This window comes from Commensalibacter melissae, from assembly GCF_009734185.1.
GTDB classification, from domain to species: Bacteria; Pseudomonadota; Alphaproteobacteria; order Acetobacterales; family Acetobacteraceae; genus Commensalibacter; species Commensalibacter melissae.
The window spans coordinates 1-57,671 of the sequence record NZ_CP046393.1; the positions used below are offsets into that span (position 1 = coordinate 1).

Consider the following 57,671-nt stretch of genomic DNA (forward strand, 5'->3'; position numbering starts at 1 on the left):
ATGACAAAAGAAGAAAATTTACACGCCAATACAGAAAATAGCTCTGTTCCTGATCAGGAACAAGATTCACGGGGTCATGAAACTATTTTCCCACAAGAGGAAAACGGCACGGAATCTTCAGATTCCTCTTCCAGCCAGAATAGTGAAGTTGACAAGTTGAAAAATGAACTGCAAGTCATGAAAGATCAGTGGATGCGTTCAGAAGCCGAAAATCAGAATCTGCGCAATCGCCATAAAAAAGAGCTTGAAGATACACGCCTGTATACTGTACAGAAATTTGCTCGTGACATCGTAGAGGCAGCCGAAAACCTGCGTCGCGGTATTGATAGCTTGCCAAAACCAGCTGAGAATGAAGATCCAATGATTACAAAAATGCGTGAAGGTTTTGAAAGTACTGAACGTTCATTTTTAAAAATTCTGGAAAAAAATGGTATCAAATGTGAAGATCCGACAGGCAGTCCATTTGATGCAAATAAACATCAAGCAATGGCAGAACAACCATCTGATGAACACCCTCAGGGAACCATTATTCAAAGCTGGACCCCAACATGGACCCTAAATGACCGTCTGTTAAAACCAGCCATGGTTGTCGTGGCCAAATCTCCTGAAAACACATAATGCAGATATTAAATAACTAAATTAATTAGCTGACTTCCATTAATTAAATGTGTATAATGGAGCTGTTCAAAAGGTTTCTTGAAGATTTCACTAAAGAAACTTATATAATGGTAACAAGTCATAACTGTAACCTCGCCATTATTGGGGGTTAATGTTTAATGACCATGATTTTTAAAAAAGGACTTTTAGAAGGCGCTTCGGGTCTTGTGAAAGTTGCTATTAGGAGATGAATTAATGAGTAAAGTTATTGGTATTGACCTTGGTACAACAAACTCCTGTGTTGCTATCCGTGAAGGTAATGAAACCAAAGTAATAGAAAATAGTGAGGGGGCCCGTACTACCCCTTCAATGGTTGCTTTCACTGAAAACAATGAAATGCTTGTTGGTCAGTCAGCAAAAAGACAGGCTGTCACTAATCCAACAAATACATTTTACGCCGTAAAACGGTTAATTGGTCGTCGGTTTGACGATCCGACTGTAAACCGTGACAAGGGGTTGGTTCCCTATTCTATTGTCAAAGGTGAAAATGGCGATGCATGGGTTGAAGCCAGAGATAAAAAATACGCTCCTTCACAAATCTCTGCATTCATTTTAGGTAAAATGAAAGAAACAGCAGAAGCATATCTGGGCGAAAAAGTAACACAGGCTGTCATTACTGTTCCAGCTTATTTTAATGACGCGCAACGTCAGGCAACCAAGGATGCCGGTAAAATTGCTGGACTTGATGTTCTTCGCATTATCAACGAACCAACAGCCGCCGCGCTGGCCTACGGTTTGGAAAAGAAAAATAGCGGCACCATTGCTGTATATGACCTAGGTGGTGGTACTTTTGATATTTCTGTTCTAGAAATATCTGATGGTGTAATTGAAGTTAAATCAACCAACGGTGACACTTTCCTTGGTGGTGAGGATTTTGATGCTCGAATCATTGATTTCTTGGCTGATGAATTCAAAAAAGAACAAGGAATTGACCTTCGCAGTGATAAACTTGCCTTACAACGTTTGAAAGAGGCAGCTGAAAAAGCAAAAATCGAACTTTCCTCTTCAAAAGAAACGGAAATTAACCTTCCATTTATAACCGCTGATGCTTCCGGTCCAAAACACTTGGTCATTAAACTAAGCCGTGCAAAACTAGAAAGCTTGGTTGATGATCTAATCACCAAAACTCTAGAACCTTGTAAGGCAGCGATCAAGGATGCCGGATTATCAGCAAATAATATTGATGAAGTTATTTTGGTAGGTGGAATGACCCGTATGCCAAAAGTCATCGAGGTCGTCAAAAGCTTCTTTGGCAAGGAACCCGCCCGTAACGTTAACCCTGATGAAGTCGTTGCAATTGGTGCTGCCATTCAAGGTGCTGTTCTTAAGGGGGATGTTAAAGATGTACTGTTGCTTGACGTTACTCCTTTATCCCTTGGAATTGAAACACTCGGGGGTGTTTTCACACGTTTAATCGATAGAAACACAACCATTCCTACAAAGAAAAGCCAAACGTTCTCTACAGCAGAAGACAACCAAAGTGCTGTTACCATCAAGGTTTACCAAGGTGAACGTGAAATGGCGGCAGACAACAAGTTGCTTGGCAACTTTGACCTGACAGGAATCGCACCTGCACCACGTGGAGTTCCACAAATTGAAGTAACATTCGATATTGATGCAAACGGTATCGTTTCTGTATCCGCCAAGGATAAAGCAACCGGTAAAGAGCAGCAAATTCGTATTCAAGCTTCTGGTGGTCTGTCAGATGCCGATATCGAAAAAATGGTTAAAGATGCTGAAGCGAATGCTGAGGCAGACAAGCAGAAGAAAGAAATGGTTGAAAGCAGAAATCAGGCAGATATGATGGTCGCCCAGGTAGAGAAAAACCTGCAAGAGCATGGTGACAAGATTGATGCTTCAACAAAATCAGATATTGAAGCTGCCGTAGCCGATGTTAAAAGCAAAAAAGAAGGTGATGATTTGGAGGCCCTAAAATCATCAACTGAAAAACTTTCCCAGCTTTTAATGAAAATCGGTGAAACCATTTACAAAGCAACCAATGATGCAAATGCAGCCGCAGGGGCTGCTGGAGCAGAAACTGCAGATCAAGCAGGTTCCTCTGCAAAACCAGAAGAAGACATTGTTGATGCTGATTTTGAAGATGTCAATCATAATGACAAAAAATCTAGCTAATGGGTCAATGCCTATTAAATAAGATATATTAACCAATTTGATATGTCGTAAGAAGTCAAGCCCGTCCTTTCAACAAAGGCGGGCTGCTTTTTGTTACGATATCTATTTGAAGATAATTTGAGGACATCAATGTCTAAACGAGATTATTATGAAATTCTAGAGATTAGTCGCACGTCAAGTAGCGAAGAAATTAAAAAAGCCTATCGCAAGAAAGCAATGCAATATCATCCTGATCGCAATCCTGGCGATCAGGAGGCGGAAGCCAAATTTAAAGAAATAAATGAGGCCTATGATGTTCTAAAAGATGAACAGAAAAAAGCCGCTTATGACCGTTTTGGTCACGATGCTTTCCAAAATGGCGGGGCCGGTAATGGTTTCGGCGGTGGTTTTGGAGCTGGTGGCTTCAGCGATATCTTTGACATGTTCGGCGATATGATGGGTATGAATCGTGGCGGTAACAGTCGCAAACGTTCTGGTGCTGATATCCAAATTCAAACCGAAATCCAGTTAACTGAAGCTTTTACAGGCATTAAGAAAAAGGTAAAATATAAAACAAAAAAACCTTGCCAAAGCTGTGATGGATCAGGATCAACAGACAAAACCAATGGAAATAAGACCTGTCCGACCTGTCATGGTTCTGGAAAAATCCGTGCTCAACAGGGATTTTTTCTGGTAGAACGCCCTTGTAATACCTGTCATGGAACAGGCCAGGTCATCAGTAACCCATGTAAAAAATGTCATGGAACCGGGCTTGAAAATCAAGATAAAGAGTTGGAAATCGATATACCTGCCGGAATTGAAGATGGAACCCGTATAAGGATTTCGGGGGAAGGGGAGGCCGGCAGCAATGGAAATCCACCTGGGGATTTATACGTATATGTTTCTGTTTTACCCCATGATCTATTTCACAGAGAAGGGGCAAATATATTCTGTCGTATCCCCATTCGAATCACGCAAGCTGCTTTAGGAACAGAACTTGAAGTACCTATCATAGATGGTGGCAGATCAAAAGTGAAAATTCCTGCCGGTACCCAAACAGGTAAACAATTCCGTTTACGGGGTAAGGGTTTTTCTGTTCTACGCTCTTCATCACGTGGTGATATGTATATTGAAGTCAAAGTCGAGATTCCTCAACATTTGACAAAACGCCAGAAAGAGCTGCTTGAAGAATTCGAGGCAGAAGCACAAAATAAAGAAAATGAGGGAAATCCGGAAACAACAAGTTTTTTTAAGAAAGTTAAAGATTTCTTTGAAGGAAAATCCTGATTAATCTATTCTTTGATAAATGAAAGTGTTTAGAATGAATACATCTGTTTTACGTATTGGTATTGCTGGCATAACCGGACGTGTTGGACGTCTTTTAATGGAAGAAATTACCTCTAGAGATAATGCTGTTTTATCTGGGGGTACATCACTTTCAAAAGACATTCATGATATACCAGATTCTGTTCAAATCTTCTCTGACATTGCAAGTCTGGTCGAAAAAAGTGATGTAATTATCGATTTTACAAATGCTACAGCAACGGAAACACATGCAAAAGCATTAAACAATAGTAAAACAGCATGGATTTTAGGAACAACAGGCATATCTGAATCCGTCCAAAAACTTATCAAAGAAACCGCAAAAACCATTCCCATTGTTCAGGCGGCTAATTTTTCACCTGGTGTAACCTTGATAACCCGACTGGCTTTTGAACTGGCGAAAGCTTTGCCCGCCGATCAGTATGATGCTGAAATTGTGGAAACACACCATCGTCAAAAAGTTGACGCTCCATCTGGAACAGCCCTGGCAATCGGGGAATCCATTGCAAAAGCAAGAAAGGTGGATTTAGGATCTGTTGCAGAAATTGGCAGAAAAGGATTTACAGGGGCGCGGAAAAAAGATGCCATCGGATTTTCTTCCTTAAGGGGCGGGCAAATTGTTGGTGAACATAGTGCCATATTTCTCTCCGATGTCGAGGAAATTGTTCTTACACATAAAGCTTTTGATCGTCGCATTTTTGCAAAAGGTGCCGTTCGATCAGCTTTTTGGTGTATCAATAAACCCGCAGGTTTATATGACATGAACCATGTTTTGGGACTGGATCCGGTCAAATAATAATTTTTTTTTAAATTAATACTTGACGGATAGACCACAAAAGGGTCTGTTTACAATACTTATGTTTTTTTATTTATTAGTGAGATAGCAGAAAAATTATGCGAAACAATAGCGATTTTCTGTTCGCTTCGGAATCGGTATCAGAGGGTCATCCAGATAAAGTTGCCGATCGTATCAGCGACACCATTTTGGATACCTACCTTGCCGCAGATCCAGAAGCGCGCGTAGCTTGTGAGACTCTTGTTACAACCAATCAGGTAATTTTGGCTGGAGAACTGCGTGGCCCGAAAAGCATTACCAAAGAAATGCTCAATGAAAAAGCCCGTGAAACCATACGTGAAATTGGATACGACCAGGACGGTTTTTCTTGGAAAACCGCAAATATATTAAACCTGTTACATGCACAGTCTCCCCATATCGCAGTCGGGGTTGACAGTAATGAAAGTAAAGATGAAGGCGCTGGCGATCAGGGAATCATGTTCGGTTTTGCAACGTCTGAAACCGAAACCTTAATGCCTGCCCCAATTTATTATGCTCATAAGATCCTAAAAAATCTCAATGACCTACGTAAATCAAGTGATCATAAGGGTAAAGGATTTCTTCCGGACGCAAAAAGTCAGGTAACCTTGCGTTATGTTCACGGTAAACCTGTTGGCGCAACATCTGTTGTTTTATCAACCCAACATGAGGAATCCATGCCACAGGAAAACATTCGTGACGTTTTAAAAGAACTGATTACGAATACATTGCCAGAAGGCTGGATGTGTCCAGACAAAGAATTTTATGTCAATCCTACAGGAATTTTTGTTATTGGAGGTCCTGATGGCGATTGTGGCCTGACAGGTCGTAAAATCATCGTCGATACTTATGGTGGGGCTGCCCCTCATGGTGGGGGAGCTTTCTCGGGTAAGGATCCAACCAAAGTTGATCGCTCAGCAGCATATGCCTGTCGTTATCTTGCCAAAAATATTGTAGCTTCCGGTCTTGCTGATCTTTGTACCCTGCAAATTTCATATGCGATTGGAATTTCCCATCCTCTCTCTGTTTATGTTGATTTACATGGAACAGGCAAAGACATTGATGAAACAAAACTTGAAAAAGTTTTACGTGAATTAATGGATCTTTCTCCAAGAGGCATCCGTAAACATTTACGATTAAATCGTCCCATATACAAACAAACTTCAGCCTACGGTCATTTTGGACGCCATCCAGACCCGGTAAAAGATGATTTTACATGGGAAAAAACTGATCTTGTTGATGCTTTGCAAAATGCTTTTAATCGTTAAAACTTAAGTATATGACCATAATTCAAAAAGGTTCTTGTGGAGAAAGTGCTCAAGAGCCTTTTTCCAAAACAGATTCATCCCTACCCAAAGACCGTTTGTACGGGCGTCGTCGTGGTCATCCTTTACGCGACAGACAAAAACGGCTTCTTTCAGACTATCTTCCCCGAATCAAATTCCCAACCAGAAATATCAAACACCCCTTTGAGGCTTTTGCAAGTCAGCCTAGGGCATTATGGTTGGAAATTGGGTTTGGGGGAGGTGAGCACAGTCTTGCCCAGCACCAAATACATTCTGATATTGGTTATATTGCATGTGAGGTATTCGAAAACGGAATTTGTTCCCTATTATCCAATCTTGTTCAGGAAGATGTTAAGGAAACAGAAGCAACTGTTCCAAATATGCTTCGGATATGGAATGAAGATGCACGTATCTTGATCCGTGCATTACCGGAAAATTCAATTGAAAAGGTTTTTCTGCTTTTTCCTGACCCTTGGCCAAAAACGAGACATGCAAAAAGACGGTTTGTCCATCCAGAACGTCTGCCTTTGCTTCATCGTATTCTAACCCCCAAAGGACAATGGCATATTGCAAGTGATGATCCAACCTATCAGGCATGGGTTGAAGAAACCATGGAGAATCAACCCTATTTCAAGAAAATCATGCAAACGAACAAACGTCCTGAAAGCTGGCCATCAACCCGTTACGAACAAAAAGCCTACAAGGCTGGAAGATCACCAATTTTCTGGATATTTGAAAAATCATGATTTTTTATTATTATCAACTTTTAGTTCCTGTTCTGCACGTTTGACAAGCCTATGCTCGTTATTACGTAAAAATATAAACACCAGAACAGCAACTACAACAAAGATAATCCCTATAACAAGGCCTATAGTCCCTTTTAGTCTAAGAAATTCCTGACCCAGGAAATATGCGGTATATGTAAAGGTACCTGCCCAACACATACCCCCCAAAGCGTTATAGATTAAAAAATCCTTCCAATGCATATGTGTTGCACCCGCCAATAAAGCCGTAAAAAACCTTAAAATGGCAACAAAACGTCCAAAAAAAACAGCTTTACCCCCATGATGCTTAAACAAATATTGTCCTAATAATAGACGATCTGGGGTCAATTTGAATTTAGGACCATATTTTTTCAATACTGGATATCCAACAATACGACCAATAAGATATCCAAAATTATCCCCCATAATCGCACCGACAATCGCGGATAAGGCAATATAATTAATATTGAGGCTACTGTAATGAGAGGCACAGTAAATGGATATGGTAATCAGCAAGCTTTCAGCTGGTAGGATTAATCCCATACTTTCCAACATAATGATAAGACCAACAATATAATAGGCATGGGATTCATAATGATGAACAAATTGTAAAATATAATCTAACAGTGTTTAAAATCCATATTGTTTCATTTCTAAAAATCTTACTATCTTTATGACCGATTCTAACCAATTAAGAAAGATTTAATTTTTATCGAGTTTGTTATGAATATGTTCAAAAAAAATGGCCCTTGTGGAAGTTGGCCCTCCCCTTTCACAACGGAAACTGTTGCAGGAAAGAACGTTATTTTTTCCGAATTACAAATAGATGAGGAAAACATATATTGGCTTGAAAGACGTCCACAGGAACAAAACAGAACCGTTCTTGTCCAATGGAATGAAAACAAGGGTATAAAGGATATAACCACACCATCATTTTCTGTTGGAAATAAGGTACATGAATATGGTGGAGGATCCTATAGCGTTCATAAAAACAGTATTGTTTTTAGCGATCTTTATACAGGTGGGATTTGGACTGTTTCACAAAATCGGCAGGCTACTTGTCTGTATCAGGACAAAGCCTTGCGTTTTGCCAGCTTTAACTTGATTGATAAACATGTTTTCTGTGTTTGTGAAGATCATTCAACAAATAATGTTAAAAACAGTCTTGTTCTATTTTCATTGGATAATCCAAATATAATGATAACACTGGATGAAAAGGCTGATTTTTATAGCACACCAACATTATCAAAGGATCAAGCGAAGCTCGCCTGGATTGAATGGTATCATCCTTTCATGCCATGGGAATCAACGTATTTATGCTGTGCCGATTTTGATATTAATGATAAAGCGATTAAAAATAAAAGGATCTTGGCTGGTAATAAACAAATTGAATCTCTGATTGAACCAGGCTGGACAGAAAATAATCAGCTCTATGTTTGCAGTGACCGTGAAAATTGGTGGAATCTTTACCATGTAAATTTACACACTAACGAAGCTGATAACTTAAGAGCCATTACCCAGATGAATGCCGAAATTGGTAAACCACATTGGATTTTTGGCCAAAAAAACTGGTATCCGGTTTCAAATAATAATTTTGTTGTCCAGGCTATTCATCAGGGATTTCCTGAAACATTTGTCATAAGTCATAATAAAATCAAAAAAATCTCCCTAGATCAACCTGAATATTGTCCTGTTCCCATAAAAAATAATGAATTTGCCTGGATAAATTGCTCAACTTCCCGACCAACGGAAATCATTTACCAGGATAATCATCACAATAGACAGGTTATTCAAATATCAAGTCTAGTTCATATACACAAGGAAGACATTTCCATTGGACATACTATATGTTTCCCAACACATGACCATCAACATGCTTATGGTTTTTTCTATCCACCAACCAATCGGCATTTTCAACCAAATAAAAATGAATTACCTCCCTTGATGGTCATTGCTCATGGTGGACCAACAGGTCAAACTGTTAACAGTTACAACCCAAAGATACAATTCTGGACCAGTCGAGGTTTCGCGGTTGTTGATGTTAATTATCGAGGATCTACGGGTTTTGGAAAAACCTACCGGAATGCATTACAAAAAAAATGGGGAATCCTGGATGTCCAGGATTGTATTGATGCCTGTAACTATCTGATCAAGCAACAAAAGGTTGACCCAAAAAAAATCGTCATAAAAGGCAGTAGCGCAGGAGGCTTTACCGTATTATCAGCCCTAGTCAAGTCCAAGATTTTTGCTGCAGGATCATGTTTATATGGTGTGGGGGATTTAACAGCCCTGGCTGAGGAAACACATAAATTTGAATCCAACTATTTAAATGGTCTTATCGGATCTTATCCAGAAGAAAAAGAGCTTTATCATGAACGCTCCCCTTTGACCCATATTCATCAAATTGCATGTCCCCTTATTCTTTTTCAAGGCCTTAAAGATATGGTGGTCCCTCCATCACAGGCAGAAAATATTATTAAAGTTTTAAAAAACAACCATATTCCCCATGCATATTATACATTTAAAGAAGAAGGACATGGATTTAAACAGGAGACAACCGTAAAAAAAGTTCTTGAGCTGGAGCTAGCTTTTTTTGGTAAAATACTTGGGTTTAAACCGGATAGTGTTTCTGAAAAGGTAACATTACACACTTAGATAAAAAAGCAAATCCTTTTTTGGATTTGTTCTAATGGGTTACAAACATTTACAATAATTCAAAAAGCAATATTTCAGCAGCTTTAACTGTTGTGATCTGAATATTTTCCTCATCAAAAACAGCAACGCCATCACTTGTTTGAATCAATTGTCCATTTACTCTCAATTCACCAGTAACAACTTGAATCCATACATTTCCGTATCTTTTTAAAATTGTATATTCATGATCTTCTTGTGCCTTAAATCGCCAACGCCAAAGATTCATGTCTTGGTAAATCTTTAGGGAATTTTCACGTGCGTCTGATGATAAAATGAGTTGCATACCCTCAACCTCAGGAAAATATCTTGTTTCATACCGTGGCTTAATATTTATTTCATTTGGTTTAATCCATATCTGATAAAAATGTAACGTTTCCTGATCAGAGGGATTATATTCTGAATGATGAATTCCGGTACCGGCACTCATGATCTGAAACTCGCCGGCTTTTACCCGTTCCCTAAAACCCATACTATCTTGATGTTCAATGGTTCCTTCCAATACATAGGAAAGAATTTCCATATTCTTGTGTGGGTGCTGACCAAACCCTTTACCCACCTGTACCCGATCTTCATTAATTACCCTTAAATCTGAAAACCCCATAAAATCCGGATCATAGTAATTTGCAAACGAAAAACTGTGATAGGTTTCAAGCCAGCCATGGTTGGCATGCCCTCTTGCATTTGCCTTACGTACATAAATCATTCTATAGACTTTCAAATATTCAAGATAATGGAACCGATATTAATCAAGAATGTTTCATAAATACCATTGGTTTCCTAATTCTTAACGGAATGGTCTCTGCGAAATAATGTCCATTCCTCAATAACCTGTCCACCAGGTAAAAGACAATCATTATATTCTCCAAGATCATTTTGTCTTTTGATCAGCTTTCCCTTCAACTCTAGACAATAAACAGAGGCAGGATTGGGCATCCCTATTTTTTTGGAGGAAAATGAGGTTTTATGATTACTTTTATTGGCCGCCTGGCAATTGGACAGGGTAAAAACCGATAATAATATTCCAATATTAACAAAATATTTATTCAAGTTTTACCCCTTTTGAATGTATTTACTATATTTATAATACTATGTTTCAGATAATTTCAGAACAAATTATTTACCTCCATTCTCTCATCAAATATCAAATAAAAAAACCTAACCTCAAACAAGGTTAGGCTCCATATCAGAATTTAAACCCAATTTGTAGCTAGACTCTTCTTTTGCCTGCAATCCAAACCTGTTCAACCTGCATATTGGCATTCATCACAACAAAATCTGCCCTTTTTCCAAGTGTGATCTCACCACGATCAGTCAATCCCTGATATTGGGCTGCATTTGTACTTACCAAACGTGTCGCTTCCGGTAGTGTTGCCCCATGAACCAAAGCGTTACGAAAGGCTTGATCAAGCGTTAGGACACTTCCTGCAAGATGTCCATTCATTCCCATCACACAACCATTTTTAATGATCACTTTCTGTCCACCCAATTCACTTTCACCCTCAGGCATTCCAGCTCCACGCATCGCATCTGTCACAAACAGTAAATGATCGGGTTTTTGACGATGTGCCAATCGAAAATTGACAGGATGAACATGATGGGTATCAAAAATCATCTCAGCGTATGCCTTATCATCATCTAATATGGCCCCGGCAAGACCTGGAGCGCGTCCTTCAATCCCACCCATTGCATTAAATAAATGGGTTCCCCCCACAACACCATGATGTGTATGAGTTATTTGCAAAGCATGTTGGGCTTGGCTATAGCTGCATGCCGTATGTCCCAAACTGACACGAATTCCAGCCTTGGTTAATAAAGGAACAGCCTGTTCAATATATTCAACTTCAGGGGCAATGGTAATGACTCTGACAATATCCAGATCTATCATTTCCTGAAGCACTTCTGCCTTTGGCATGATATTAAATGGAGGCTGGGCACCCAGTTTTTTACTACTGATAAAAGGACCTTCCAAATGGGCACCTCGAATATCGGGATGATCCGCCAATCCCTTTTGTCGCACCTCTTTAACTGCCCGAAGTGAATCAAGAATTTCTTTCCATGGCCGTGTTATGGTTGTTGGTAGAATGGTTGTCGTGCCATGATGCATATGAAATCTTGAAAGCTTTTCAATTGCCTCCGCACCATCCATTGTATCCGCGCCATCTCCACCATGAACATGACCATCAATAAAACCCGGCAGAATATAGTATTGTGGATCTTTATTGGATAAATTTCCAGCCTCGATATCAGAAATTATTTCACCAAAAGATATGTTACCTGTAACAACCCGATCACGTAATACAATACGTCCTTGTAAATTGGTCATCCCTATGCACCCTCATTAATAATGACAGGTCGAGACGCTTTGCTTCTTTTCAGGTCAAAATAACCATAAATGCCATATAAACCCATAATCGTATAACAAATAATGGCTATACTTGCAAAAACCGTTTGAAAATCAATAAATTTCGTATAATAACTGTAAATTTGTGGAATAACAGCACCTCCACAAATCCCCATTACCATTAAAGCTGCACCACTAGCTGTTCGTTCACCCAAACCACGTATTGCAATTGGAAAAATAGCGGGCCACATCATTGAATTGGCAAATCCCAATAGAGCGATAAAAGTAATTGAAATATATCCGGTGGTCAACCATGCACCAATAGCAAAAATAATGCCTAAAACATTGGATACAACCAGATAACTTTCTTGAGAAAGAATTTTAGGGGTAATAATAATACCTGCAAAATAACCGGCCAACATTGCAGAAAGGGTAAAAGAAGAAAAGAACTTGGTAATATCGAGAGAAATATGAAAATCTGATCCATAAGTACCGATGGCACTTCCAGCCAAAACTTCCATACCTACATAGGTAAAGATACACAAAACACCAAACCATAAACGAGGAGAGGTAGGAATTCCTCCACTATTTCCTTTTTGCTGGCCATCATCTTCATTGTTGATTTCTGGTAAAGTCGAACGATAAATTCCAAAAGCAACCAAAAGCAAAATCAATGCCATTCCCATATATGGATAATAAACTTTATCAGCAAAAACAGATACAATTTGCGTTTTCTCACTAATGGATCTGGCGGCATCAATACGTTCCTGGATACCACTGATATTTGTAACAAACATTCCAAAGATTACAGGGGCAAGAATACCAGCACCCTTATTGCAAATACCCATTATTGCCTGTCTTTGGGCACCTTTTTCAATAGGCCCCAAAATACTAACATAAGGATTTACAGCGGTTTGTAGACACGACAATCCAACCCCAATAATAAATAAACCTATTAAAACCCCAGTATACCAATGAGATTTTATAAACTGGCCAAAAATTAATGCACCTATTGCCATGACAACCAATGCAATACACAAGCCATTTTTCATGCCTGTCTTTTTTAACACCCATGAGGCGGGAAGTGAAAAAACAAAAAAGGATATGTAAAAAGCAGATAAAACAAAAAAAGCATTGAAATCATCAAGCGAAAAAGCAACTTTTACAAAAGGGATTAGAGGGCTATTAATCCAAGTAAAAAATCCAATAACAAAAAAAAGAACACCTACAATAATAAGAGGTTTTGTCATATTCTGAGGAGCATTAGGCGATATCTGATTAGACATATATTTTCCTTTTATCCACGCCTTGAATTGTTATTTTTAACGATATTGGGCATATTCAGGTTCGTTTTGGAAAACCCAATCATAATATTGGCGACCTGACAATTGAGAGGCTGCCGCTTCATCAACCAGAATCCTACATGCAGAATGAAGCTGTAGTGCAGACGCACTAATCATCGAAGTGATAGGTCCCTCAACTGCCTTTGCCAAAATTGATGCTTTGCTTTCTCCTAAGGCAACCAATAGGATTGACCGCGCTTCCAAAATCGTACCAACACCCATGGTCATTGCACGACTGGGAACCTTTTCCGGATCTCCTCCAAACATTTCTGCATTTTGTCGACGTGTATGAGGGGTTAAGCTTTTATCCCTGGTTCGTGACATTAACGCGGACAAGGGTTCATTAAAACCAATATGACCGGTTTCACCAATACCTAACAATTGAAGATCTATTCCGCCCACTTTACGAATTTCTTCTTCATAGCGTTTACCTTCAGAATGCACATCCTGTGCCATACCGTTTGGAACATGTGTATTTTTCAAATCAATATTCACATGCCTGAATAAATGATAATCCATATAGCTACGATAAGAATTGGGATCTTCTGCGGACAAACCAATATATTCATCTAGATTGAAAGAATGACATCCGGAAAAGTCCAGCCCTTCATTTTTATGCATCTGGACCAAAATTGCATAAATCCGTTCCATGGTTCGACCCGTTGCCAGTCCTAAAACAATCTTTTGTTTTTCTTTGATTTTCCGGGCAATAAAAGTTGCCGCCAACTGTGCTGTTTTCTCTGCATCTGGGCGAATAATGACTTCCATTAATGTACTTCCTTATTTTTATATGCTTGAAGCGCCAGGTAATAGGCACCATCTAAAGATTGACCTTGAGCAGGAATAATATATTCACGCACTTTTGGAGATAATCGAGATAAGAAAATATTCGCCAGTCCCCCTAATAAACACAAAGGAAGATCCGCATATTCATCTTTTAGTAATGCCAAAGCCAAATCAGATATAATTTCCGCTGCTTTATCCAAGAATAAACTTGCGTCAGAACATCCTGTTTCCGCTTGCTCAATCAGCCATGGAACCAAAGAACCAAATTTTTGTGGTTGCGCTCTTACTGCCCACAACATTGGATCCTCTCCCTGCCGCTTTAAATGGTTATATAATTTTCTGCTTAAATCGGTTTCCGGCTTACGTCCCTCTATACGTTGCAACATGTCAGATATCAATTGCAATCCCAGCCAGGCTCCACCTCCTTGATCATCCTGCGGAAAACCCCAGCCGCTTAATTTTTTATGTTTATCATTGAAAATGGCATAGGCCACTGTCCCTGTTCCAATGGCAATAACCGCGCCATTTTTACCTTTATGCGCACCTAGACATGATGTATGAGCATCTGTTTCAAAAATAAATTTTTCAAAACCTGTGCATAATTTCCTAAAATTTTCACGGGCAACAGGAACCTCTGCACCGGCCAGACCAGCACCTCCATATAAATTAACATCCTCTGGTGTAATATCCAATTGTTTTAAACTGTTATCCAGAGTTTCTTTAATAGAAAACCAGCTTTCTTGCGTGTTACTCGCAATATTCGCTGGCCCCCCTTTATTTTCTAATAAAAATTTTCCATCAGCTGTAAAAATTTGTATGATGGATTTAGTGGCTCCACCATCAATACTGATTAATAAATCTTGTTTTTTTTTCATAGTCACCCAATCTAGATTATTCGTCGATTAAGCAAATAAAAAATTTAACAAATAAAAAAAATTTATTTACTTTATAAGCCCCTCATTTATTAATTAATTATTAACTTTTAAAATTCCAATAGAAGATAATAAATACGTTTCATTATTCTGGTTTAATTTTCCGATTTTCTTTACATCCATAAAGAATATAATGCTGAACAGGGTTAATACCTGCCGCTTTTACATCAGGATAGGTTTCCAGATAAAAATCCTGATCAAATTCACGAATAATGTCCCATTCTTTTAAATGAACTATTTGACTTTTATCTTTTAAATCATTCAGGAATTCCTGTTTTTGATTTCGTGAAAACCAGGGGTACCGGAAAAGCGGCTCCTCTTTTAGGTCATTTAGCGTTTTTTCATTATTTCTTGCTTCTTCTGGGGAACCTGTTGAGGGAATGGGCATCAATTTTAATCCACTATCCATAACCGCATAAACGATGGAATTATCTTCCCTGACAATTCCCCCAAATCCAGATTTAACATATCTTGTTGAATAATCCGTATGTTCATGTCCATAACGCCCAAAACGGTTATCCATATAACCAACTAGGGGAAAAGCCTCCCTGCTGACCGTGATACATGAACCCGCAATTAGTGGGGATATGCCCGGATTCTGCGCATTACAATCACCATAAAGCAATTTATCCTTCCATTCTGGAACGACAAAGGTGACATGTCCATGAATTTGGGCTGCCTTTGCCCATTCCACATCCCATCCATACATTGTTGGGAAAATATCATCATCCAGTAAAATAAACATATCGGCTTGCGTATAGTTGGCCAAGTAGTAAATCCCCCTGTTTTTATTCCAGGCGATACCCTTGTTTTTTCCCGTAATGTAATTTATTTTTTCCCTGTTTAAAACATCAACCGTTTCATCTGTTGAACCATCGTCACATACAATCAGTTCATATTCATTCAAGGAAAATTTTTGGATCAGGCGTATTTGTTCTATTAAATATTCAATCCGGTTAAATGTAGTTATTGCAATACCAATTTTCATAAAATTATCAACTTCACAAAATTAAATTCATTAAAATAACCCTCAATTCTGGTGTAATTGACACTCAACAGGCTTTAATGCTGGTTAAGGGTTTCATAACTAATTATTAACTTTTTTCTGCCAATCTCTCAAATAATTAATTTTGTTGTGTAATAATTTTACAAATTCTGGTTTGCCTGCCAATTTCCCGAACAGCATTTTGTCTCCCGCATATTCCGCAACGGGGTCCCCTGCCTTGAACATTTCGTGAACAGCTTGCTGATCCATAATACCATCCTGATATTGATAGGGAATTAGATCCTTTACATAATTTTCCAGGAAAACAAAAAATAATGCCGGTAAAACGGCAGTTGCATCAGGTGTTTTACCCCGATCGTAACATTCGGTTAAGGTGGGCGTAATAAACCCCGGGATTTTGGAAAAACTGTCTGCAGCCACGCGTTGATTCGTATCTTTTATATACGGATTACTAAAACGATCCAATACAACATCCCTGTATCTGGCCAAATCAAGGGGACTTGGTGTCAGACAAGGGATAACGTCCTCTGTAACATAATTCCATGCCATTTTCCTGATCTCAGCATTGGCCACATCCTCATGGATAAAGGAGAGCCCTGCCAAGGTTCCCGCCCAAGCGACACAACTGTGACTTGAATTCAGGATACGAATTTTTGCCTCTTCCCATGGATCAACCGATTTTACCATTTCAACCCCGACTTTCTCAAGTTCGGGGCGACCATCGATAAAATGATCCTCGATAACCCATTGAATGAATGATTCCGCCATAACGGGGGCGGCATCCCTGAAATGCGTGGCCCTATATACCCGTTCCGGTAAATCGGCTGAGGGACGGGGGGTGATACGATCCACCATAGTATTTGGAGAGAAAGTGTTTTTCCTTACCCATTCCAGCAACTGGTCTTCCCGAGACAGTTTCAGGAATTCGATAAACCCGTTTCTGAAACGTTCCCCATTGTGACGTAAATTATCACAACTTAACAGGGTGACAGGTTGGCCACCCTTTCTAATTCTTTCCTTTAGAATTGCCTTTAAGGCACCATAAATCGTGCAGATTTCACCCTTGAGTTCAGACTGGATATCCCTGCTGCTCTTATCAAGCTGATGATTGGTATCCAGGTAATATCCGCCTTCTGTAACGGTAAAAGCGATAATTTTTGTTTCAGGCCTGATCCCCTGTTCAACAAGGCCTTGCATTTTATCATCATAGGGCAGGATTTTTTGAATAGATGTGATTTTTTCATAATCCCGTTCACCTTTTGGGGTGACGGTTTCCAATATATACTGACCATCCTGTTTTGACAGGGCGTCCAACAACGAAGCCGTATCCTTGCGTATCCCCCCAGCCGCCACAATCCATTTTTCCCTGGTATTTTCCTGTAACAAACGATGAAGATACCATGCCTGATGGGCACGCTGAAAAGAACCAATACCAATATGCATCCATATATTTGTCATGACTGAACCCCTTGAGATAATTGTACCTATATTGCAGGATCATTGTGAATGAGATTATGTTCTGTATTAAAACATATTATATAACCAATTGAAATAATTAATAAATATTTTAAACAATGCGAATCATAATCAATTGACCGATTATTAATAAATTAATGATTTATCAAAATAATTTGATGGAGTGGAACGATATTTAGCAACAATGTCACTTCAAAAAGATAAGCAAATTTAATAATTTGAATTATTTGTTAATTTCTTTTTAGTATTCATCATTTAAAATGACCTCGGCATTACAGAGTTTACTGGAACAATTCCGTCATGCAACGCAAACGGAACGGGATAAGGGAACCAGTTTTGAAAACCTGATGATCAAGTATTTCAAAACTGAACCGGCTTATAAAAATAAATACAAGGATATTTTACCCTATTCTGACTGGGTGTCCTGTTATGGAAAGATCCTGAACATCACGGATAAAAAGGACACGGGTATTGATTTGGTCGGGGTCACTTTGAATAATGAACTTCATGCCTTTCAATGCAAAAACTATGATCCGGACAGGACAATCAGCAAAAATGACATAGACAGCTTCTTTACCGCTTCGGGCAAGAAATATTTTACCTATCGCTATATCATATCCACGACTGACAAATGGACAGAAAATGCCGAAAATGCCCTGGAAAACCAGAATCCCCCGGTCAGCAAGATCGATCTGCATCACTTGGAACAGAGTGTTATTGACTGGTCAAAATACTTGCATGAAGAAAAACCGGTTTTAAAACCCAAGAAAAAGCTGCTTGATCATCAGGCGTCCGCCCTGGAAGCCGTGCAACACGGCCTGAAAACCGCGGATCGCGGCAAACTGATCATGGCATGTGGTACAGGAAAAACATTTACCTCGCTAAAAATTGCCGAAACCATGGCGGGTAAGGGGAAAACCGTATTATTTCTGGTTCCAAGCCTTTCCCTGCTCAGTCAGAGCCTTACAGAATGGACGCAAGAGAGTGCCATTGAAATAAACAGTTTCGCGGTATGTTCAGACAGTGATGTAGGCAAGAAACATGCCAGGGAGGATGACCGTGTCATTGCGGGAATCAGTGATTTGCAATATCCGGCAACAACCCATGCCGAAAGTTTGAAAAAAGCGTTTCACGTGGCCCTTGATAATAATCCCGAAGCCATGACGGTCATTTTTTCAACCTATCATTCCATCGAGGTTCTTAACCAGGCGCAACAGGATGAAAACGCCATTCCGGCATTCGATCTGGTCATCTGTGATGAAGCGCACCGTACGACGGGTGCAACCTATGAGGGGGATGATGAATCCGCATTTGTCAGAATTCATGACAATGAATATATTCTTGGAAAAAAACGTTTATACATGACCGCAACCCCCCGGATTTATGCCGAAGCCAGCAAGAAAAAGGCCAGGGATGAATCTATTGTCGTCTATTCAATGGATGATCCGGCTATCTATGGTGAGGATTTATATGTCATCACATTTTCCCAGGCCGTATCACGAAACTTGCTGGTTGATTACAAAGTCATCGTTCTGGCCGTGGAGGAAAGCCACATCAACAGACGCCTGCAAGAATTGCTGAAGGATCAGGATAATGCATTGAAGGTTGATGATGCGGCAAAAATCGTTGGTTGCTGGAAAGCCCTGTCTAAACAGGGGCTGTATGAAAATCCCGATAATTCGGCGGATCCCATGCAACGCGCCGTTGCCTTTTGCCAGGTCATTGAGGCAACCTATAAAGGCAGGACACACAAAGTCAGTTCCAAACTAATCGCCGAGATGTTTGGCAAGGTTGTTGAACAATATCAACATCACGAAACCGAAGAACGTTCAAAAGAAAATCTTGACGCACTTCCGGACAGGGCCTTGAGCATGACTTGCGAGGCAGAACATATTGATGGAGGAATGAACGCGGGGGAAAAGGAAACGAAACTGGAATGGCTGAAATCCGAAATACCAGAAAATACCTGTCGCATACTGTCAAATGTCCGGTGCCTGTCCGAAGGGGTAGATGTTCCGGCACTGGATGCCGTTCTTTTCCTGACAGCCCGTTCATCCCAGGTGGACGTGGTTCAATCCGTTGGCCGGGTTATGCGCAAGGCACCCGGAAAAAAGTTGGGATATGTCATATTGCCCATTGTCATACCGGCAGGCATTGAGCCTGAAAAGGCACTGGATGACAATCAGACCTATCGTGTTGTATGGCAGGTTCTAAATGCCCTCCGTTCCCATGATGACCGTTTTGACGCAACCATCAACAAGCTGGAATTCAATGGAAAGGCCCCCTCAAGAATAGAGGTGATCGCTGTTGCCGACAAGATCGGCCCCAAAAGACAAAAGCAAACCAGATCTCAGGAATTAGTGGCAAGGGCGAGGAAAAGCCATATTATTGGCCAGGCTTCCCCACCCTCATCGAACCGGCAGGGAGACCTGGTATTCGAGGTTGGAGAAATTGAACGGGCCCTCTATGCCAAAATCGTTAAAAAATGTGGAAACCGGCATCACTGGGAGGACTGGGCAAATGATGTCGCCAAAATTGCCCAAACCCATATCGATCGCATCCAGCACATTCTGGACAACCCGAAAAATCATCAGGCCATTCATCTTTTCAACGAATTTGCCAAAGAGTTGCGGAATGATATCAACCAAAATCTCGATGATCATGAAATCATTGAAATGCTGGCCCAGCATATGGTTACAAAACCTGTATTTGACGCCCTGTTCGGACATTACCGGTTTACCGAGCACAATCCCATCTCAAAGGGAATGCAGAAAATCCTTGAACAGCTGGACAGGGAAAAACTGGACAAGGAACGTGCAACCCTGCAGTCCTTTTACGAATCCGTAAAAATGCGTGCCACGGGCATTGACAGCGTACAGGGCAGACAGCGCATCATCATCGAGCTATATGACAAATTCTTTCGCAATGCCTTTCCACGCATGACCGAAAGGTTGGGAATTGTCTACACACCGGTTGAGGTGGTGGATTTCATCATCCACAGCATCGAGCATGTCCTGAAAACCGAATTTGGCAGCAGTCTCGCCGAACCCAATGTCCATATTCTTGACCCATTCACAGGTACCGGAACCTTCATCACAAGGATGCTGCAAAGCGGCATTATCACAAAGGACAAACTACCCCACAAATATAAACGTGAAATCCATGCCAATGAGATTGTCCTGCTGGCCTATTATATCGCCACGATCAATATTGAATCAACCTATCACAGTATAATGACGCAACAAAACGATGCTGGCAAAACAGAAAAGAAAGAAGGGGAATATACATCCTTTGCCGGAATCTGTCTGACCGACACGTTCGAAATGGCGAAAGGCAGGCAAAAGGATATCGGAAAGGATATCCTGCTAAGGGAAAACAATGAACGGGTTTCCCGTCAGCAGGCCCTTGACATTCAAGTTATCATGAGCAATCCGCCCTATTCCGCGGGGCAGGAATCCGCCAATGACAATAATGCCAATCTTTCCTATCCAGACCTGGATGAAAGAATTCGTGAAACCTATGCCAAATATTCAACGGCAACCAATAAAAACGCGTTGTATGACAGTTACATAAGGGCCATCCGCTGGGCATCGGATCGAATCAGGGAATGCGGTGTTCTCGGTTTTGTCAGCAATGCCAGCTTTATCGACAGCAACACTTGTGATGGCTTGAGAAAATGTCTGGCTGAAGAATTCACCAGCCTTTATATTTTTCATTTACGCGGTAATGCAAGAACTTCCGGAGAGCAAAGACGTAAAGAAAAAGATAATATATTTAATATAGGAAGTCGTGCCCCCATTGCCATTTCAATTCTGGTTAAAAACCCCAATCAAAACCAGAGGGGACAAATATATTTTCACGATATTGGCGATTACCTCATCCGTCAGCAAAAACTGGAAACAATACGGAAATTCGGCAATATCGATGGAATCACCCGACACAACGGCTGGATCAATATTGTTCCTGACCGGTTCAATGACTGGATCAATCAGCGCGATCCAGATTTCAATGCCTATATTCCCATGGGTGATAAAAAGGATAGGCAAACAATAAGCATTTTTGAAAATTATTCTAACGGTATCAAAACAAATAGAGATGCCTGGGTTTATAATGCCTCATCCAAAAAATTGATTGCCAATATCCAAAAATCCATTCAGTTCTACAATGGCGAGGTTGATCGCTATCTTGCCCAACCCCAATCCACCAAAATTATAAAGGCTGAAGATTTCGTCATTTTTGATTCAACCAGGTTTTCATGGGATTTTGCCAATAAACAAGATTTAACTAAAGGAAAAAAATATCAGTTTGATTCTTCCTCCCTATATAAATCCCTATATCGTCCCTTCACGAAATCTTACTTGTATTTTAACAAAGATTTAAATAATCGACGTTATCAAATGCCACAGATTTTTCCAACTGCACAGACTGATAATCAAATATTATGTTTATCTGTAACTGGAACAAAAAAATTTAGTATTTTAATTTGTAATTTAGTTCCAGATTTACATTTAATTGGCGATGCACAATGTTTTCCCCTATATCTCTATGACATTTCTCCCCGTGAAAATGATTTGTTGGAAAAGGAAACACCCAAAAGACGGGACGCCATCTCCAATGATGCCCTAAAACATTTTCAGGCCGCCTATCCCGATCAGGCCATCACCAGGGAGGATATTTTCTATTACATTTACGGCCTGCTTCACAGTGAAGATTACCGCAGCCGTTATGAGGACAATCTGACCAAGGATCTTCCCCGTATTCCCCGTGTCAAGTCGTTTGATGATTTTACCGCCTTCACACAGGCGGGACGCATGCTTGCCGACCTGCACCTGAATTATGAAACTGTTGACTGTTACACCGGGGTTGAAATTGATGGGTTAACCCTTACCCCATCAGGAATTGTCGGGGGGAAAGACCATGAATTTCACGTTACCAAAATGAGGTTTCCCCAAAGGAATCAGAAAACGGAAGTCATTTACAATGACTGTTTCACCATCAGAAACATACCTGAGGAGGCCTATGACTATATCGTAAATGGAAAATCGGCCCTGGAATGGGTTATGGAACGCCAATCCGTTACAACAGACAAAAAAACAGGCATTACCAATGATGCCAACGACTGGGCCATTGAAACCATGCATGATCCAAAATATCCGCTTGAACTATTTCTTCGTGTCATAACTGTCAGTCTGGCAACAAGTAAAATTGTCAATGCCTTGCCTAAACTGAAACTGTAACAGTCAACAGAAATGATATTCAAGGAACAATCCTCATATAAACCAATTGTTATAAAGACAGAATGTTATCGTTGAAACTTGTCTCTTAAGAACGCGAATTTAATAATTCAAAATATTGTACCCACTTTTTATCGCATAATCTGTCATGAACTGACAAGAACATGATAGGAAAAAAAATGATTTTTTTGGGAAAAACAAGGTATCTGTCAGGAATTGGCAATATCCAACCCGTTTAAATGGTGGAGCCAAGGGGAATCGAACCCCTGACCTTCTGAATGCCATTCAGACGCTCTCCCAACTGAGCTATGGCCCCTTTTGAAAAAAATATATAACGGTTAAACCTGTAGATGGCAAGTTAAAAATGGTAACTTTTAATTTTTATCAAATGATGAAAAATTCAGACAATATTCCGGCTTTCTTTGATCAATATCCACTTCAGGAAAGATATTCAAAACAAAATCCGAACATATCTATCATCCGAACAGCAATTATTGATTGAACCAACAACAAACATCCCGGATTTCATCAATTATTCAGGTTTGGTCGCAAAAGCGATCGCAAAACGGTTCCAGGCATTGATAACATTAATGGTAACCGTCAACTCGACAATTTCCTGATCATCAAAATGTTTTCTGACCTGACTGTAAATTTCATCAGGGGCATGTTTTTCCGATACAAGCGTCAGTGTTTCCGTCCATAATAAGGCTGCCTGTTCCCGTTCATTGAAATAGGATGTCTCCCGCCAGGCACTGAGGGTCAAGATCCGTTTCAAATCCTCGCCTGCAGCCAGGGCATCCCTGGTATGCATATCAATGCAGAAAGCGCAGCCATTAATCTGGGAAGCCCTTATCTTTACCAATTCCCTCAATGAAACGGGAAGGATTGACTTTTTTGAAGCCTCTTCCAAATTCCACATGGCCTTCATCATTTCAGGAGCGGCCTTAAAATAATTCAGTCGTTTTTCTACCATCTCAAATTCCCTTTCTAAAATAAATTTTGGTTTCCCATAATAAAGAATATCTATTATAAGATGTATTTACAATGAATTTTATTTTCGGTTTTTCCAAATCGATTCCGACAATTTTTCATCTGATTTTATGATTGGGGTACAATGAGGTACATGGGGATTAAATTTCAAGAAAAATAGTCAGGTACTGAGTACCGGGGATTGTACCCTTTTTTTATTTTTCAGTGAGTTGTACACAGGTTTGGTTTAACAATATCTGGATAACCTAAATTTATTGAATGAATTCAACCTGTTAAAATCTGTACACTCTGTTGGAAAAATGGGGTACATTTTTTAAATAACGGGTACCACAGTACTAACAGGATTTATAAACAAACATCAAAAAATTTAAATTTTCTTTTTATTTTAAAGGACATGAAAAAGAAAAAAAAATTTGATACTGTTTTATCAAGACGAATAAGAAAGAATATGAATGTTAAAATCTGAAAAAAAATTGATGAAAGTTCTGAAAGGGGAAAAAATATGGCCACCCCCTTTATGGATGATGCGACAGGCAGGAAGATTTTTACCTGAATTTCGAAAATTAAGGGAACAGGCTGATTTTCTTACACGTTGTCTGACACCTGATCTTGCCGCTGAAATAACATTGCAACCCATAAGACGTTTTGCTTTTGACACCGCCATCCTTTTTTCAGATATTTTAATCCTGCCATGGGCGATGGGACAAAAATTACAGTTTGTTGAAGGAAAAGGCCCCATTTTACACCCTATTCATTCGGAGGAGGATCTGAAAAAACTCCATCCGAAACAGATTGATGAAAAAATTGAACCGGTCCTGATCACCCTGCAAAATCTTAATAAATTGCTTAATAATGGTGAATCGATTGGAAAAGCCTCACCTGGATCGGTAACCCTGATGGGATTTACAGGATCGCCTTTTACAGTTGCCTGCTACATGGTTGAAGGTAAATCCTCGAAAGATTTTTCAACTGTGTTTAAAATGATTTATCAAAATCCTGACTTGTTTGATAAGATCATTGATCTTCTTGCAGAAACAACAGCAACCTATCTTTGTCATCAAGTAAGGGCCGGTGCCGAAGCCATTATGCTTTTTGACAGTTGGGCGGGTCTGCTCCCTTCAACCCTGTTTCAGCGTTATGTCATTGATCCCACCCGACAAATCATTGACAGAATCAGACAGGTCTATCCTCTGGTCCCGATTATCGGTTTCCCGAGGTTGGCCGGGACACAACTGCTAACCTATATTGAACGGACAGGTTTAAATACGGTTGGAGTGGATCAATATAACGATATATCCTTCTTAAACCGTCAGGTATCCCCCACAGTTGGATTTCAGGGTAATCTTGATCCCTTGTGTCTGTTATATGGCGGGAACATGCTTCAGAAGGAAATTCATCGCTTATGTCATGAATTGAAAAACAGGCCGCATATTTTTAATCTAGGTCATGGAATATTACCTGCAACCCCTATTGAACATGTCGAAGAATTGGTTAACACTGTACATAATTTAAAATAATTGGGAGATTGGGAATGGACGATAGAATAAAACAGGTCATTCAACAGGCACCGCAGGCTGTTCATACTAATGGATCTTTAAAACTGGTTATTTTTGATTGCGATGGTGTTCTGGTTGAAAGTGAGCATATTGTGGCAGAAATTATGGGAAAAGAAGCTCGTCAATATGGATGGAACATAACCGATAAACAGGCCCGTGAAGAATTTACCGGAGTGCAAATGGTGGATATCGGAAAAAAGATAGCCAAGCATGCAAAAAGGAATTTACCGGATAACTGGGCTGAGGAAGCACATAAAAAGGTTGTCGAGGGCATGTTCGGCAATGTGGAAAAAATTCCTGGCGTTGAATCAATTCTGCAAACCCTACATGATTTGAAAATACCTTATCGTGTCGGTTCGAATTCCTCACAGGAGGAAATGAAAACAAAATTTGAGAAAACCGGATTGATGAAGTGGTTTCCCAAGGATCGTATTCATTCTGCTTATGAGGTTAGAAATTCAAAGCCTTTTCCTGACCTTTATTTGTATGCTGCTGAAGAAGAGGGGGTTAACCCTGATGAATGTCTGGTTATCGAGGATTCTGATACAGGTTTAAAAGCTGCCTATGATGCGGGGATGGCCTGTATGTTATTGAGGGATTTAAATAAAGCAGCACCAAATTATAAAGGGGTCATCCGTGTTGATTCTCTTCAGAAAGCTATCGATATCATAAAGGAAATTGTTCAATCTCAGCATAACAGGGAACATTAGTAATGATGTCCTCTCTATTGCCTTATGTCCTGTGGATAAAAGCTTTGCATGTCATTTCAGTTATTGCCTGGATGGCAGGTCAGTTTTACTTGCCCCGGTTATTTGTCTATCATTGTCAGGTAAACAAAGAAACAGATGAAAATGAAAGATTTAAAATAATGGAGTATAAATTGCTTCGTTATATTATTAATCCTGCAATGATGGCGGCTTTTTTATTTGGAATTTTATTGGCCTTGACTCCTGGGATCATTGATTGGCATGCAAAATGGTGGGTGGTTAAGCTGGTGGCTTTATTGATCTTAACAGGATATCATGGGTTTTGTTCACGTTGGCGTCGGCAATTTGCTGCAAATAACAATCATCATTCTGAAAAATTTTATCGCTGGATGAATGAGATCCCTACAATATTAATGATTATTATTGTTATCATGGTTATTGTGCAGCCTTTTTAATATTTTAAAAATATTTTTAATTACAGCAATTGTTACAAATATAAATTGTAACAATTGCTGTTCATACAGGATCAGTCCTTAATCATTATATTTCTGGGAAGCGTTACAACTGACCCATTGATAGGATTTTGGAGAGGATTTGTTATAGGATAACATGAACTGATTTTTTTCTTTTTGACAGATATTGTTTTGTTTTAGCAAACCAAGAACAGTTGAATATTCTTTCTCGCAGGTTTCCCTATCATTTTTTTCCTCTTTGCATTTTCTAGCCAGTGCAGCCTGTTGTCTGAATAAGGGATATAGATCTGGAGGAACGATATTGGGTATATCCATTGTCGTGAATTCATCAATTTTTGAGGAAAATGGAGGGGGAAGAATAATGTAATGATCTTTGGCGAAATTCTCCATTTCATTTATTGCCTTATTGATTCCAGCTAGGGGAATAGTGTATTTTTTTTGTTCATCAACAATTAATGTGAATATTTTTTGTTGTTTCAGATTATTGATAAATTGAACGGTACTAATAGGTTCCAGGACAGTTTTGTAAGTGTCTGTTTCCTCTTTCTTTAATTCACAGGTAAAATCACCAACATCTAGTTCAATAACGGGTTGATTGCTCCGTAATTTGTTAAGGGTAATGGAAATTCTTAATGAATAGCTGTAAGGATGCAATTTTATTGTAAGATCATTATTCTGCCCGGTGGAAGTTAACCAGGTTCGAGTGTAATTTTTGGTTAGCGACCAGTTTTCATAATGATCTTCTTGAATAAAAAAAGGATCCTTTGCATTGGTTTTTGCAATGAAGCTATTGCAAATAATCATAAGAAATATAAAAATGTATAAAAATTTTTTTAACATAGAATTTCCTTTAAAAAATAACAAAAAGAATGAAATATATCAGGATTTTAATAATATTAAAAAAAATATAGAGTAATTAATCTTTATATTTTAAAAAATATTTGTTAATTAAAGTTATTATTGTAATATAAATTAATGTTATTAATTGTTTTTTCTTTCCTTCGTAAATATATAAAGGTGAATACTACGATACAATTCTAAACTTATTATTAAGAAAGTTGCAAAATGACCAATACACGAATTCCCACATATTTACATATTGTAAGCACAATCGGAATTCTTACGGCATGTTTTATGTATGTATCTTATATTCCTCAAATTATCAATAATCTTAATGGTCATCCAACTCCACCTTATCAGCCCGCTGTGGCTGCCGTAAACTGTATACTGTGGGTATGGTATGCTGTACGTGTCAAAAACTGGCCCGTAGCGATCGCGAATGCTCCTGGAATTTTATTTGGAATTATCGCTGCGATTACTGCATTGTTTTATCAATAAAATAATTTTTCGAACTAATTTTCGTAATAGAAAACTTGCAATAATTCTAAGGTAAAGAACAAAAATGTTAGAAAAAGATCAAATTCCCAAATACATTCATATTGTGGGTTGGATAGCCACCATAACGGCATGTTGTATGTATGTTTCATATGTTTTTCAGATTATTGATAATCTTCATGGTCAAATTACACCTCCCTATCAACCGGCTGTGGCTGCTGTAAATGGTGCATTATGGGTTTGGTACGCTGTTAAAATCAAAGACTGGCCCGTGGCAATCTCAAACGCTCCAGGTATTGTTTTTGGTGCGATAGCTTGTATAACCGCAATACAATTCTGATTATCATATGAATTCTTGATTATATTGCTTTGTATATCTAATAAATAGCAAAGCAATATAACGTTTAAATATTTAAATTATTATAAAAAAGTATTGGCAAATATATGTGGAAAATAAGGAAAGTAAATCTATAATAACAATAAATTGAATTGATAATAATTATAAATATTAAAGATAATAATTCTTTAACCTTATGGATAAAGGATTATTTTTATGAATACAGAAAAGCCTTTATTTGGTTTTATGACGGTTCCTTTGATTTGGGGATATATTGCAATCGCGATATTTATGGCCGGTGATGGATTTGAGGCCGCTTTTTTATCAAAATATATAACTGATATAGGATTTTCTGAAGCACAATCAGGTTTTGTCTTTACTGTCTATGGGTTAATGGTTGCCTTGTCCGCATGGTGTTCTGGGGTTGTTGCGGAAATTATTACTCCACAAAAAGCGATGTTTGCAGGATTTGCCATTTGGGTAGCCATGCATATATTCTTCATGATATTTGGTCTCACCTATCACAATTATTGGATGATGGTGATTTTTTATGGCATTCGAGGACTTGGCTATCCTTTGTTTTTATATTCTTTTGTTGTACTTGTTATTTACAATGTTGATAAATTGCAAATTTCTAATGCAATGGGATGGTTTTGGGCGGCATATTCTGTTGGATTTGGTGTTATAGGTGGTTTTTTGCCAGGATTTATAAATCCGGTGATTGGGGAATACAATACTTTATGGATGTCTTTGGGTTGGGTTATTGTCGGTGGACTGATTGCATTAATTACGTTGCATAATGCAAGGACCAACAGGGAAAAAGCCAATCTGACTTTTAAAGAGAAAACAGCTGAATTAGGTCAGGCAATTACCATCTTATTCAGAAACAAGAATATATCTATGGCTGCGCTGGTTCGTATCATTAATACGACACCTTTATTTGGATTTGCTGTTGTAATGCCTTGGTTTTTAGTTGGAAAAACATCCCAGGATCATGGATTGGGATTTTCTAAAACTGAATGGCAAAATATCTGGACACTATTTTTGTTTGTTACGATTTTTACAAATATTTTATGGGGTATTTTGGCAGATTATATTGGTTGGTTACGGCAAGTACGCTGGGTTGGTTGCATTGGTGGTGTTTTTGCCTGTTTCAGTTTTTATTACATTCCAATAACATATGGTCATAATATTTGGATGGCAATGATACCGGCAATTTTATTTGGGATTACGGTTGCTTCTTTTATGCCTATGACTGCTATTTTTACAACTTTGGAACCGCATCATAAAGGGGCGGCAGTTTCAATATATAATTTGTCAGCCGGATTGAGCAATTTTCTTGGACCGGCTATTGCCACTACAGCGGTACCTTTCTTGGGGGTTGGGGGAGCAATCGGAATTTATATGGGACTATATGTTTTTGCCGCCTTATTAACGTTATTGATTAAAGTGAAACAGCCTTCAAAAGAGGACAGGATCAAATTTCGAGAAAATGGAACTGAATCAGAATATGATCAGATTATTTTGGAAAATTAGATTATGATAAAACAAAACTGTCAGTAATATTTATTCTGACAGTTTTTTTGTAATTAATTTATACAATTCTCGTTATCAATATTTAATGTCTGGCCAGATATATAATTTGAGTCAGAAAACGCTAGAAACAAGGCCGCTCCCGTAACAATAGCCGTTTTGCCTTTGAGTTTCGTAAAATTACTTTTTTTTGAAATAGATATTTTATTTACAGGCAATAAAATAGTGTTTTAAATTTTTTTTATTTAATTTTATAAATAAGGATTTACAAAATCAATTATATTTAATTGATACCAATAGTCTGACCACCATCCACAATCATGGCATAACCAGTAGTAAAGGTTGCTTCTTTGGAATCAAGCCATAATACAGCAGCAGCGATTTCCTCAGGTCTACCAAGACGGCCAATAGGTTCTTAAGCAATTACACGAGCTTTTCCTTCAGGCGTACCACCACTGAATCGCTCAATCATTGGCGTGTCAATAATACCAAAACAAATGGCATTGATCCGAATGTTTGATTTTGCATAATCAAGTGCGGCACATTTGGTAAGACCCATAATACCAAATTTAGTCGCGGCATAAGCAGCTTGCCCTTTAATACCAATAATGCCTGCACTGGAAGAAGTATTAACGATTGATCCACCACCGTTCCTAAGCTTAACAGGAATAAGATATTTCATATATAAGAAAACATCATTTAGGTTTATATTAATATAATGGTACCAATTGTCTTCTATAACCTCACCAATCGGTTCAACAGGTTGTTCAACATCAGCATTATTAAATGCTAGATCAATATGGCCAAACGTGGCAACTGCACGTTCGACAGTATTTTTTATCTGTTGGCTATTTCTTACATCAGCAGTAATAGCCAAGGCATGTTGCCCAATTTTTTCAATAAGGTTTACGGTTTTCTACAACCTAATTTCGTCCAGATCCACTAAAATTATATTTGCTCCTTCTCTTGCAAAAGCTAGGGCTGTGGCCTTAACCAATACCTTCTGTGGCACCTGTAATAAAGGTAACTTTATCAGTAAAACGTTTATTTTGATTTATAGTCATTTTTTAATTTCTTTTTTAGTAGTAATTTAATGAAAATTATTATTTATTCTTTTGTTTAGGGAATCATTACAGTGTCTTTTGTGAGCTTGCGTGATTCAAGTTTCTGATGGGCTTCAGTAGCGTGTTCCAAAGATAACTGAAGAGGTGATTGAATTTTTATAATATTATTCGAAATAATATCAAAAAACTCTTTACTCATGGAAAGCACGTCGGAACGTTTGGAAAGATATGTTGTTAAGCCAGGCCAAGTTGCATAAAGCGATCCTTTTTCTAATAAAGTTAGAATATCAAAAGGCGGAATAAGTCCTGAAGAAAAACCAAAACTAACAAAACAACCAAAAGGACGCAGGCAATCCAGTGAACCAGGAAAGGTCATTTTACCAATACTATCATAAACAACATGGCATCTCTGACCATGAGTGATGGCTTTAACTTGAAAGGTTTGTCGGATTAAAAACCGGGCTGTTAATCCTTTGAGTAAGGATGCGGCTGCGATTTCATAAGAGATGTTATCAGGCAAGGGTATAAGAAAATGTACAGGAACAATTGTTTGTTCTGCATAAGCACCCAAGGTTTCGATATAAGCTACTCGATCCCCAACGGAAAAATCTTTTACTCCCTCACCAATGGCAATAATATCGCCAGCCCCCTCTTTACCTGGAATAAATGGAAGTGGTGTATTAAAAATCCCTTTTCTTAAATAAATATCGACAAAATTGACTCCAATTGCTCGATTATGGATAAGAACCTCTCCAGCTTTGGGATGAACAATAGGTATCTCTTCATAATTTAAAACATTTGGGTTACCATAATTATGAATTTGTATGGCTTTCATTATCTGTATTCCTAGATTTGTAAATGTATTTTCAATTCGTGTTGTATATTTTTTAATAAAATCAACAGAATGGATGATTTAAAAATTGCGGATGGATTTAATTACAAAGGGAATAGATTAACGTGATTAGATTTAATAAGTTTTATGTGGTTATGAGAAAAAATCACAAATAAAAATATTGAATTTCAAGATCATCTGTATGAATTTCTTGATATTGATTCAAATTTTTCAAGTAAACTGTTAATAGAAATTGATTTAATCTCTATATCGAATAGCTTGAATAAAATTAGAAAAGGCTAACGACATATTTCTACGATTGGGATAATATAGGTGAAATCCTTGGAAAACAGGGCACCAATCATTCAATGTCTCTTGTAATTAACCATTGTGTAAATAAGGTGCAGCAAGTAGTTGGGGAATAAAGGCCAAACCTATTCCATCAAGGGCACTATTTAACATTTGTAAACTGCTATTTAAAATGAGAGGCCCATTAACTTTGACCGTGAATTTTTCATTATGTTTTCTGAATTCCCAGGCATAAATGTTTCCGGAATTATTATGTCGAATATTGATGCATTTATGATGGATCAATTCATATGGGGTTGTTGGAAATGAATTTTGTTGAAAATAATCAGGAGACCCGACTACAGCCATGCGCCGGTTCCTATACGAACAGCAATCATATCTTTGTCTATGGAATTTACAAGACGAATACCGGCATCAAATTTATGTTCTATAATATTTATAAATTCATAATTGATATGTAATTCTAAGATAATATCAGGGTATTGTATAAAAAAATCTTTTAAAAGAGGTCTTAGACACATTTCAATAGAATCATCAGTACAAGTTATTCTTATAGTACCTACTGGTTTACCACGTAATTCATTGAGCTTTTCAAGTTCCAAATTTATTTGATTTAAATGAAATCCAACCGATGTTATTAATTGTTCACCAATTTTGGTTGGAGAAACATTGCGTGTCGTTCTGGCAAGTAATCGTAAACCAAGTTGTTCTTCAAGATCTTTGATTATATGGCTTAAAGCTGATGGAGTTATTCCTAATTCAGCTGCAGCTTTTGTAAAGCTTTTATTTCGTGCTACGGCCAAAAATGATTGCAATGCATTAAGTGTCGTTTTTTTCATTTTATTGTCAGAGGTTTGAAAAAAATAAGAATATTAAATTGAAGAATAAATTTTAAAGTTTGGTTAGAAATTAAAGAATTATTTCATATATATAGTGTATTCGAATTTCCATTCGAAACAATTTCAAATTTTGTATACAAGGAAAACCTGTAATAAATTTTATCTTTAAAAGATAAAAAATTATATGGTACTAGAATACTTCATTGATTGTTTGAACAGTTTTGAAATTAAGATAATGAGCTATGCAGTAAAAGAAATTTTTCTTACCTTGCAGGGAGAAGGCTATTTTGCAGGCAGGACAGCGGTTTTTTGCCGTTTCTCCGGTTGTAACTTGTGGTCCGGACAGGAAAAAGACCGAGCTACTGCGATTTGTCAGTTTTGTGATACAGATTTTGTCGGAATGGATGGTTCTGGTGGTGGACGATTTGAAGATGCAAATTCGTTGGCCATAGCTATTGAAAAACATTGGGGAGAAAGGGATACTTCCTATCGTTTTGTTGTTTTTACCGGAGGGGAACCTTTGTTGCAGCTAGATAAATCCTTGATTGATGTTCTGAAGAAAAAAGGTTTTTTTATTGCTGTTGAGACAAATGGAACGATGCTTGTACCAAAAGGGGTGGATTGGATTTGTGTAAGTCCCAAACAAGGGGCTGCCCTAATGCAAATGCATGGGGATGAATTGAAATTAGTGTATCCACAAGAAGCGATGAATCCCCAGAAATTTGAATCATTATCTTTTAAGAGTTTTCGTTTGCAGCCTAGGGATGATGAGCAGAGAGATAAACATTTGCGTCAGGCAATCCAATACTGTCAGGATCACCCAAAATGGTATCTTTCATTGCAAACACATAAATTAATAGGAATTCCATAATGAAAAAAACAGCAGATTTTTCAGAAGGGGCCCTGGTTTTATTTTCGGGAGGCCAGGATTCAACAACCTGTTTGGCCTGGGCTTTGACACATTTCTCAATTGTCGAGACGCTAGGATTTGATTATGGACAACGTCATTTTGTAGAAATGGAATGCCGTTCGGTAATTCGCGAAAAGATCTTGAATATTCAACCGGAATGGAAAGAGCGTCTTGGAGAGGATCATATTTTGAAATTATCAGATTTGGGAGCGATTTCTGATACATCCTTAACGCGGGAAACCGAAATTGAATGGAATAGGCAGGGATTACCTTCGACCTTTGTTCCTGGAAGGAATTTACTTTTTTTAACTTATGCCGCGATTATTGCAAACAGAAGAAATTTGCGGCATTTGGTTGGTGGTATGTGTGAAACAGATTTTTCAGGATATCCTGATTGTCGGGACGATACGTTAAAAGCTTTGCAGGTTGCGCTTAATCTGGGAATGAATACGCGATTTGTTTTGCATACACCATTAATGTGGCTTGACAAGGCTGCAGAATGGAAATTGGCTGCAATTTTGGGAAATGATTCACTTATTGAATTAATCAATAAGGAAACGCATAGTTGTTATTTGGGCGATCGTACCCATTATCATGAATGGGGATATGGTTGTGGTCATTGTCCTGCCTGCGAATTACGTCAGGCTGGATGGGAGACCTATTTGCGGCAAAAGGAAATGTTTGGTGTTTGATTTGGTTTTTACTCGTCGTTATTCTATGGGGCATCGTTTGATTCACGGGGCTGGAGATATTTGTGCCACACCGCATGGGCATAATGAAGAGGTGAGCGTTTATTTAAAGGCTCATGAAGCGGAAAGACTGGATGGTTCTGCAAATATGGTCCTTCCTTTCTATTATGCAAAAAAGAAATGGCATCAATTTGTGGATGGTTCCATAGATCATTCTTTTCAGCTTTCAGAAGATGATCCCCTTTTGCCTTGGTTTATCAAAAATGAACCAAAACGTGTAAGGCATTTAGTCGTGACACCAGGTGATCCAACAACTGAATTAATGGCTTGTTTATTAATGATCAAGGTCAATACAATTTTGGATGCAGAAAAAACCGGCTTATATTGTTTTAAAATCGATATCAAGGAAACCCCGACAAATACGGTCAGTTTTTCGGGCAATCCTTTTGATTTTGTTCCCCAATCGAAAAATGGACAAGGTCATTGGTGGGAACGGCCGGATATGTCAATTTCTGATTTGGAAATCTAGAGGGTGAGTTGATATAATATCGTGTGACGACTGGTACAATCTTCCAGTTCCATTGTTGTCGGAATATTATATTCATGAATAGGGAAAAGTTCTTCTTTGGGTAAATAATTACGTCCAGGATCTGCAATAATGACCTGTGCACCGGTGGCGGCACATTTTTTTAGCCAGGGCCAGATATGCCTAGTCATTGGGGCTTCATAACAAACGTCACCACAAAGAATCAGATCCCATTGACAGGGTAGTCCAACAATATTTTTGGAATTTTTATCTAGAAGAATATGATTGGCCTTTGCATTTGATGCACACGCTTGCTGTGCCAGAGGGTCAATATCTGCGACTTCAATAAATTGCGCGTTGTTTTTGCCCGCTGCAATGGCGGCAATTCCACATCCTGCTGCAAAATCCAGGACTTTTTTCTGTTTAACAAATTGAGGATGATCTATAATATACCGTGCGAGAGCTTTTCCCCCAGGCCAAGCAAAAGCCCAGAAAGGCGGTTCAATATTTTGCTCGGCAAGCCAGTTTTCAGTCGCTTGCCAAATAGGTGTAATATCACTGGCTTGATAAAGTGAAATTTCCGGAACAAAATCAACTTCTTTTAAAATGGTATAATCGGAAATAAATTTTTGGAATAGTGCCGGATTCATTGAAAAATATTTCCCATTAATAAAGCCAGGGCGATCAATATACCGGCATCACGATTGGATTTGAACAATATTAGGCAACAGGTTGGGTTGCATAAGTCAAAGTTTTTAAGCTGCCATATAAAATGGCTCAAGGGTAAGAGAAGGGCACAGAAAGAAACCCAGCTATTCTGATTTAAAATCATGGCAATCAATAACATTATGATACAAAAGCCATAATTTGTACTCACGAAAATCTTTCCTGCCTCCCCGGCCCATCGGGCGGTTGATTTGACACCAATTCGTTGATCATCTTCTATATCTTGATATCCGTAAATAGTATCAAAACCGATTTGCCAAAAAATAGTTGCGGCATATAATGCAAATTGGGACCAGGATAAACAGCCTGTAGCGGCGGTATATCCAAGGGGGGCACCAAATCCAAATGTAAATCCCAGAACAAGTTGTGGCCAGGCAAAAATTCTTTTTGCACCAGGATAGAGAGCAACAAGAATTAGGGAGGAAGCGCCCAAAAGCCATGAAAGCGGATTTAGCTGTAATAGAATGAGAAAACCAAGAGTCAAGAGAACAAGTAAAAAACAAACTGCTTTTTTTAGGGAAATTGTATTATTTGCAAGGGGTCTTTGTTGTGTTCTGGCAACCTGACGGTCAAAATCACGATCCCATATATCATTTACAACACAACCGGCGCTGCGCATGATGATACTGCCCAGCGCAAAAAGAAATATGAGTTTTAAGCGTATTGCCCAATTGATTTGATGGGGTAATAGGATTCCCCATAACCCCGGGATAAAGAGAAGCCAGTTTCCAATCGGGCGATCCAGTCTGGATAAGATGACATAAGGTTTTAAGGAAGACGGTAAAAAATTAATCCAACTTGATAAATTGATATCAGAATATGATGATTTTTGATTCACAGTTAATTCCAAAAGGTAAATTTGTGCCTGAATATCGAGGATGGCGTAAAAGCTTTATGGATTTTATAGTATAAAACTGTTTTTTTACTAGAAAAAGATTGTTTGAATATTTTGTTACAGAACGGTGGAATGAATGTCTTTTGTACCGCGTATCTATATTGATTTAGATCAATCTATAACATTGGTTGCAAATGAACCTTGTTATTTATCTGCTACGATTGCTCATTATCTAGGAAATGTTTTACGGTTGAAAAAAGGTGGCAGGGTTATTTTGTTTAATAACCGAGATGGAGAGTGGATTGGTGAAATAGAGCATATATCCAAAAACAAAGGGGTTGTTCATCTGTTGGAGCAGGTAAGGTTACCCATTCTTGCTCATGGACCAACCTTGCTTTTTGCACCCTTGAAACGAGATGCAACAGATTTGGCTGTTCGTATGGCGACTGAATTGGGGGTCAGAATTATTCAGCCTGTTCAGACATTGCGAACAAACAGTCAAAGAATTAAAGATAAAAGGTTACTGGCTATCGCCAAAGAGGCTGCAGAACAAAGTAACCGTTTGACCATTCCCGAAATAAGGTCACTTTGTTCCCTATTCGAAATTTGTGATGTTTGGCCACAGGACAAGCCTTTGCTGATAGCGCTAGAGCGTGGAAATGAAAGAAAGATTGATGCAACTTTTCAACCATTATATAATGGAAACGAAGGGCTCCTTATTGGTCCCGAAGGAGGGTTTGATGAATGTGAAATCGAAAAATTACTTTCCTATAAATTTATACTTCCTATATCCTTGGGAAATCTTGTTTTAAAAGCGGAAACAGCTATTGCTGCAGGACTTGCAAAATTATTTCCTTATGTAAAAGCTTAATATAGTATAATAATTACTTCTTTTTTAAAAATGTAAATGTAGATAGATTGTATATGTCCAGTTTAATTGATCATGATCAGACTCTAGTAACTTCCGTAAAACAATTGGCTGATTATTTGGCCGGTGGATGTAAACCTGTTCAAAATTGGCGTATTGGTACTGAGCATGAAAAATTTGGATTCATTAATTCTCAGAATGATCGTGATTATTTATTCCCTCCCGCTTATAAACCGGATGGAATAGAGGATGTTTTAAAAAATATTCAAGATCAGCATGAAAGCTGGCAGCCGCTTTACGATATGAATAACCTTATCGGATTTAATGGTGACAGGGGTGCGATTTCCCTTGAACCGGCTGGACAATTTGAGCTATCTGGGGCGCCTGTTGAAACTTTGCATGAAACGCGCCGGGAAATGGATTTGCATTTTCAGGATATGCATCGTGCTGCTGACTCTTTGGCATTGGGATTTTCTCCTTTGGGATTTCATCCGTTTGCACGACGTGACCAAATGCCCTGGATGCCCAAAAAGCGATATGAAATTATGAAAGCCTATATGCCAAAGGTTGGAAAACTTGGCCTGGATATGATGACAAGAACTTGTACAGTTCAGGTCAACCTGGATTTTTCTTCAGAAAAAGACATGGCACGTAAAATGCGTGTATCTTTGGCTTTACAGCCCATATTTACCGCTCTATTTGCAAATTCACCCTTTTATGAAGGAAAACCGAGCGGGTTGCAGTCAATGCGTGCATATATCTGGACAGATACGGATAATCAGCGTGCAGGTATGCCCGATGTTTTTTTTGACGATCATTTTGGTTTCGAACACTATATCGAGTGGCTGTTGGATGTGCCGATGTATTTTGTCATTCGTCATGGTAAGATGATTGATGTTTCTGGGGCATCTTTTCGGGCATGGATACAGGGTAGAACACCTGCGGGTTTGGAGCATGAGAAACTGACCATGGGAGATTTTAAAAACCATATAACAGTCGCTTTTCCCGATGTCCGTTTGAAACAATATCTTGAAATGCGGGGTGCGGATGCAGGATCAAGGGAAATGATGATTGCAATGTCGGCTTTCTGGACGGGATTATTGTATGATTCTTCAACGTTGCTGGCTGTGGAAAAACTGGTCAGGGAACAGGAATGGTCTGTCTATAAAGCTTTAAGAAATAAAGTGATCGGACAGGGATTGTCAGCATCAATCGGTAGAGAAAACCTTAGGGAATTTATGAAGCGTCTTCTTCAGTTGGCTCAACAAGGATTGAAAAATCGCAATTTTAAGGATGAGAATGATGATGATGAAACCAAGTATCTGATTCCCCTATTTGAAATTGCTGAGGGAGGTCCAACCCAGTCTGAATATTGGTTACACCGTTATGAAACGGTTTGGGGGGGAGATGTAAGGCGAATTATGAAAGAGTCTATGATTTAGGGAAGATAAAAAATTAATTTTATTGTTCTTTGAGTCATTAAGGTTGAATATTGTAAATTAATAAATTGATTTTATAAAAGGAATTTAGTCATGTCGATTCAAAATTTTGAATTTTATAATCCAACACGTATCGTTTTCGGACAAAATACAATTGAAAAATTGAACAGCTTAATTCCTAAAAATGCAAAAGTACTAATTACTATAGGAGGGGGCAGTGTTCGCAAAAATGGAACCCTTGCTGAGGTACAAAAGGCATTGGATGGTCGTCATGTCGAGATTTTTGAAGGAATAGAAGCCAATCCTATTTTTGAAACTCTCATGAAAGCTGTTGAGAAAATTCGTCAGGAAAATTTTGATTTTATATTGGGCGTTGGCGGAGGATCTGTCATGGACGGGACCAAATTTATCGCCGGGGCAGTACATTGCAAGGATGATCCTTGGAAATTGGTACTTGATGGTGGAAAAGATATTCAGCAGATTGTTCCTTTCGGATTTGTTTTGACCTTACCGGCAACAGGTTCGGAAATGAACAGTAATGCTGTTATCTCACGGAAGACAACAGAAGATAAATTGCCGATTAAAAACGAGCTTTTATATCCTGTATTTTCTATTCTGGATCCAACGAAAACATTCAGTTTACCGAAAAAGCAAGTTGCAAACGGAATTATTGATGCTTTTGTCCATACTACAGAACAATATTTGACTTATCCAGTTAATGGATCCATTCAAGATCGTTTTGCTGAAGGGATTTTGTTAACTTTAATTGAAGAGGGTCCAAAGACCTATAATAATCCAGAGGATTATGAATCTCGCGCAAATTTTGTATGGGCAGCAACAATGGCCCTAAATGGCTTGATTGCCGCAGGGGTTCCGGAAGATTGGTCCACTCATATGATTGGACATGAATTGACAATTTTGTATGGTCTTGATCATGGGCAGACTTTGGCGATTGTACTCCCATCCTTATTAGAGGAAATGCGTCAAGATAAACGTGAAAAACTTCTTCAATATGGTAAGAGGGTATGGGGATTAACAGGATATAGTGATGAAAAGATTATTGATGAAGCAATCAGCAAAACAAGGGAATTTTTTGAAAGTTTTGGTGTAAAAACCTATTTACACGAATATGATATTGATAATAATGCTGCGGAAAAGGTAATTGAGCAATTAAAGAGACATCATATGACCGCATTGGGGGAAAGAAAAAATATTACACCTGATGTAAGTTATCGTATTGTGCAGGCAAGTCTTTAACAATAATTACATTTCTGCTGAAAGGGTTTGGCCATGCGATTGTTGAAAGTTGTTTCCATTTGCTGTTTTATTGCCGTTTTGGAAATGGTGGGTTTAAGAAATCTTGCTCTTGCTCAGGATAAGACAGGGAATGCAATGACGGGTGTGACACTGACGTCCAAGCAGCTAAATAACATTCAGCAGTTGGAAAATTGGATCAACAATCTGACAATAATGAAAGCCAATTTTCAGCAGATTGCCCCGAATGGTCAACGAAGCACTGGACAGGTTTGGATCAAGCGTCCAGGGCGGATCAGGTTTGAATATGATAAACCCAGTCAATTATTGTTGGTAGCGAATGAAGGAAAAATGGTTTTTCATGATGGAGCTGTTGGTCAAACAACAACCATTCCAATTGATCAAAATCCATTAGGACTGTTATTAAAGCCGGATCTTCATTTTTCCGGAGATGTCACGATTGTTAAATATGAAAAGGAAAATGGTTTAATTCAGGTCAAGGTTGTCAGGACGGCCTCTCCTTCAGAGGGAAGCTTAACGTTGATATTCAATCAAAATTATATGGTTTTAAGAGGATGGGAGGTCGTTGATGCGCAGGGTCAGGTTACCAAAGTTGACCTGTATGACCTTCATCCTAAAAAATCTGTTTCTGATGAGTTATTTAACATTCATTTTAAGGATGATGAATAAGGATTATATTTTTTGCAGTTCAAGCGCACGTTTATAAACAATTTTTTTGGGCAAGTGAAGAGCGGTGGACACAACTTGGGCAGCGTCTTTAATGGACATTGTTTTTAAGGCCTCAATAAGATTTGCATCAAGATCTATCATATCATGGTTATTTTTTTCTGAAGATGGAGGGGCCAATAATACAATCATTTCACCTTTTGGTGAGATTTGGGAAAATTGATCAAGCAAAGATTTTAAATTACCACGTTGAATTTCTTCGAATTTTTTTGTCAATTCTCTAGCTACGGCTGCCTCACGATTTTCGCCAAAAACCTCTTTCAAATCTTTTAGCATATCGACCAATCGATGAGGTGCTTCATGCCAGATATAGGTTGGGGTCAATCCTATATTTTCTACTGCCTTTAAGATAGCAAAAGAATTTTGCCGAGCTGTTGATTTTGGTGGCGGAAAACCAATAAATAAATAGGGATGTGGTGGAAGTCCTGATAAAGTTAATGCCATTAAAGCTGCATTTGCGCCTGGAATGGCCGTAATTTTAATATTTTCTTTTATGACAGCATGTGTTAGTTGATATCCTGGATCAGATACCAAAGGGGTGCCAGCATCAGAAATCAATGCAATTTTTTTACCCTGGTGAAGTAAATTTAAAACATGATGGATACGATGGGTTTCATTATGTTGATGCAGGCATTCGGTTGGGGTTGTAATACCATAGGTTGATAGAAGTTTTGCACTAACCCGTGTATCTTCACACAAAATCAAATCGCACTCCTGTAAAATCATTTTGGCACGAAAACTTAGGTCACCAAGATTGCCAATAGGTGTCGAAACCAGAAAAAATCGAGCATTATTTTCAATGCCACGATTATGTAAAAGCCTGTTTGATTGAATTGTGTTAATATTTGATTGAATATTTTGTTTTTGCATTTTAATAATAACTGATAATCAGATTTTGATTAAATCAAAGGAGAATACTATTGATAGAGCAGAAAAAACCTTTTAAACAAAATTGTTTGGAATTGAATTCTTTTATGGCAAATTTGTTAAAGGTCACTATCCCTGTATGCTTGCTGGCAGCTTGTTCTTCTAGTCATAGTGATAATAATACTCCTATTACGACACCTACTCAAAATTTGCAACAACCTTCCAAAAAACAAATTGGGCTTCTTCTTCCCTTGACGGGGAGAAATGGCGGATTGGGAAATAATATGTTAAAAGCCGCCCGGCTCGCCATTGATGAACCCTCTGCACTTGACGTTCATGATACGGCAGAAACGGGTGGGGCTTCTGCAGCAGCCCATAAAGCTATTGAGGCAGGTGATGGCATTATTCTTGGTCCCTTGACAGCTAAGGATACAACAGAGGTTGCAGCAGTGACTGGTGCGGTCAATATTCCGGTTCTTTCCTATAGCAGTAATGCTTCAATTGCATCTTCAAATGTGTGGATTTTTGGAATTACGCAAAATCAGCAAATTGAAACTTTGGTAAAAGCAGCCAAAAATGAAGGGCGAATGAAATTTGCAGCTTTTTTACCTGATAACAGTTTTGGTCGGGCAATGGCAGATGGATTAATTAAAAGCTGCTCTGATCAGGGATTGATGCAACCCACAATCGTGTATCATGCGGCTGATCTGTCTGACATCACACAAAAATTGAAATCAATGTCAAATTTTGATGAAAGAACGGAAGCGGCTAAAATAAACTCTCAAAACCAGAATTTAACTGATACCACTGCAGCGAATGGACCCAAGGAAGATGGAGATAGTTTACAAAATGAACTTATTCCTTCAAAACCTGAAAAAAAGGTCGAGACAAAAAAACTGAAACTGGATAAACCTCCGTTTGACGCCTTGCTTTTGGCTGATACAGGATTACAGTTGCAGTCTGTTATCAATGCGATGAATGAAGTGCAGGTTTCTACAAGCCAGGTCAGGATTATGGGACCTACTTTATGGTCATCTTTTGCCGGTAAATTGGGAAAATTAAAAGGGGCCTGGTATGTCGCGCCCAATCCGGTCAAACGTCAGGAATTTATCCGGCAATATATGGCAAGATATGGACAAACTCCAAAACCCCTAGCGGACTTCACCTATGATTCAGCTGCATTGGCAAACAGTTTGAGAAAACGTCCAGGTGGTTTCTCAATAGAAAATCTAACGCGACCGGATGGATTTAATGGTATTGATGGCTTTTTTGCCCTGCATCCCGATGGAACAGTAAAACGTGATTTACAGATTTTTGAAATTCAGTCCTTTGGTGGAGGAAAAATGATTTCAACTCCAAAAGATAATACATCGGGCAGTATGACACATTAGGGTTTATAGTATTCTTTTGGCCATCTTTTATGCAGCCAGAGCCATTGCTCTGGTTGTTTCCTTATCCATTCTTCAATTTTGTCATTTATGCGTTGGGTTAATATTCGAACATTTTCTATATTGTTTTCGACCAGATCCGAATAATCAATGGGTGTTTCGACAATAATGCGCAGTCTTGCAGGTCCAAGTCGTTTTACATAACCGGGAATGATGGGACAACGTAATTTCAGGGCCAGGTTTGCAACAGCGGAAGAGGTCATTGCAGGTTTTCCAAAAAAATTAACCCGAATGCCATCATTCATCTTCTGATCACTTAGAACACCAAGTCTTTTTCCTTGTAAAAGGTGTCTTAATGCTTGTTTTGCCCCTTTTGCTCCCTTTGCAAACATGGGAATTTTTTGTTGCATGGCTTGATATCGTAATTGAAGGATAAGCTCATTTACATAGGGATTGCTAGCTGCACGGAAAAAAGAAGAAAAAGGAACCCCATATTGTGCAACCCCCGGTGGCAACATTTCCCAGTTTCCAAGATGACCTGATACAAATAAAACCGGTCCTTTACGCTTTGCCTGTCCAATTAAATAATTTTCCCCAATGATTTCCCAGCCCGCACCTTGTTTGGTATTTTGTTCAAGATTAGCAAGATGTGGAAATTCTCCAACCGTTCTTCCAAGATTTTCCCATACGCCTGCTATAATTTTTTGTCTTTCCTGCAAGGAGAGATCAGGCATGACAAATTTTATATTTCTATCAGCTATTTTGGAAACGGGAAGTTTCGTGCCAATTTTTTGACAAATCCATCCACCTAGATTGGAGGCTTGTTCTGGAGAAAGTTTTTGTAAGAGGTTAATACAAATTTCAGCGATCAGATATTCACCGTAATATAAACATTGTTTCAACCAATTGGAAATAATCTGACGGGATGGTAAGGGCAAGGACATGAAGGAAATTTTTATTGAATGGATTTTACTAAAACGGAATGGATGACAGTCTAAAAGATTACATAGAAAAGATATAGAGAAATCTTGAAAAATAAATTGGTTAGAAATGAATCATATGGAATATCTTTTGTAAAGATGCAGGATCGTGCCATGTCAAACAAACCTCTAGTGGAGTGGCCAAAGGTCTGAATTGATCTGGTAACCTAACATAGTCCTTGGGTGTTGTTACCAGGGGCAATTGATAATGGCGATGAAGTGATAAAAGCTTGTTTAGGTCTTTGTTTGTGTAATGATGATGATCTGGAAATGAAATTGTTTTTGAAAGGATAAGTTGGTTATCTTTTAAGGTTTGAAAAAATTTTTCAGGTCGTCCAATGCCTGCAAAGGCGATAACAGATTGATTAGAAAACTGTCGAATGGCAGGATTCATTGTTAGATTTGCCCTGAAAACGGGTACATGGGATGAAATCGTGGGTAAAAGCCCTGTTTTATCTTTGCCAATAAAAATACAGGTTTTGACTGTTTTAAGCCCTTGTATAACAGGTTGTCGTAAAGGGCCGGCAGGCAAAAGTCTTTGATTTCCAAAACCTGTTACACCATCAACAACTAGGATGGATAGATCTTTATACAGGGTAGGGTTTTGCAAACCATCATCCATGATTAGTAATTTTACAGGACTTTTCTTTATTGCTGCTTTGGCCGATGCGGCTCGATTGCCACCAATCCACGTTGGTGCAAGTCGGGCCAATAAAAGGGCTTCATCACCAACATCTTTGGCATTATGCTGATTGAGATCAACCATAAATGGTTCTGCAATTCTGCTTTTTCTTTTATAGCCACGTGTCAAAAAGGCGAAAGGAATTGATTGTTGTTGGCAATAATGACCCATTTCCAGCGCTACGGTAGTTTTTCCTGTGCCACCAATAGTCAAATTTCCACAACAGAGAACAGGAATAGGGGCATGCCATCCTGGTTTGTTTATTTGATAACGGGTGATAAGTGAGGTTATGAACGAAAAGGGGGTTAAAATTTTTGCTGTTGGTGTGGGAGGATATTGTTGCCAGAAAAAGGGAGCCTTCATATGGATTGCCTTGCTAATTTTAGAAGATGAGTGCCAATATCCGTAGCAAGATTGCTTTTTTGTTCCATGATTTCCAAGGCCAGGCAGGCTTGTTTTTTTCTCAATTGTGGGTTGGACAGCATTTTATCAACCCAGTTTGTCAGATCGTCTATGGTGTGAATTATTGTAACCGCTTTCTGCAAATGATAATAAGCCTGTCTGAAATTATGTATTTTGGGTCCAGTTGCAATGGTACAATTTAATCGCGCAGCTTCAAATGGATTATGTCCACCCCCTTTATGAACAACATCAAGACTGTTGCCTATGAATACAATGTCAGCCAATCTGTAAAATAGTCCAAGCTCTCCTAAAGTGTCACAGAGCCATAAACCGTTTTCAAAAGGAAGCTCATGTTTACTGCGTTGGGCAACCATTCCTATCTCATTAATGATTTCCTGTCCTCGTTCAGGATGGCGTGGTACAATGATTGTAATAAGGTTGGGCCATTTTTTTCTTAATACAGCATGCGTTTTGGCAATAAGGGTTTCTTCGTTAGGATGGGTTGATGCTGCCAGCCAGATTGGAGAATTATTAAAATAGTTTTCTAACTCGACCAATTCTTGAGAATTAAAGTGGAGTTTTTGTGCTGTTTGTTTTAAATTGCCCAAATAATCGGTTGTAATCTGTAGATGTGCAAAATTATTTTGGTCATGTTCAGATTGGGAAATGATCCATTGAAAACGTGATAGAATGTTTTGGATAAGGGATGGACAAACTTTCCAGTTTTTTAATGAGCGATCGGAAAGGCGTCCGTTGATTAAAGCAAGCGGTATTTTTTTTTGGCAGGCCTCTTTGATAAGATTGGGCCAGATTTCACTTTCTGCCAGAACAATAAGGGATGGATGCCAATAAGTTAAAAAACGATTGATCCATTGTGGAATATCGAGGGGTATAAATTGATGAATAATATGTCTGGCTAATATTGGATGATGCGATATGAAATTTTCTAAGATACGAAAGGAGGTAACTGTTCCTGTTGTAATTAAAAAACTCTGGCTGGAATCCTGAATATGAATGGCTTGAATGACCGAAAAAATGGAAACAAGTTCTCCAACACTTGCGGCATGAAACTGTATGATTGAACCGGCAGGTCTGGATAGGGTAGGATAACCTTGCCTTTCTTTAAGGCGGTTGGGAATTTCTTTACCCTTTTTGCAACGGTTTTGAAGATAAAATGGTAAAAAGGGAGACAAACAATTCGTTAATGCAGTCCAGGTTGATAAAAGAAAATGATCCTCAATTATGTTTTTCATGATTGTGCCAGCTGGTTGGCTTGATGTAATTGGTTAATGATTTCTGTTTCAATTGTATCATAATTTTTCTTTGTGACCTCGATAGGTGTGCGACAAACCATTTTTCCTTTACCGAACGGTAAGGGGACGATCAATTTATCCCAGTTGTTTAGGCGTATTGAGCTGCAATAAGCTCCGACAGGTACGATTTTGGTTTTGGCAAGTAAGGCAAGCTTGATCAATCCTGGATGTAAATGATGGCGTGGGCCTCTTGGCCCATCGGGCATGATAGCGATTAGATGACCTGCTTTGGATAATTTTAGAAGTTTGCGGAAAGCGGTCGCCCCACCTTTATCTTGTCCATTTTTATTGGCAGATCCTTGTACTGTCCATATTCGCCACGGATTAACAATTTTGCTGATGAGGCGACCATCATTATTTTTACTAATAAGTACATATAGGGTAAGATAAGGGTTTTGAGGTAAGGCCCACCACCACAAACGTGGTGAAAGGATCAGGGTTTCATGCCAAAAAATGACAAGGGCGGGTTGACCATCCCTACAAGTAAGTAAAGAGCGTGCTTGCGGGTCAATATCAAATTGCCAACATGTTGTTTGTAAGGCCAGTTTTAAATAACCTCTTAAAATAAAGATTAAACTATTTTGAATTATTTTTTTTATGGAGGCAAACATTTGAAAATGGATAAAATGCTGTTTGAAACTGATGGTGATAAAGATTTACATATGATTGATATAGGAAGTTATTGTACAATTTGAACAAGATTTTATTTTATTAGTTAGATAACAGTATATTTTAAAATATACTGCTACTTGTAAGAGACCTAAAGCTTTCTTACCAAACCCTGTTTGGGCTCTTTTAAAACGGAAGACTGAAAACCGATTGTAAAATGTTGTCTATTATCTTTCCAACTTGCTATATTGGCATTATCTGGGATCAAGATGGTTGTAAAACCAACCCTGGTTAAAAATTGATATTGATCGGGAAGAATATGCCCAATTGCCCGTAATTCTCCTGTAAATTTTAGATGCTCTCTGATTTGGCGAGCTTGTGAAAAAGCTCTGCCATCTTTAAAAGAGGGAAATTCTAGGACAATAAGGGAGAGCTTTTCAAGATAAGGTCTTAAGTGTTCAATATCTTGATCGCATGGCAATAAAACACCAAGTGGTTGATGAATTTTATCGATATTGTCAAGAGTGGATAAAAGCGTTTGCGACAGGATCGGATAATCAGGTAACGATGTTGGTAAATTATTTTCAATTACAATCCAGGGGTTATCAATAATTTCACCATCTTTAAGCAGTAGCATAGACAATTTCCTTGAATGGGCTGATACCTAGGCGGTTGTAAGTATCAATAAAATATTCATTTTCATGACGTTGCTCAAGATAAAAATCAATTAGCCTGCGAACGGCATCAACCGCTTCCTCCGCAGTAAGTGCCGCTCCTAGTATGGCACCTATTGCGGCTCTGCCTTTATAGGAAGATCCGCCAAGTTTTATTTGATAGAATTCCTCCCCCTTTTTATTGACCCCCAAAACACCAATATTCATGATATGATGATGGGCACAGGAATTGATACATCCATCGACTCCAATATGTATGGGACCTATTTTTTCCTGTAAACGGATATCCTGAAATAGAGACATTATTTCCTTGGCGACAGAGATTGACCGCGCATTTGCCAAGGAGCAGTAATCAAGTCCGGGACAGCAGACGATATCTGTAATTAATCCCTGATTTGGCATTGCCAGCCGATATTTTTGCAAAGCCTGCCATAGAAAAAATAATTGGTCTTTTCTGACATGCCCCAAGACAAGATTTTGTAAATGAGTCACACGAATTTCCCCGAAGGAATATTCCTCCGCCAGATTGGCCAGAGCATTCATTTGATCTGCTGTCATGTCACCAGGTGTTTCCCCGATGTTTTTAAGGGAAATGACGGTTGCTATATAATCTTTATGAAAATGAGGGTGGCTGTTATGTTTTACCCATCGGTCAAATTCCGGATTGTTTTGCTGATGTTTTTTCATGGTTTCAGAAGCGTTTGGGATATCGGCAAGATTGGGATGACCAAAACGTTTGTGAATCGAATTTATGATATCGTCAGACAAACGGTATTGTTCTAAATCCATGGTATCAAATTCTTTATTAACCTGTTTGCGATAAGCATCTATACCAAGATTCTCTACAAGAATTTTGATTCTCGATTTATATAAATTATTTCGACTTCCATGCAGATTATAAACACGGATAATGGCTTCAAGATAAGCAAGCAAATGTTCAGGGGGCAAGTCATCACGGATGATTTTACCTTTAACCGGAATGCGGCCCAGGCCACCACCAACCCAGATTTCAAAAACGGGTTTATTCTGTTCATTGCGACGGGTTAATATGCCAATATCATAAAAACAAGCAGCGATACGATCATTTGAAGAGCCACTTATAGCAATCTTGAACTTTCGGGGCAAAAATGAAAATTCAGGGTGAAGCGTTGACCATTGACGCATAATTTCTGCATAAATACGGGGATCCAAGATCTCATCTTGCGCCACACCAGCAAACTCATCACTGGTGATATTACGGATACAATTTCCACTGGTTTGGATGGTATGGATTTCAACAGATGCCAGATACGTTAGAATATCGGGGACCTCCTCTAGTTTTGTCCAATGAAATTGTATGTTCTGACGGGTAGTGAAATGACCATATCCACGATCGTAGTAACGGGCAATATATGCCAAACCACGCAACATTCTTGATGATAAAATACCATATGGGATGGCGACACGAAGCATATAGGAATGTAATTGAAGGTATACACCATTCATTAATCGTAAAGGTTTAAATTCATCTTCAGAAAGTTCACCATTCAGCCGTCTTTCAATCTGTGACCTGAATTGATTGATTCTTTCTTTTAAAAAATCAAAATCAATTTCGTCATAGTTATAACGACCAATGACCTTCATGGTGCTTGAATCGGTATCATGGGATGGAAACTGTTTCATTGATAATCATCTTATTATAGAGCGTGGATTAAATTCAGGATGTGTACTGGGACCAAACGCTCTAATTTTTTCACGTGCTGATGCTGGATGGAAAGGGTTTATTAATTCTACATAATGTAAATCAATTAAAAAATGGGCAATATCTGACTGGATGATTTTCTGCAATTTTTTTTCGGCATTTTCCTTATTGGAAAAAAGTTGGGCGTCTTCCAGCATTATCCCCCAATGTTCTTGCGGGGTGAACCACACAACCCGCCCATCCAGAAGACGATTTGCGGTTAAAACATAATAATCAGATTGATCGGCCTGCCTGTCTTGAGAAACCACAACAGATAATTCCTTTTTATAACTATACAAGTATGTATATATAACATTATTTTTTATAATTACACAAAAAAAATAGTAAAAGGAAAAAATATCCTTTTACTATAAGGATAAATGAAGATGATGTTTTATCGATTCATCAAGACAGATATATTGGCGTTTTCAAGCATGTAACGTGTGACCCCTCCCAGAATCAGCTGCTGCCAACGTGGGTGGGAATAGGCACCCATGCATAACATGTCCGCTCCTATCTCATTACAGGTTGAAAGGATTGTATTTCCAACATCCCTGTCATTGCCCAATTGATGGGGAGTTGCTTGAATGTTATGGAATTTGAGATAGTTAACAACATCTTGAATTTTCTTACCATGATTTTCATAATCATTCGTATATAGGATATAGACCTGTTCAGCATAATGAAGCCATCTCAAACTTGCATGCAGGGCGGCGGCTGATTCTGCGCTGCCATTCCAGCAGATACAGATTTTTTTGCCGGTTGTAAGGGGTTTTTGTTTGGGGGCGATAATGATGGGGCGGCCACTATCGAATAATAGGGTATGAAGTGCTTCGGAAGAGGAAATTTCACTGTCTGAATCGGGGTGAGAAATCACCGTTATGTCGGACAAGCGTGCCCAGTAAGTAATTAATTCATTTTCCCGTCCAACCATATTGGTGAAACTGGCCGTAATTTTTTCCTTAGCAGGTTCAGTAAGGTCTGGGTCGGTTAATTCGATATTGTATTTATCGATAAAATTATCGAATATTTCTCGGGCAAGTTTTAACCGTTTTTGATTTTCTGAGGCGGCAACATTCATGACCTCTTCAATCATGGATCCGGACAATCCCTCACTAGTAAGCGGAATGAGGTCTTTTCTATCGGGTTGAATATGGATAACGGCAAGATGAGCATTATAGTTTTTTGAGAGGTAATAGGCAGTGGTTAGAGTAGATTCAGATAAAGGGGTGCCTTGAATAGGAATGAGTATTTTCTTGACGCTAAGCATTGTTTATTCCCTTTCCTTAAAATAAACGGGGTATAATCTTGGATATTAATCGCTTATTTGATTTTTTAATAGATAAAATGAATTCTAGGCTGAAATAGAGCGCTGAAAAGAATCACATTTTTGTGACAGGAATGCTGGAGCTTAATTAAAACAAAAAGTTGAGGGGTATTATTTGATAATGTTTGGGTTTAATCTCTAAAGATTGTATCCATAATGAAAATGATTTCTTTTCTTTTTTTTTTGTTTTAAAATGAACGCCAATTTAGGAATTGTTCTGGCTACTTTTTAATTGTCAAAAGACATACAAAAACAAAAAATCTATTAAGGGGTGTTATGATAACGAAAAATGATGTTTTGCCTGTAAAGGGAAATTTAATGCAAGGAAAACGCGGTTTGATTATGGGTTTGGCCAATAATCATTCGATAGCATGGGGAATATCGCGTGCTTGTGCGTTACAAGGGGCAGAGCTTGTTTTTACTTATCAGGGAGATGCCTTGAAAAAAAGGGTCGCCCCTTTGGCCGAAAGTTTGGGATCAACCTATCTTTTGCCTTGTGATGTCAGTAAAGATGAGGATATCAGCAACGTATTTGAAGATATTGCCCAAAAATGGGGAAAACTAGACTTTGTTGTTCATGCGATTGGATGGGCTGATAAACAATATTTGCGTGGACGTTATGTTGATACTCCTAGAGAGGCATTTTTAACAGCCATGGATATCTCATGCTATTCTTTTACTGCTGTTGCAAAAGAGGCCGCAAGATTAATGCCAGATGGTGGATCACTTCTTACCTTGACATATCTGGGATCTGAACGTGTGATGCCTCATTATAACGTTATGGGTGTAGCCAAGGCGGCTTTGGAGGCTTCCGTGCAGTATATGGCAGCAGATCTTGGACCTGATAATATTCGTGTCAATGCGGTTTCCGCCGGTCCTATCAAAACATTGGCGGCAAGTGGAATAGGCGATTTCCGTTATATCCTGAAATGGAATCAGCTTAATTCTCCTTTACAACGTAATGTTACTATTGATGAAGTTGGCGGGGCGGGTTTGTATTTCCTTTCTGATTTATCTAGAGGGGTCACAGGTGAAATACATCATGTTGATTGTGGTTATCATCTGGTTGGAATGAAAAATCCCGATGCACCTGATATTGCCTTGTCAGATAATTAATCAATTTTACAGTGAGTGAACAGTAACGTGTCGTGTAATAGTTTTGGAAGCTTGTTCAGGGTTACGACATGGGGGGAAAGTCATGGGCCTGCAATCGGTTGTGTTGTTGACGGGTGTCCTCCCTTGATTCCGCTTTCTGAGAAATTGATTCAACCTTGGCTGGATTTACGCAGACCTGGACAATCCTCATTTACAACCACGCGTAATGAGCCCGATCAGGTGAAGATATTATCAGGTGTATTTGAAGGTAAAACGACAGGCACTCCTATATCATTATTGATTGAAAACACCAATCAGCGTTCCAAGGATTATTCCAATATCGCTCAGTCATACCGTCCAGGTCATGCAGATATTACCTATGATTTAAAATATGGTATACGAGATTATCGAGGGGGAGGAAGATCTTCAGCCAGGGAAACAGCCATGCGTGTTGCTGCTGGAGCGATTGCCCGTTTGATTTTGGGAAATTCAATTTTTATTCGTGGGGCCCTAATTCAGATTGGGGATAAAAAAATCAATCGTGACCGATGGTCATGGGACGAGGTTAAAAAAAATGAATTTTTTTGTCCCGATGCACAAATGGTCGAGATCTGGAGGAATGAATTATCCATAATCCGTAAGGCTGGGTCATCCATCGGTGCGGTGATTGAAGTGGTGGCCGAAGGGGTTCCCGCAGGATTGGGGGCGCCAATTTATGGAAAACTGGACGCTGATATTGCCCAGGCCATGATGAGTATCAATGCCGTAAAAGCTGTTGAAATCGGTGAAGGCTTTGCCGCTGCAACCCTACGGGGTGAAGAGAATGCTGATCCTATATATCTTGAAAATGGTAAGCTTTCATTTGCCTCTAATCATGCGGGCGGTATTCTGGGCGGTATTTCCAGCGGTCAACCAATTGTGGTTCGTTTTGCAGTTAAACCGACAAGCTCAATTCTTGTCCCTCAACCCTCAATTAATTCAGAAGGTGAATCTGTTGAAGTAATTACCAAAGGTCGACATGATCCTTGTGTCGGTATACGGGCTGTTCCAGTTGGAGAGGCCATGCTTGCCTGTGTCTTGGCAGATCATTGGTTAAGGCATCGCGGTCAAATCGGAAAATTTGGGGAGATAATTCATAAATAATAGAACATTATATTGATGAACTGTATTTTATAAATAATCAGCTATTTTGATTTCAAGTTTAATGAAAATGTGGTTATACTTTTAAAAATAAATTTTGGTTTCAAAGTTTATTGGGACTGCCAGACTATGGATGATAATAAAAAACAGAATACTGATTTTGAAAAAGAATTTGTAAGGGATCAATTAATTAAGGTGGCAAGAAACTCTGCTGCAAAAGGCATTCCAGCAGATGTGTTTGAGGCGTTGTTGATTACTTTATCCGATGAAATCGATTTCAAAGCCATAATGATAGAAAATTAAGAGAAAAGTGCAGTGAGTTTAGATCCTTATACCATTTTGGGAATATCGAAAACAGCCAGTCAGGATGAGATACGTAAAGCGTATCGAAAATTGGCCAAAAAATATCATCCTGACCTAAATCCCGGAAATAAAGAGGCTGAGGATAAATTTAAAGCGATTAGCGTTGCGAATGAATTGCTTTCAGATCCAGAGAAGAGGGCCCGTTTTGATCGTGGTGAGATTGACATTCATGGTCAGGAACAGGGCTTTCCGGGGGGAGGTGCCGGATATCGTCATTATGCTGATGGAGCGCAAGGGTTTCGGTACAGTCAGGATGAAGGAATGCACGGTAATCAATTTTCCGAGGATGATTTGCAGGATATATTGAACCGGTTTGGCGGCGGTGGCTGGGGTGGTTTCTCTGGTCGAGGTTTTTCTCAAGGAAGATCCAATAGAGGTCCACAGAAAGGGCAGGATCGACGCTATAGTCTGAAAATTAGTTTTCTGGATGCAGTTAATGGTACAACATCGAGAATTACCTTATCTGAAGGGGGAACACTTGATGTTAAAATCCCCCCTGGAATTGATGATGGTCAGACCTTAAGGTTGCGCGGAAAAGGGGACCCAGGTTTTCAAAATGGTCCTGCCGGGGATGCCTTGATTACCATTCAGGTAATGCCTCATGCCTATTTTAAAAGAGATGGTCAGGATATAAGAATGACGTGGCCTGTTGATCTAAAGACAGCGGTTTTGGGCGGTAAGCTGACTGTTCCAACCCCTACCGGCGAGGTTGCGTTAAACGTGCCGGCTCATTCAGATAGCGGAACTGTACTAAGGTTACGTGGACGGGGTATTCCACCCCGTAAAAATCTTGAGGCTGGGAATCTGTATGTAACTTTACAAATTACGATTGGTAAAGTCGATCCCGCTTTGGAAGAGTTTTTACGTAAATCCATTGATCAATCCAATTAAATCTAAAAAATGTAAAAGGGAAAGAAAATGATAACCCTTGAAATGTTATGCTATAATTTACCTGAAATAACAGCCAATGATGTCTATCACTGGATAAACAATCAATGGTTGAGGCCAGAAAAGAAAGAGGGAAATTATTTATTTAAGGAGATTGATGAGGCAAGGGCCAAATTAATTCTTGAATTAAGGGATCATTTAGGAGTGGCAGAAGATTCAATGTCTCTGGTTCTGCAACTTTTGGATCAGCTTTATACGACGCGACGACAAATGCGTTATTTATGTGAAGTGATTTCCACAGAAAAATATCCTGATGTTCAACAAATTTTACGTCGTATTCTAGATGATCATTCAACGATTGAGATCAATTAGTTATATAAATGAAACTGAACGATTTAATAAGGCTGAAAGTTCTGCTCTTGCATTTTGATCCTGTTGGAAAACACCAAGCAATTTTGATGTAACCATAGATACACCGGGGTTATGCACACCTCTGGTTGTCATGCATTGATGAGTGGCCTCAATGATTACAGCGACCCCTCTAGGTTGTAATACCTCTTGCATTATATTGGCGATTTCCGCTGTCATTCTTTCTTGAATTTGTAATCTTTTGGCAAAAACCTCTACAATCCTGGCCAGTTTGGAAATGCCGACGACATAGTTATTGGGTAAATAGGCAACATGAGCCTTTCCAATAATTGGAACCATATGGTGTTCGCAATGACTTTCAAAGCGAATGTCACGTAAAAGGACAATTTCCTTATATCCACCGACCTCTTCAAATGTTCGGCCAAGGATTTCTTTCGGGTTTTCCTTATAGCCAGAAAAAAATTCGGCATAGGCATTTATAACACGGCTTGGCGTATCTATTAACCCCTCACGATCCGGATCATCACCAGCCCAGCGAATAAGGGTACGCACCGCTTCTTCAGCTTCTGAACGAGAGGGGGCGGAAGTTTTTTTATCAGTCATATTCTATAAATCTTTTAAACCAGTAAAACTGTTCAATGTTTCTGTTTGGTATGAAGTAATTTTGGACAATATAAAAAGATATATATTAATTTTGTAAAGGGAAAATTTAACGGTTTTGTTTAAAATGAAACTACACGATTTTATTATATTTTCCTTCAGTTTAAAATATATGGAAAAAAATTAATATATTTTCAATTTAAAAGATTACTTATTTATTGTTTGTTTTTGCAAAAAATTGTTAATTCATCAAATCCTTTTTGCAGATCCTCAAGTAAATCCTGTGGATCCTCCATTCCTACTGAAAAGCGGATAATGCCATCAGTAATTCCGAGTTTTAAACGATCCTCTGGACTGACCTTCATATGTGTTGTTGTTGCCGGGTGCGTTACAATACTCCGACTATCACCAAGATTATTACAAATTAATATGAGCTGTAAGGCATTCATGAATGTAAATGCACCTTTTTTCCCTCCCTTGACTTCAAAGGCGATCATGGCACCTGGCGCATCCATTTGTTTGCAGGCAAGGCAATATTGAGGATGTGAATGTAATCCGGGATATCGAATAAGATTAACAACATCAGATTTTTCAATAAATTCTGCACAGATTTTCGCATTTTCGGTCATTTTTTCCATACGAAGTGGAAAAGTTTCCAGACCTTTCAGCAATATCCACGCATCAAAAGCTGAAATTGTAAGTCCTGTATTATGAACAAAAGGTATAATATCGGCTTCAAGCAAGTCTTTACTACCTAGAATAGCACCTCCTAGGACACGCCCCTGTCCATCCATATGTTTTGTACAAGAATAGACAACAAGATCAGCCCCTACTTTCAAAGGTTTTTGATATAATGGAGTGGCAAAAACATTGTCAATAATCAATATTCCTCCTGCCTGATGGGTCAAGTCAGCAATTTGCCGAATATCCAGAATGTCTAGCATTGGATTGGAAGGGCTTTCAATCAAAACAGCTGCTGCAGGTTTGGATAATGCTTTTTTCCATTCCTGAATATTCGTGCCTTCAACAAAAGCGGTTTCGATTCCTAATTTTGGTAAAAAATTTTCAACAATCCAGTAACTTGACCCAAAAAGCGCCTTAGATGCGATAACACGATCCCCATGTTTCAAATTGGAAAATAAGGCAGCAAAAATTGCGCTCATTCCTGTTGAGGTGGCAACACAACATTCAGCCTCTTCCAAATGAATAAGTCGATTTTCAAGGTTGGTAATGGTAGGGTTATTAACACGGCTATATTGATAATGCCTTTCTTTTTTTTGGAAAGTGCGTTCTGCTTGTTCTGCACTTTCATAAATGAACCCAGATGTTAAAAAAAGAGCTTCACATGTTTCAGCAAAGGAAGAACGTTCAATATTATCATGAAGTAAACGGGTGGCTAGACGATGGGAAGAGGTTTTGTTCATAATATTTCTCTTTGATAACCATAAGGAGCGTTCATGATAGAGGAATGCAAGAAAAGTGGTTAGTAATTTCTTTATTTTTTAAAAATTATCAAAAAAGATATATTTTTCTATCCAATTTGGTTATTTTAATGTGAAATATTATTTTTCATATTTTTGCGGGTGTAATTCAATGGTAGAATGACAGCTTCCCAAGCTGTTCATGAGGGTTCGATTCCCTTCATCCGCTCCAAGAAATATTATTTATTTTAAACTATATAATATCTATAAAATTGATTATTTAGATATTCAACTTAATTTAGTAATATTGTTTTATTTTAATCATAAATAAAATAATTAATTACTTTAATATTAAATTGAGGGATATAGTGAAAAATTATGATGTGGTTATAATTGGGGGTGGACTTGCCGGATTGACATTGGCCAGTCAATTGCTGCGTGATATACCTGATATTTCCATTTGTCTTATTCATGATGCAAAATTTCCCAATGAAGAGACAGCTTTCAAAGTTGGAGAAGCAACAATTGATTTGGGTGGGTATTATCTTAGGGAATTGCTGGGAGATGAATATCTAAGTCGGGAACATTTTATAAAAATGGGAATGCGGTTTATTTATACAAATGATAAACTCTATAAAGAAATGGGAATTAGAAATTTTCCTCAAAAAAATTCCTATCAATTTGAACGTGGCAAACTGGAAAATCATTTTTTTTCATTATTACAAGATAAAATTGATATTTTACAAAATACGCGTTTTCTTGATGTTGAAGATGAGGGGCATTTTAAAAAAATCCACGTAGTTGAATTGAGCAAAGTCCAGAAAATCATTAATTCTCGTTGGATTGTTGATGCATCCGGACGGAAAAAAGTTATTTCCAGGAAGTATAATTTATCAAGCAAAGGTAATTTACCCAATTCTTCAGTCTGGTTTAGAGTCAAGGGGGCTGTTCTGGTAGATGAAATCTATCCGGCAGAAGAAGATAACCCTTTTTATGGCATGGATAGAAGCTACAGTTCCTTACATATTGATGGAAAGGGATATTGGATCTGGGTGCTTCGGCTTTCTGATCATACGACCAGTGTGGGAATATGTTT

The 57,671-nt window shown here is 38.6% G+C and carries 53 protein-coding genes, 2 tRNA genes and 2 pseudogenes (1 of these 57 running past the window's edge); 29 read left to right on the plus strand and 28 right to left on the minus strand.

What is annotated here, in order from left to right; translation table 11 throughout:
• The 6 genes from GN303_RS00005 to trmB all read left to right on the plus strand — a co-directional run bounded on the left by GN303_RS00005 (window position 1) and on the right by trmB (window position 6,938).
• Window positions 1-618 (plus strand): nucleotide exchange factor GrpE, encoded by a 618-nt coding sequence (locus GN303_RS00005; RefSeq protein WP_110439200.1) that lies wholly within the window; start codon window positions 1-3, stop codon window positions 616-618.
• 234 nt (window positions 619-852) lie between these two features.
• Window positions 853-2,790, plus strand: coding sequence for a molecular chaperone DnaK (dnaK, locus tag GN303_RS00010; RefSeq protein ID WP_110439201.1), 1,938 nt, complete (start codon window positions 853-855; stop codon window positions 2,788-2,790).
• A gap of 129 nt (window positions 2,791-2,919) precedes the next feature.
• Window positions 2,920-4,056 carry a molecular chaperone DnaJ gene (gene dnaJ / locus GN303_RS00015; RefSeq protein WP_110439202.1) on the plus strand — a complete coding sequence of 379 codons (1,137 nt, stop codon included), beginning with the start codon at window positions 2,920-2,922 and terminating at the stop codon, window positions 4,054-4,056.
• Window positions 4,057-4,090: 34 nt separating this feature from the next.
• On the plus strand, window positions 4,091-4,888 hold the full coding sequence (gene dapB / locus GN303_RS00020) for a 4-hydroxy-tetrahydrodipicolinate reductase (RefSeq protein ID WP_110439203.1): 798 nt from the start codon (window positions 4,091-4,093) through the stop codon (window positions 4,886-4,888).
• A 98-nt stretch (window positions 4,889-4,986) separates the two neighbouring features.
• Entirely contained in the window at window positions 4,987-6,174 is a 1,188-nt protein-coding gene (metK, locus tag GN303_RS00025) for a methionine adenosyltransferase (RefSeq protein WP_110439204.1), read from the plus strand.
• Window positions 6,175-6,185: 11 nt separating this feature from the next.
• Entirely contained in the window at window positions 6,186-6,938 is a 753-nt protein-coding gene (gene trmB, locus GN303_RS00030; protein WP_110439205.1) for a tRNA (guanine(46)-N(7))-methyltransferase TrmB, read from the plus strand.
• Here the strand turns inward: trmB and GN303_RS00035 are convergent.
• On the minus strand, window positions 6,933-7,511 hold the full coding sequence (locus GN303_RS00035; protein ID WP_197037450.1) for a DedA family protein: 579 nt from the start codon (window positions 7,509-7,511) through the stop codon (window positions 6,933-6,935). The genes trmB and GN303_RS00035 overlap by 6 nt on opposite strands.
• Window positions 7,512-7,679: 168 nt before the next feature.
• Between GN303_RS00035 and GN303_RS00040 the strand changes: the two genes are divergently transcribed.
• Window positions 7,680-9,611, plus strand: coding sequence for an alpha/beta hydrolase family protein (locus tag GN303_RS00040; protein WP_110439207.1), 1,932 nt, complete (start codon window positions 7,680-7,682; stop codon window positions 9,609-9,611).
• 49 nt (window positions 9,612-9,660) lie between these two features.
• On the opposite strand, the gene GN303_RS00045 is transcribed toward GN303_RS00040, so the two are convergent.
• The 8 genes from GN303_RS00045 to dalD all read right to left on the minus strand — a co-directional run bounded on the left by GN303_RS00045 (window position 9,661) and on the right by dalD (window position 17,516).
• Entirely contained in the window at window positions 9,661-10,353 is a 693-nt protein-coding gene (locus GN303_RS00045) for a pirin family protein (RefSeq protein WP_110439208.1), read from the minus strand.
• A 74-nt stretch (window positions 10,354-10,427) separates the two neighbouring features.
• The gene (locus GN303_RS08765; RefSeq protein ID WP_197037451.1) at window positions 10,428-10,697 is read right to left on the minus strand and encodes a putative hemolysin; all 270 of its coding nucleotides are present in this window, start codon (window positions 10,695-10,697) and stop codon (window positions 10,428-10,430) included.
• Between the two features lie 160 nt (window positions 10,698-10,857).
• Entirely contained in the window at window positions 10,858-11,973 is a 1,116-nt protein-coding gene (nagA, locus tag GN303_RS00055) for an N-acetylglucosamine-6-phosphate deacetylase (RefSeq protein WP_110439209.1), read from the minus strand.
• Between the two features lie 2 nt (window positions 11,974-11,975).
• A complete protein-coding gene (locus GN303_RS00060) occupies window positions 11,976-13,277 on the minus strand; it encodes a sugar MFS transporter (protein ID WP_110439210.1) in 1,302 nt (433 codons plus the stop codon).
• A 36-nt stretch (window positions 13,278-13,313) separates the two neighbouring features.
• Window positions 13,314-14,102: a glucosamine-6-phosphate deaminase gene (gene nagB / locus GN303_RS00065; RefSeq protein ID WP_110439211.1), complete on the minus strand. Its 789-nt coding sequence runs from the start codon at window positions 14,100-14,102 to the stop codon at window positions 13,314-13,316.
• A complete protein-coding gene (locus GN303_RS00070) occupies window positions 14,102-14,995 on the minus strand; it encodes a BadF/BadG/BcrA/BcrD ATPase family protein (RefSeq protein WP_110439212.1) in 894 nt (297 codons plus the stop codon). The genes nagB and GN303_RS00070 overlap by 1 nt, the downstream gene beginning before the upstream one ends.
• 142 nt (window positions 14,996-15,137) lie before the next feature.
• Window positions 15,138-16,040 (minus strand): glycosyltransferase family 2 protein, encoded by a 903-nt coding sequence (locus GN303_RS00075; RefSeq protein ID WP_110439213.1) that lies wholly within the window; start codon window positions 16,038-16,040, stop codon window positions 15,138-15,140.
• Between the two features lie 99 nt (window positions 16,041-16,139).
• Window positions 16,140-17,516 carry a D-arabinitol 4-dehydrogenase gene (dalD, locus tag GN303_RS00080; RefSeq protein WP_231504032.1) on the minus strand — a complete coding sequence of 459 codons (1,377 nt, stop codon included), beginning with the start codon at window positions 17,514-17,516 and terminating at the stop codon, window positions 16,140-16,142.
• Between the two features lie 278 nt (window positions 17,517-17,794).
• Between dalD and GN303_RS00085 the strand changes: the two genes are divergently transcribed.
• Window positions 17,795-22,771, plus strand: coding sequence for a DEAD/DEAH box helicase (locus GN303_RS00085; protein WP_110439214.1), 4,977 nt, complete (start codon window positions 17,795-17,797; stop codon window positions 22,769-22,771).
• Between the two features lie 237 nt (window positions 22,772-23,008).
• Here GN303_RS00085 and GN303_RS00090 read toward each other — a convergent pair.
• Together GN303_RS00090 and GN303_RS00095 are read right to left on the minus strand one after the other, a co-directional pair.
• Window positions 23,009-23,084: transfer RNA gene (locus GN303_RS00090), tRNA-Ala, on the minus strand.
• Between the two features lie 216 nt (window positions 23,085-23,300).
• Window positions 23,301-23,741: a carboxymuconolactone decarboxylase family protein gene (locus GN303_RS00095; protein WP_110439215.1), complete on the minus strand. Its 441-nt coding sequence runs from the start codon at window positions 23,739-23,741 to the stop codon at window positions 23,301-23,303.
• A 469-nt stretch (window positions 23,742-24,210) separates the two neighbouring features.
• Between GN303_RS00095 and hemE the strand changes: the two genes are divergently transcribed.
• Genes hemE through hemJ form a run of 3 tightly spaced genes read left to right on the plus strand, consistent with a single transcriptional unit; the run spans window position 24,211 to window position 26,476 of the window.
• Entirely contained in the window at window positions 24,211-25,275 is a 1,065-nt protein-coding gene (gene hemE / locus GN303_RS00100; protein WP_110439216.1) for a uroporphyrinogen decarboxylase, read from the plus strand.
• Window positions 25,276-25,289: 14 nt separating this feature from the next.
• Window positions 25,290-26,024, plus strand: a complete 735-nt coding sequence (locus tag GN303_RS00105; RefSeq protein WP_110439217.1) for an HAD family hydrolase — start codon at window positions 25,290-25,292, stop codon at window positions 26,022-26,024.
• 2 nt (window positions 26,025-26,026) lie between these two features.
• Window positions 26,027-26,476 (plus strand): protoporphyrinogen oxidase HemJ, encoded by a 450-nt coding sequence (gene hemJ, locus GN303_RS00110; RefSeq protein ID WP_110439218.1) that lies wholly within the window; start codon window positions 26,027-26,029, stop codon window positions 26,474-26,476.
• A 78-nt stretch (window positions 26,477-26,554) separates the two neighbouring features.
• Here hemJ and GN303_RS00115 read toward each other — a convergent pair whose 3' ends face one another.
• Complete coding sequence (locus tag GN303_RS00115; protein ID WP_110439219.1) at window positions 26,555-27,334, minus strand: hypothetical protein; 780 nt, start codon at window positions 27,332-27,334, stop codon at window positions 26,555-26,557.
• A gap of 225 nt (window positions 27,335-27,559) precedes the next feature.
• On the opposite strand from GN303_RS00115, the gene GN303_RS00120 reads away from it, so the two are divergent.
• The 3 genes from GN303_RS00120 to GN303_RS00130 all read left to right on the plus strand — a co-directional run bounded on the left by GN303_RS00120 (window position 27,560) and on the right by GN303_RS00130 (window position 29,702).
• The gene (locus GN303_RS00120) at window positions 27,560-27,832 is read left to right on the plus strand and encodes a hypothetical protein (protein WP_110439220.1); all 273 of its coding nucleotides are present in this window, start codon (window positions 27,560-27,562) and stop codon (window positions 27,830-27,832) included.
• Window positions 27,833-27,896: 64 nt separating this feature from the next.
• A complete protein-coding gene (locus GN303_RS00125; protein ID WP_110439221.1) occupies window positions 27,897-28,169 on the plus strand; it encodes a hypothetical protein in 273 nt (90 codons plus the stop codon).
• A 213-nt stretch (window positions 28,170-28,382) separates the two neighbouring features.
• The gene (locus GN303_RS00130) at window positions 28,383-29,702 is read left to right on the plus strand and encodes an MFS transporter (RefSeq protein ID WP_110439222.1); all 1,320 of its coding nucleotides are present in this window, start codon (window positions 28,383-28,385) and stop codon (window positions 29,700-29,702) included.
• Between the two features lie 280 nt (window positions 29,703-29,982).
• On the opposite strand, the pseudogene GN303_RS08775 reads toward GN303_RS00130, so the two are convergent.
• The 3 genes and pseudogenes from GN303_RS08775 to GN303_RS08785 form a co-directional block, all read right to left on the minus strand.
• Window positions 29,983-30,576: pseudogene (locus GN303_RS08775) on the minus strand (SDR family oxidoreductase).
• 242 nt (window positions 30,577-30,818) lie between these two features.
• Window positions 30,819-31,598 (minus strand): quinone oxidoreductase family protein, encoded by a 780-nt coding sequence (locus tag GN303_RS00140; RefSeq protein WP_110439223.1) that lies wholly within the window; start codon window positions 31,596-31,598, stop codon window positions 30,819-30,821.
• Between the two features lie 378 nt (window positions 31,599-31,976).
• Window positions 31,977-32,743 (minus strand): annotated as a pseudogene (locus GN303_RS08785) (LysR family transcriptional regulator).
• Window positions 32,744-32,978: 235 nt separating this feature from the next.
• On the opposite strand from GN303_RS08785, the gene queE reads away from it, so the two are divergent.
• Genes queE through GN303_RS00160 form a run of 3 tightly spaced genes read left to right on the plus strand, consistent with a single transcriptional unit; the run spans window position 32,979 to window position 34,871 of the window.
• Complete coding sequence (gene queE, locus GN303_RS00150) at window positions 32,979-33,614, plus strand: 7-carboxy-7-deazaguanine synthase (protein WP_110439224.1); 636 nt, start codon at window positions 32,979-32,981, stop codon at window positions 33,612-33,614.
• The gene (gene queC, locus GN303_RS00155) at window positions 33,614-34,345 is read left to right on the plus strand and encodes a 7-cyano-7-deazaguanine synthase QueC (protein ID WP_110439225.1); all 732 of its coding nucleotides are present in this window, start codon (window positions 33,614-33,616) and stop codon (window positions 34,343-34,345) included. Before queE ends, queC begins: the two co-directional genes overlap by 1 nt.
• Window positions 34,338-34,871, plus strand: coding sequence for a 6-pyruvoyl trahydropterin synthase family protein (locus GN303_RS00160; RefSeq protein ID WP_110439226.1), 534 nt, complete (start codon window positions 34,338-34,340; stop codon window positions 34,869-34,871). The genes queC and GN303_RS00160 overlap by 8 nt, the downstream gene beginning before the upstream one ends.
• Here GN303_RS00160 and GN303_RS00165 read toward each other — a convergent pair.
• Window positions 34,868-35,518 (minus strand): class I SAM-dependent methyltransferase, encoded by a 651-nt coding sequence (locus GN303_RS00165; RefSeq protein ID WP_110439227.1) that lies wholly within the window; start codon window positions 35,516-35,518, stop codon window positions 34,868-34,870. The genes GN303_RS00160 and GN303_RS00165 overlap by 4 nt on opposite strands.
• Complete coding sequence (ubiA, locus tag GN303_RS00170; RefSeq protein WP_110439228.1) at window positions 35,515-36,432, minus strand: 4-hydroxybenzoate octaprenyltransferase; 918 nt, start codon at window positions 36,430-36,432, stop codon at window positions 35,515-35,517. Before ubiA ends, GN303_RS00165 begins: the two co-directional genes overlap by 4 nt.
• Before the next feature lie 133 nt (window positions 36,433-36,565).
• Between ubiA and GN303_RS00175 the strand changes: the two genes are divergently transcribed.
• The 4 genes from GN303_RS00175 to GN303_RS00190 all read left to right on the plus strand — a co-directional run bounded on the left by GN303_RS00175 (window position 36,566) and on the right by GN303_RS00190 (window position 40,680).
• Complete coding sequence (locus GN303_RS00175) at window positions 36,566-37,300, plus strand: RsmE family RNA methyltransferase (RefSeq protein ID WP_110439229.1); 735 nt, start codon at window positions 36,566-36,568, stop codon at window positions 37,298-37,300.
• A gap of 53 nt (window positions 37,301-37,353) precedes the next feature.
• The gene (locus tag GN303_RS00180; RefSeq protein WP_110439230.1) at window positions 37,354-38,739 is read left to right on the plus strand and encodes a glutamate--cysteine ligase; all 1,386 of its coding nucleotides are present in this window, start codon (window positions 37,354-37,356) and stop codon (window positions 38,737-38,739) included.
• A 90-nt stretch (window positions 38,740-38,829) separates the two neighbouring features.
• Window positions 38,830-39,993, plus strand: coding sequence for an iron-containing alcohol dehydrogenase (locus tag GN303_RS00185; protein ID WP_231504033.1), 1,164 nt, complete (start codon window positions 38,830-38,832; stop codon window positions 39,991-39,993).
• 33 nt (window positions 39,994-40,026) lie between these two features.
• Window positions 40,027-40,680 (plus strand): LolA family protein, encoded by a 654-nt coding sequence (locus GN303_RS00190; RefSeq protein WP_110439231.1) that lies wholly within the window; start codon window positions 40,027-40,029, stop codon window positions 40,678-40,680.
• A 3-nt stretch (window positions 40,681-40,683) separates the two neighbouring features.
• Here the strand turns inward: GN303_RS00190 and rsmI are convergent, their stop codons facing one another.
• The gene (gene rsmI, locus GN303_RS00195) at window positions 40,684-41,607 is read right to left on the minus strand and encodes a 16S rRNA (cytidine(1402)-2'-O)-methyltransferase (protein WP_110439232.1); all 924 of its coding nucleotides are present in this window, start codon (window positions 41,605-41,607) and stop codon (window positions 40,684-40,686) included.
• Window positions 41,608-41,657: 50 nt separating this feature from the next.
• Between rsmI and GN303_RS00200 the strand changes: the two genes are divergently transcribed.
• Window positions 41,658-42,995 (plus strand): penicillin-binding protein activator, encoded by a 1,338-nt coding sequence (locus GN303_RS00200; RefSeq protein WP_110439233.1) that lies wholly within the window; start codon window positions 41,658-41,660, stop codon window positions 42,993-42,995.
• Here GN303_RS00200 and GN303_RS00205 read toward each other — a convergent pair.
• The 8 genes from GN303_RS00205 to GN303_RS00240 all read right to left on the minus strand — a co-directional run bounded on the left by GN303_RS00205 (window position 42,992) and on the right by GN303_RS00240 (window position 50,642).
• Entirely contained in the window at window positions 42,992-43,936 is a 945-nt protein-coding gene (locus tag GN303_RS00205; protein WP_110439234.1) for a lysophospholipid acyltransferase family protein, read from the minus strand. The genes GN303_RS00200 and GN303_RS00205 overlap by 4 nt on opposite strands.
• A 100-nt stretch (window positions 43,937-44,036) precedes the next feature.
• Complete coding sequence (lpxK, locus tag GN303_RS00210) at window positions 44,037-45,017, minus strand: tetraacyldisaccharide 4'-kinase (RefSeq protein WP_110439235.1); 981 nt, start codon at window positions 45,015-45,017, stop codon at window positions 44,037-44,039.
• A complete protein-coding gene (locus tag GN303_RS00215) occupies window positions 45,014-46,309 on the minus strand; it encodes a 3-deoxy-D-manno-octulosonic acid transferase (protein WP_110439236.1) in 1,296 nt (431 codons plus the stop codon). Before GN303_RS00215 ends, lpxK begins: the two co-directional genes overlap by 4 nt.
• On the minus strand, window positions 46,306-46,980 hold the full coding sequence (locus tag GN303_RS00220; RefSeq protein ID WP_110439237.1) for a lysophospholipid acyltransferase family protein: 675 nt from the start codon (window positions 46,978-46,980) through the stop codon (window positions 46,306-46,308). The genes GN303_RS00215 and GN303_RS00220 overlap by 4 nt, the downstream gene beginning before the upstream one ends.
• 149 nt (window positions 46,981-47,129) lie before the next feature.
• The gene (locus GN303_RS00225; protein ID WP_110439238.1) at window positions 47,130-47,615 is read right to left on the minus strand and encodes a DUF934 domain-containing protein; all 486 of its coding nucleotides are present in this window, start codon (window positions 47,613-47,615) and stop codon (window positions 47,130-47,132) included.
• Entirely contained in the window at window positions 47,602-49,314 is a 1,713-nt protein-coding gene (locus GN303_RS00230) for a nitrite/sulfite reductase (RefSeq protein ID WP_231504034.1), read from the minus strand. The genes GN303_RS00225 and GN303_RS00230 overlap by 14 nt, the downstream gene beginning before the upstream one ends.
• A 6-nt stretch (window positions 49,315-49,320) precedes the next feature.
• Window positions 49,321-49,641, minus strand: a complete 321-nt coding sequence (locus GN303_RS00235) for a DUF2849 domain-containing protein (RefSeq protein WP_158523888.1) — start codon at window positions 49,639-49,641, stop codon at window positions 49,321-49,323.
• Window positions 49,642-49,766: 125 nt separating this feature from the next.
• Complete coding sequence (locus tag GN303_RS00240; protein ID WP_110439240.1) at window positions 49,767-50,642, minus strand: universal stress protein; 876 nt, start codon at window positions 50,640-50,642, stop codon at window positions 49,767-49,769.
• Between the two features lie 333 nt (window positions 50,643-50,975).
• On the opposite strand from GN303_RS00240, the gene fabI reads away from it, so the two are divergent.
• The 5 genes from fabI (at window position 50,976) to GN303_RS00265 (ending at window position 54,557) form a co-directional block, all read left to right on the plus strand.
• Window positions 50,976-51,815, plus strand: coding sequence for an enoyl-ACP reductase FabI (fabI, locus tag GN303_RS00245; RefSeq protein WP_110439241.1), 840 nt, complete (start codon window positions 50,976-50,978; stop codon window positions 51,813-51,815).
• 27 nt (window positions 51,816-51,842) lie between these two features.
• Window positions 51,843-52,937, plus strand: coding sequence for a chorismate synthase (gene aroC / locus GN303_RS00250; protein WP_110439242.1), 1,095 nt, complete (start codon window positions 51,843-51,845; stop codon window positions 52,935-52,937).
• Between the two features lie 126 nt (window positions 52,938-53,063).
• Window positions 53,064-53,237 (plus strand): hypothetical protein, encoded by a 174-nt coding sequence (locus GN303_RS00255; protein ID WP_155564776.1) that lies wholly within the window; start codon window positions 53,064-53,066, stop codon window positions 53,235-53,237.
• A gap of 12 nt (window positions 53,238-53,249) precedes the next feature.
• Window positions 53,250-54,188 (plus strand): DnaJ C-terminal domain-containing protein, encoded by a 939-nt coding sequence (locus GN303_RS00260; protein ID WP_110439243.1) that lies wholly within the window; start codon window positions 53,250-53,252, stop codon window positions 54,186-54,188.
• Window positions 54,189-54,215: 27 nt separating this feature from the next.
• The gene (locus GN303_RS00265; RefSeq protein WP_110439244.1) at window positions 54,216-54,557 is read left to right on the plus strand and encodes a MerR family transcriptional regulator; all 342 of its coding nucleotides are present in this window, start codon (window positions 54,216-54,218) and stop codon (window positions 54,555-54,557) included.
• Here GN303_RS00265 and folE read toward each other — a convergent pair whose 3' ends face one another.
• Both folE and GN303_RS00275 read right to left on the minus strand, forming a co-directional pair.
• Window positions 54,558-55,157 carry a GTP cyclohydrolase I FolE gene (folE, locus tag GN303_RS00270; protein WP_110439245.1) on the minus strand — a complete coding sequence of 200 codons (600 nt, stop codon included), beginning with the start codon at window positions 55,155-55,157 and terminating at the stop codon, window positions 54,558-54,560. It lies immediately after the preceding gene.
• Window positions 55,158-55,369: 212 nt separating this feature from the next.
• Window positions 55,370-56,578, minus strand: coding sequence for a trans-sulfuration enzyme family protein (locus GN303_RS00275; protein ID WP_110439246.1), 1,209 nt, complete (start codon window positions 56,576-56,578; stop codon window positions 55,370-55,372).
• A gap of 155 nt (window positions 56,579-56,733) precedes the next feature.
• Between GN303_RS00275 and GN303_RS00280 the strand changes: the two genes are divergently transcribed.
• A tRNA-Gly gene (locus tag GN303_RS00280) sits at window positions 56,734-56,807 on the plus strand.
• A 136-nt stretch (window positions 56,808-56,943) separates the two neighbouring features.
• On the plus strand, window positions 56,944-57,671 hold the beginning of the coding sequence (locus tag GN303_RS00285; RefSeq protein WP_158523889.1) for an NAD(P)/FAD-dependent oxidoreductase. 868 nt of this gene lie beyond the right edge of the window; the window shows 728 of its 1,596 coding nt (coding positions 1-728); it begins with the start codon at window positions 56,944-56,946; the stop codon falls past the right edge of the window.

Excerpts from the sequence above, each read along its gene's own strand:
- GN303_RS00140 (WP_110439223.1), bottom strand. The coding sequence starts at position 31,598 with ATGAAAGCCATACAAATTCATAATTATGGTAACCCAAATGTTTTAAAT.
- trmB (WP_110439205.1), top strand. The coding sequence starts at position 6,186 with ATGACCATAATTCAAAAAGGTTCTTGTGGAGAAAGTGCTCAAGAGCCT.
- GN303_RS00230 (WP_231504034.1), bottom strand. The coding sequence starts at position 49,314 with ATGAAACAGTTTCCATCCCATGATACCGATTCAAGCACCATGAAGGTC.
- GN303_RS00120 (WP_110439220.1), top strand. The coding sequence starts at position 27,560 with ATGACCAATACACGAATTCCCACATATTTACATATTGTAAGCACAATC.
- GN303_RS00275 (WP_110439246.1), bottom strand. The coding sequence starts at position 56,578 with ATGAACAAAACCTCTTCCCATCGTCTAGCCACCCGTTTACTTCATGAT.
- GN303_RS00180 (WP_110439230.1), top strand. The coding sequence starts at position 37,354 with ATGTCCAGTTTAATTGATCATGATCAGACTCTAGTAACTTCCGTAAAA.
- GN303_RS00095 (WP_110439215.1), bottom strand. The coding sequence starts at position 23,741 with ATGGTAGAAAAACGACTGAATTATTTTAAGGCCGCTCCTGAAATGATG.
- GN303_RS00085 (WP_110439214.1), top strand. The coding sequence starts at position 17,795 with ATGACCTCGGCATTACAGAGTTTACTGGAACAATTCCGTCATGCAACG.
- GN303_RS00185 (WP_231504033.1), top strand. The coding sequence starts at position 38,830 with ATGTCGATTCAAAATTTTGAATTTTATAATCCAACACGTATCGTTTTC.
- GN303_RS00070 (WP_110439212.1), bottom strand. The coding sequence starts at position 14,995 with ATGAAAAAAAAACAAGATTTATTAATCAGTATTGATGGTGGAGCCACT.
- GN303_RS00215 (WP_110439236.1), bottom strand. The coding sequence starts at position 46,309 with ATGAAAAACATAATTGAGGATCATTTTCTTTTATCAACCTGGACTGCA.
- GN303_RS00225 (WP_110439238.1), bottom strand. The coding sequence starts at position 47,615 with ATGCTACTGCTTAAAGATGGTGAAATTATTGATAACCCCTGGATTGTA.
- GN303_RS00075 (WP_110439213.1), bottom strand. The coding sequence starts at position 16,040 with ATGAAAATTGGTATTGCAATAACTACATTTAACCGGATTGAATATTTA.
- dalD (WP_231504032.1), bottom strand. The coding sequence starts at position 17,516 with ATGACAAATATATGGATGCATATTGGTATTGGTTCTTTTCAGCGTGCC.
- folE (WP_110439245.1), bottom strand. The coding sequence starts at position 55,157 with ATGACTGATAAAAAAACTTCCGCCCCCTCTCGTTCAGAAGCTGAAGAA.
- queC (WP_110439225.1), top strand. The coding sequence starts at position 33,614 with ATGAAAAAAACAGCAGATTTTTCAGAAGGGGCCCTGGTTTTATTTTCG.
- fabI (WP_110439241.1), top strand. The coding sequence starts at position 50,976 with ATGATAACGAAAAATGATGTTTTGCCTGTAAAGGGAAATTTAATGCAA.
- hemE (WP_110439216.1), top strand. The coding sequence starts at position 24,211 with ATGTTAAAATCTGAAAAAAAATTGATGAAAGTTCTGAAAGGGGAAAAA.
- dapB (WP_110439203.1), top strand. The coding sequence starts at position 4,091 with ATGAATACATCTGTTTTACGTATTGGTATTGCTGGCATAACCGGACGT.
- GN303_RS00205 (WP_110439234.1), bottom strand. The coding sequence starts at position 43,936 with ATGTCCTTGCCCTTACCATCCCGTCAGATTATTTCCAATTGGTTGAAA.
- lpxK (WP_110439235.1), bottom strand. The coding sequence starts at position 45,017 with ATGAAGGCTCCCTTTTTCTGGCAACAATATCCTCCCACACCAACAGCA.
- GN303_RS00175 (WP_110439229.1), top strand. The coding sequence starts at position 36,566 with ATGTCTTTTGTACCGCGTATCTATATTGATTTAGATCAATCTATAACA.
- nagB (WP_110439211.1), bottom strand. The coding sequence starts at position 14,102 with ATGGAAGTCATTATTCGCCCAGATGCAGAGAAAACAGCACAGTTGGCG.
- GN303_RS00220 (WP_110439237.1), bottom strand. The coding sequence starts at position 46,980 with ATGTTTGCCTCCATAAAAAAAATAATTCAAAATAGTTTAATCTTTATT.
- GN303_RS00005 (WP_110439200.1), top strand. The coding sequence starts at position 1 with ATGACAAAAGAAGAAAATTTACACGCCAATACAGAAAATAGCTCTGTT.
- metK (WP_110439204.1), top strand. The coding sequence starts at position 4,987 with ATGCGAAACAATAGCGATTTTCTGTTCGCTTCGGAATCGGTATCAGAG.
- nagA (WP_110439209.1), bottom strand. The coding sequence starts at position 11,973 with ATGACCAATTTACAAGGACGTATTGTATTACGTGATCGGGTTGTTACA.
- GN303_RS00240 (WP_110439240.1), bottom strand. The coding sequence starts at position 50,642 with ATGCTTAGCGTCAAGAAAATACTCATTCCTATTCAAGGCACCCCTTTA.
- dnaK (WP_110439201.1), top strand. The coding sequence starts at position 853 with ATGAGTAAAGTTATTGGTATTGACCTTGGTACAACAAACTCCTGTGTT.
- GN303_RS00130 (WP_110439222.1), top strand. The coding sequence starts at position 28,383 with ATGAATACAGAAAAGCCTTTATTTGGTTTTATGACGGTTCCTTTGATT.
- dnaJ (WP_110439202.1), top strand. The coding sequence starts at position 2,920 with ATGTCTAAACGAGATTATTATGAAATTCTAGAGATTAGTCGCACGTCA.
- queE (WP_110439224.1), top strand. The coding sequence starts at position 32,979 with ATGAGCTATGCAGTAAAAGAAATTTTTCTTACCTTGCAGGGAGAAGGC.
- GN303_RS00165 (WP_110439227.1), bottom strand. The coding sequence starts at position 35,518 with ATGAATCCGGCACTATTCCAAAAATTTATTTCCGATTATACCATTTTA.
- GN303_RS00035 (WP_197037450.1), bottom strand. The coding sequence starts at position 7,511 with ATGTTGGAAAGTATGGGATTAATCCTACCAGCTGAAAGCTTGCTGATT.
- hemJ (WP_110439218.1), top strand. The coding sequence starts at position 26,027 with ATGATGTCCTCTCTATTGCCTTATGTCCTGTGGATAAAAGCTTTGCAT.
- GN303_RS00255 (WP_155564776.1), top strand. The coding sequence starts at position 53,064 with ATGGATGATAATAAAAAACAGAATACTGATTTTGAAAAAGAATTTGTA.
- GN303_RS00190 (WP_110439231.1), top strand. The coding sequence starts at position 40,027 with ATGCGATTGTTGAAAGTTGTTTCCATTTGCTGTTTTATTGCCGTTTTG.
- rsmI (WP_110439232.1), bottom strand. The coding sequence starts at position 41,607 with ATGCAAAAACAAAATATTCAATCAAATATTAACACAATTCAATCAAAC.
- GN303_RS00125 (WP_110439221.1), top strand. The coding sequence starts at position 27,897 with ATGTTAGAAAAAGATCAAATTCCCAAATACATTCATATTGTGGGTTGG.
- GN303_RS00040 (WP_110439207.1), top strand. The coding sequence starts at position 7,680 with ATGAATATGTTCAAAAAAAATGGCCCTTGTGGAAGTTGGCCCTCCCCT.
- GN303_RS00060 (WP_110439210.1), bottom strand. The coding sequence starts at position 13,277 with ATGTCTAATCAGATATCGCCTAATGCTCCTCAGAATATGACAAAACCT.
- GN303_RS00265 (WP_110439244.1), top strand. The coding sequence starts at position 54,216 with ATGATAACCCTTGAAATGTTATGCTATAATTTACCTGAAATAACAGCC.
- GN303_RS00045 (WP_110439208.1), bottom strand. The coding sequence starts at position 10,353 with ATGATTTATGTACGTAAGGCAAATGCAAGAGGGCATGCCAACCATGGC.
- GN303_RS00115 (WP_110439219.1), bottom strand. The coding sequence starts at position 27,334 with ATGTTAAAAAAATTTTTATACATTTTTATATTTCTTATGATTATTTGC.
- GN303_RS00105 (WP_110439217.1), top strand. The coding sequence starts at position 25,290 with ATGGACGATAGAATAAAACAGGTCATTCAACAGGCACCGCAGGCTGTT.